Genomic DNA, 41,096 nt, shown 5'->3' on the forward strand with positions numbered 1-41,096 from the left:
CTGGGAGTCGCGGATGAACGCGCCGATCAGAGATCCCATCGGTGAGTGCCTTCCGCGCGCGTGCGTCGTTCCTGTCTGCCGTCCGTGCCGCCAAAAACACGGAACCGGCCGCGCGGCACGAGGGCCACGCGACCGGTTCACCGTAGGGACGCCCCCTAGCGGGCCGCAACCGATTTATGCTCCGGCTCCGGCTCCACCCCGGCGGCCGGCTCCACCCCGGCGGCCGGCTCCACCCCGGCGGCCGGCGCCGCCGCCGCGGCCGGCTCGTCGTGCGTGAGGTCCGGCAGCCACTGGAGCCAGCGCGGCAGGTACCAGTTGCGCTCGCCGAGCAGCGACATCACGGCCGGCAGCAGCACCCCGCGGATGATGGTGGCGTCGATGAGCACCGCGGCCGCGAGCCCCACGCCCATCTGCTTCATGCTCTGCATCGACAGCGTGCCGAAGATCGCGAAGACCGCGACCATGATCACGGCGGCGCTGGTGACCACGCCCGCCGTGGTGACCACGCCGTGCACCACCGCGTCCTTGGTGGTCCGCCCGGCCATCCGCGCCTCGCGGATCCGGGAGACCACGAAGACGTGGTAGTCCATGCTCAGCCCGAACAGGATCACGAAGAGGAACAGCGGCAGCCAGGACACGATCGCGCCGACCCCCTCCGCGCCGACCAGGCCCGCGCCCCAGCCGTGCTGGAAGATCGCGGTGAGGACGCCGTACGCGGCGCCCACCGACAGCAGGTTGAGCACGATCGAGGTGATGGCGATCGTCAGCGACCGGAAGGACATCAGCATCAGCAGGAAGGCGAAGACGACGACGAAGGCGAAGACCGGCGTCACGGCCGAGCCGAGCTTGTCGTTGAAGTCCTTGGACATGGCGGTGGAGCCGCCGATCGGCGCGTCGATGATGCCGTCGGCCTTGTCGAGCGTGTCCGGGCGCACCGTGTCGCGCAGGATGTTCAGGCTCTTCTCGCTCTTGGCCTCGTCGGAGCCGCCGGTCAGCGGCACCTCGATGACGGCGAGGTTCTCGCGGTCGTGGAACGCCACCTTCACCGGGCCCTTGGAAGCGCCCTTGGCGACCGCCTCGGCACGGAAGTCCTCGATCGCGGCGCGCACCGGCGCCGCGTTGATGTCATCGGCCTTGACGGCCACCTGGGCCGGGGAGGGACCGCCGGGGAAGGCCTCGTCCATGTGCTCGTACGCGGCCACGATCGGCAGGGAGTTGCCGAACTCCTGGTCCAGGGTGAGGTTCGCGGTGTTCATGCCCACGGCCGGGACGGCCACGGCGATCAGCACACCGCCGGCCAGCGCCACCGACAGCATCGGCTTGCGCAGCACCCGGCTCAGCACGGCGCGCCAGAAGCGGCTCTCGCCGTTGCTCTCCCGCTTGATGCGGCCCAGGAACGGCAGCCGGCCCTTCTCGACCCGCTCGCCCAGCAGCGACAGCAGCGCCGGGAGCACCGTCACCGAGCCGATCATCGCCACGGCCACGACCAGCAGGGTGGCCAGGCCCATCGCCTTGAACTCGGCGATGCCGGTGAAGAGCATGCCCGCCATCGCCACGATCACGGTGAAGCCCGAGACGAGGATGGCCCGGCCGGAGGTGGCGGCGGCTATCCGCAGCGCGGTCTGCGCGTCCCGGCCCGCCGCCCGCTCCTCGCGCTCCCGCCGCAGATAGAACAAACAGTAATCAACACCCACCGCGAGACCCACCAGCAGCATCACGGAGTTGGCGGTGTCGCTCATGTGCACGGCGTGGCTGACCACCGCCACCAGACCGGAGGTGGCCAGGAACGCGGTCATCGCCAGCAGGACCGGCAGCAGGGCCGCCACCAGCGCGCCGAAGGCGATCAGCAGGATGCCGAGGGCCACGGGCAGCGCCGAGTACTCGGCCTGCTGGAAGTCGTCGCCGAACGCGTCGTCGAACGCCTTCTGGCCGCTCGCGTCGCCGAACTGCTCGATCAGCAGGTCCTTGTGCTCGCCCTGCGCCTTCTCCACCGCGTCCAGCACGGGCTGGACGTGGTCGGCGGCCTTGTCGGGGTCGCCGCGCATATCGAACTGGACCAGCGCGGACCGCTGGTCGGCGGAGATCGTCTTCGTGTCGTACGGCGAGGTGACCTCGGTGACCTGCCCCGTGCCCTGTACGGCCTTGATCACGCCGTCGACGGCGGAGCGGAACGCCGGGTCGCTCGCCGTGACACCCTTGCCCTTCGCCTGGATGAGCACGGTTTCACCGGCCGGGTCTTCAATGCCGACGTCGTCCAGAAGCTTCATGACGCGCCCGGACTCGCCGGGCATGCCCTCGCCGCCCGATACGTCCACCCGCCCTGCCATCGACCCGACGGCGAGGGCGAGGATGACGAGCAGCACCCACCCCCCGACCGCGGTCCACCGGTGCCGGGCACTCCAACTGCCCATGCGGGCCGCGATTCCGTGCGGCCTGTCCATGTGGCCTGTGTCCGCCACGGCGTCCCCTTTTCCCCAGATCTCCCGGTGACGGACTCGCCGCCGCCCCCTGGGCAAGACGCTATGGGGCGCGGGGGTGCCGTCCCATCCTGCTGTCCGGTGAACCCTCGGGCAGTCATCTCCACCGAAAGGAGGGGGGATATCCCCACCCCCAAGAAAGAGGCCCCTTACACGTAAAGTGGCCCGCACCGGCCGGTCTGGTCCTCAACCTCCGCTGGAATCAAGAACGTTGCCTACGTCACACATGGCCGAGGATCTTGAAATGACCGTGTCAATCAGTCAGGGTTTCGGGCAGGCCGGAGCGGGTCCCCACCGATGCTCCGGCGCGTTGCAAGGCGAACTTTCCCCCCACAACCACACGAGGAGGATCCCTCGTCATGGCAGTTCACAAGCGAGTCAACGCGCGTCGACTCACCCTGGCCACGGCCGTTGCGGCCGCTGTTGCCGCCGGTGCCTTCGTGGCCGTCCCCGCAGGCGCGTCCACCGCCGCGCCCGCCGAGGGCAAGGTCTACGGCACCCAGTCCGCGGACGCCGTCAAGGGCAGCTACATCGTCCTGCTCAAGGGCGGCAAGAGCATCAAGGCCGCGGCGGAGGGCAAGGACCTCGCCCAGCGCTACGGCGGAACCCTGCGCCGCAGCTACGACTCCGCGGTCAACGGCTTCTCCGCGAGCGGCCTCACCGAGACCGAGGCCAAGAGGCTCGCCGCCGACCCCGCCGTCGACAAGGTCGTCCAGAACCACCGCTTCACGATCGACGCCACCCAGGACAACCCCCCGTCCTGGGGCCTGGACCGCATCGACCAGACCGACACCGAGGGCGACAAGAAGTACACCTACCCGGACGCCGCGGGCGAGGGCGTCACCGCGTACGTCATCGACACCGGCGTCCGCATCAGCCACGAGGACTTCGGCGGCCGCGCCGTCTCCGGCTTCGACGCCATCGACAACGACGACGACGCGGACGACGGCCACGGCCACGGCACGCACGTGGCCGGCACCATCGCCGGAGCCGAGCACGGCGTCGCCAAGAAGGCCAAGATCGTCGCGGTCCGCGTCCTGGACGACCAGGGCTCCGGCACCACCGAACAGGTCGTCGCGGGCATCGACTGGGTCACCGAGAACCACCAGGGCCCGTCCGTCGCCAACATGAGCCTCGGCGGCACGGCGGATGACGCCCTCGACGCGGCCGTCCAGAAGGCCATCGACTCCGGCATCACCTTCGCCGTCGCGGCCGGCAACGAGTCCACCGACGCGGGCCAGGGCTCGCCCGCGCGCGTCAAGGACGCGATCACCGTCGCCTCCAGCACGGACGCCGATGAGCAGTCCGACTTCTCCAACTACGGCGACATCGTCGACCTCTATGCCCCCGGCTCGGACATCACCTCCGACTGGAACACCGGCGACGACGCCACGAACACCATCTCCGGCACGTCCATGGCCACCCCGCACGTCGTCGGTGCCGCGGCGGTCTACCTCGGCGGCCACCCCGACGCCACCCCGGCGGACGTGGCCAAGGCGTTGACCGAGGGCGCGACCCCGGACAAGATCTCCAACCCGAGCGCGGGCACGCCCAACAAGCTGCTGAAGATAGTCGAGTAGTACCAGCACGACCCCAAGCCGCCGCGCTCATCCCCCATGGAGCGCGGCGGCCCCATTCCCGGGCCGAGAGTGGCCCACCGTCCGGGGCTGGGAATGGCCCAGAACGGTGGGCCGTTCAACGGCTAATGTCCCACCCATGAACACATCTTCGAATACTGCCGCCCGCACGAAGGTCGACCTCTACTTCGACCCCATCTGCCCCTTCGCCTGGATCACTTCGCGCTGGATCCTCGAGGTCGAGCGCCAGCGCGACCTCGACCTCCGCTTCCGGGTCATGAGCCTGTCCGTCCTCAACGAGGGCCGCGAAGACCTCCCCGAGCGCTACCGCGATCTGCTCGAGGCGGGCTGGGGCCCCGTCCGCGTCTGCGTCGCCGCCGCGCAGCACCACGGCGAGGAGGTCCTGCGCGACCTCTACACCGCGCTCGGCACCCGCATCCACAACCAGGGCAACGAGGACGTCGAGGCCGTGATCCGGGAAGCCCTCGCCGAAGTCGGCCTCCCCGCCGGCCTCGCCTCGGCCGCGACCAGCACCGCCTACGACGAGGCCCTCCGCAAGAGCCACCATGAGGGCATGGACCCCGTCGGCGAAGACGTCGGCACCCCCACCCTCCACGTCGACGGCGTCGCCTTCTTCGGCCCGGTGCTGTCGTCCATCCCGCGCGGCGAGGACGCGGTGCGCATCTTCGACGGCGCCCGGCTGCTCGCGGGCTACCCGGACTTCTTCGAGCTCAAGCGGACGCGTACGGGGGGCTTGGACTTCAGCTGACCAATGAATCCGTGGACGTCACTCGCGCGCTCGGGAAGCCTTTTGCAGCATGCGACAGGACGCTTCCGCAACGCCGCCCGGCACCTGGCGCCGGGCGGCCGGTTCGTCATCGAGCTGTGGGTCCCCGAGCTACGGAAGCTTTCCCCCGGTCAGCAGGCCGTGGTGTGGCCGTCCGAGGCCGGTCTGGCCGACCGAACTCGATCTCATGGCCCAGCTGGCCGGGTTCGAGCTGGAGTCCCGGCACGCCGACTGGCAGGGAGCCGAATTCACCGCCGAATCGCGCTCTCACGTCTCGGTCTACCGACTCCCTGGGTGACTACCGTGCTGCTGCCTCCTCGCGCGGCGCGCCTCTGACGCCCATGCTGCCCGGCACCGAGAGAAGCGCGCTGTACCAGACGTTGGCCATCTTGCTGTAGCCGCCCGCGTTCGGATGCACCCCGTCCGCCAGGTCGGCGGTCGTGAGTGCTCGGTACATGTCAACCAGGTGGACGCGCTTGCCGGCGTTCACCTTGCTCTGCACGATCCCGGGGATCGTCGCGTTGAAGGTACGGACAGCCGAGTCGAAGGAGGATATGGGGATGATCGTGGCCACGAAGACCTCTGTATCGGGGGACGTGGCGGTGATGTGGTCGAGCAGCGTGGAGAGCCGGCCCGGCGCTCCGGCGGGGTCGCTGCCGTACATGTCGTTGGTGCCGATGTGCAGGAGTACGGTGCGTGGGGTGTAGGTGCGCAGCCAGTTCACGACGTTGCTGTCGATCTGGCCGATGGTCCAGCCGGAGTGGCCTTCGTGGTCCCGGTCGCCGAGATTGCTCGGACCGTTGGACTGGGAACCGACGAAGTCGACGCTCCGGCCGCCTGCGACGAGCTTCTGCCAGAGGTCGATGCGGTAGCCGCCCGGGACGTTGAAACCGTCGGTGATCGAGTCACCGAGCGGCATGACGCGTACTCCGGCCCTGGGCGCGGCGGGGGCGGACGTTGCGGCGTGGGCGGTGCCGGTTGCGGTGAACAGCGCGAAGATCAGGGACGCGAGAGCGATGGTGCTGGTGACCAGGCGTCTTGTCCTTGTCATGATCGCCTTCCTGGTGGTGGGGGGATCACGAGGCCGCCGCTTGATCTGTGGCGACTCCGGAAAGGTGCTGAAACATTCCGGAGTGTGTTCCGAACTTTTTCAGTCGGCAAGGGTCAAGACGCGCCATCGCAAGGCGAGCCCAGGTAGTCGAGCGTGCCGGTTTTGGCGGTGCGTATGAAGGTGCCGAGCTGGGCTGGGGTCGTGCGGATGGCTACGACGGGTGTGTCGCTCTCCCGCAGCCACACTTCGCCGTCCGCGACGGCAAGTTCGACGCAGTTCTCCTCCTCGCCGTGGCCTGAGAAGGACGATTTCCGCCACGCCATTGCTTCAGTCACGATCTGTCCCTTCAAAGTTCCACCGTGATGCGACGGATGAGGTCTCGCGATTCCACTGGCGGGAGAGCGAATCCGAGGGCCTTGTCGAGAAGGCGGCGAAACCGTACGAGTTGCGGCTCTGCGTCCAGCAAAATCGCCCTTAGGGCGTCCAGCTGTACGGTATCCAGTTTCGACACTGGTCCACCTGCGTACAGCATGGAATTTCCGGCCCCGCCAAACCCGTCGACATCGAAGGGGATCACCCGGACAGCGATGTTCGGCCGTTCTGACTGCTCCAGTATGTGCCGCAGTTGGCGACGCGCTACGGCCCGGTCGGCAACCCGTGTGCGCAGGGCGGATTCGTGGATGACCGCTTCGAACGGGGGAGGTGCGTCGCGTTCCAGGACGCGCTGCCGGCGCATGCGGAAGTCCACCAACATGTCGAGGTGGTATGGCGTCGGCTCGGGGAGCCCGTAGGCCATGAGAGCGCGCATGTAGTCCTTGGTCTGCAGAATCCCCGGGATGTAGGCAGCCTGAAGTGTTCGCATATAGCGGGAGCGGGATTCCAGCTCAGCGAGATCCAGTGCCCCGTGCGCGAGCTGGCCTCGGAACTCCTCCCACCACCCTTTGCCGCGATCCGTAGCCATGGCGGCCAACTCAGCGATCAGCTCCTCGTCGAGGCACGCGTACTGAGTCGCCATCTGCCGAACCCGCTCCGCGCTGATGCCCGCCCGCCCTGACTCCACGTGGCTCATCTGGGCCGAGGTGGTGCCGACCCGCTCGGCCGCCTCCCGGGCGGTCATGCCCGCCGCCTCGCGCATCTTGCGCAGCTCGGCACCCAACCGTGCCTGGAACGCGGTGGGCTGACTCCTCAGTGCCATGCGCCCGATTCCTCCGATCCGTCGAGAGCCCGACAAGCGCTCGTTCCGCCATCCAATCAGACAGCTCGGACATCGCCACAAACTTGTGGTGCACAAAGTTGTGGCGTACTGTGAGTGATGCGCTCATCACACGCTGATGACCGGCTGGAGCCGGAAGCCTACTGCCCCCTCATGCCTGCCGCCCCGGCACCGGCATGCCCGAAGCGGGGGGCACCGACACCTCTCGGAGGCCCATATGGAGACGCCGAACCCCAACTCACCGAGCCAGAACCACCCTTCGCTCCCATTCCCGTGGGCGGACGACACATCCCCGGAAGCCTTCGACAAAGAGCTGTGCGAACTCGTCGTCGCCGTCGCGCCCCGGATCTTCGCCGTCGTCCAGGAGTACGAGGTGGACCCGGGCGTGAAGGACGGATGCGTCGCGGCTTGGGGCCTGGCCTTCGATGACGGACCCGTGCGGGTCACCACCATCGACGGCACCCGGCAGTTCGTCCTCAACACCCCCGAGCGGGCCCTCCGGTGGTTCGCAGGGCGAGGGCGCGGCGGTGAGGAGGAGGTGTCGGCCAGGCTGGTCTGGCTCGGCCGATCCGCAGTCGCCGACTTCGAGCAGGCCGAGGCGGCCTGAGCGCACACCGGGGAGCGAGGCACCCCGCCCCGCTCCCCGGGTCGATAGTGTGCGAAGAGACGCCGGACCGTCGGTAGGAGGCACACATGTACGTCACCGAGCTGGAGCTGTCCGGCGTCCGGGGGTTCCATGGCCAACGGGCCGCGTGGCTGCGCTTCCCCCGGCGCGAGGACGGCAGCCACGCGGGCTGGACCGTACTGGCCGGGCGTAACGGCTCCGGCAAGACGACGGTGCTACAGGCCCTCGCGTTGGCGCTGCAGGGCCCGGCCGTCACTCATGCGCTGCTCAAGGAGGCTGGGGATTGGGTGACGGGTGGGGCGCGTAAGGCAGTCGTCGAGGCGGGGGTTGCCGGTCCCGAGCACGTGGATGCCCGATGGGTCAGTACCGACAACCACCTCGCGAAGATTTGGTTCCCGGAGACCGGGAGCGTCCGGCTGGTCTGGGAGCGGGTGGCCAACCGTGGTGAGAGTCATGTCCGCCTGCGGCGTCCGTCGACGGCGGAGGCGTTCGAGCTGCAACGCAGGGCCGAGTCGGGACCCTGGCAGGAAACGCCGCAGGGGTGGCTGTGCCTCGGTTATGGGCCCTACCGCCGTCTCGACGGCGGAGTCTCCGCTCGGTCCGGGGGCTCCGAGCGCGCTGATCGGCTGGCAACGCTCTTCGATGAGAGCGTCTGCCTGACGGAAGGCGTCACCTGGCTGATCGACCAGCATCTGCGGAGTCTCGAAGGGCGTACTGGCGCACGCGAGCTCGTCGAGGTCGTGAAACTCCTGCTCGGTGATGGGTTGCTGCCCGACGATCACGAAGTGACAGGAGTGGACTCCGACGGTCTCTGGGTGAACACCCCGCGCGGAGTGCTGGCCTTGCGCGGGATGAGTGACGGCTACCGCTCAGTCACCGCACTGGTCGTCGACATAGTCCGACACCTGCATGGCGCGTATGGCGAGCTTCGAGTCGAGGAGCGCGACGGACATCCGGTCATCCCCATGCCGGGGGTCGTGCTCATAGACGAAGTCGACGCCCATCTGCACGTCAGCTGGCAGAAGCGGATCGGCCACTGGATGAAACAGCACTTCCCCGAGATCCAGTTCATCGTCACCACCCATAGTCCGTACATCTGCCAGGCCGCCGACCCCGGCGGCCTGATCCGGCTGGCCGGCCCGACCGAGGAGCGGCCGCCCGAGGTGGTCGACGAGGAGCTGTACCAGCGAGTCGTGTACGGCAGCGGTGACGACGCGATCCTCTCGGACCTCTTCGGGGTGGATTCCCCGTACTCCGCGCGGGCAGATGAACTGCGACGGCGGTTGGCGGCCATGGAGTTCCGTGTCCTGGACGAGCAGGCGAGCGAGGAGGAGCTGGCCGAATACCGGCGGTTGAGCGCGCAGCTGAACAGTTCCTTGTCGGCTCGTGTGACCGAAGTGGCCGCCCATCTAGGGCGTGACGAGTGATCCCACTTCAACGGCCGCCGCTCGACAGCCGGACTGCCGGTCTCCTCGCCAAGGCACACGAGCGCTTACCCGAAGTCGGCCTCACCGAAGCCGCTGCCCGGAGCGCCTGGAAGGCCGCCGGCGGTACGCGCAACAGGGTCGCCAACGCGTTACGCACCATGGCCAGCGGCATCGAGCGCTGTATGTACTGCTCGGAAAGCCTTGGCACCGCGATCGACCATCACGAGCCGCTGAACCATGCGCCACGACGGGTCTTCGACTGGTACAACCACCTGCTCGCCTGTGCCTTCTGCAACACCCACGCCAAGGGCGGCGCGTTCCCCCGGGACGTGGCCGGGAACCCCTTGCTCGTCGATCCCACGGCGGACCAACCGGCCGACCACTTCCGGCTTTCGCTCACCAGCGGGGAGTACCACTGCCTGACCGCCCGAGGCTGCGCGTCCATCGATGTCTTCCGGCTCAATCGAGGCACGCTGCGCAAAGGTCGGCTGGACGCGGTCGGGCAGTGCCTCGACACATTGGCGAAGTGCCGAGTGCCTGGCGAAGAACAACAAGGACGAAGTGGAGCAGCGGATACGGCGACTCGGGCGGCAGCCTTTCGCGGATGTGCTCCAAGAACTCAGACGGATCGCCGACCGGCCCTCGGCCTCCGTGGTGCTGGGGAACGATGCCGCCCTGGTTGCTCTGCGTACCCTGTATGCACCGTTCATAGCCAAGGCCGTAGCCATCCCCAAGCAGGTGCGCCACGAGCCGAACTGCCGGTCGTGGAGCGTTCCCTAGGGTGCGGCCTGGCGCGATCAGGGCGGTGTCCCGTCCGCCTTCCGGGCGCGCGGGGGCGGCAGGGGGAACAGGCCTTTCAGGCTGTGCAGCGCCTCGCTGTCGCCGGACGCCGACGCGGCGCCGCTCTCGAGGGCATCGGCGAACGTGAGGCCCTGTCCGGTGAGGCTGACGAACGCCTCCTCGCTGATCGTGACGGTCGCGTCGGGGTGCTGGGCGGGCCCGTGCAGTGCCTCGATCGTTCCGTCGTCGATCCGGGCGTGGAAGACCTCGTCGTCGACGCGGAATTCGTACACCGCGCGGAGCCCGGCGGCGGCCTCGGCGTTGAAGCAGGCCCGTAGGCCGAGGACCGCCCAGCCCGGATGGAAGGTCTCCGTCTCGCGCCGCTCGCCCATCGCCCACTTCAGGCCCCACTGGGCCAGGTGCAGGATCGCCGGTCCCAGCTCCTCGCCTGCCTCGGTGAGGGCGTACGCGGGGGTGCGGGCCGGGGGCGGGAGGGTGATCTTGTGGGCCAGGCCCTCTCGTTCCAGGTGCTTGAGGCGGGCGGCCAGCAGGCCGGTGCCCAGGCCGCGCAGGCTGGTCTGGAGGTCGCCGAACCGCTTGGGTCCGGTCAGTAGCTCGCGGATGAGGAGCAGCGTCCAGCGCTCGCCGACGAGGTCGAGGGTGCGCGCGGTGGCGCAGTACTGGTTGTACGTTCGCTGTTCCACTTCATCACTTTAGACCGCGCAGGAGCGGCAGCACTCGCTCGGCGAACTCCTCCAGGCCCTGGTCGTGGTCGTCGGTCGCCAGGCGGATGACGACGTGGCGGGCGCCCGCCTCGGCGTAGCCGTGCAGCCAGTCGGCGGCCTGGCGGGGCGTACCGGCGAACATGGCCTGGATCTGCTCGATGCGCTCAAGCGGTGCGTTGTAGTACGGCTCGATGCTGCTCCGCAGCCGCTTGCGTGCGTGGTGCGGGTCCTCGTCCAGGCAGAGCGTCGCGTACAGGGCGGGGGTGACTGTACGGGGCGGCGCCGCGCGCTCGATGTTCCGGCGTTCCTCCGCGTACGTCGTCGTCTCGGGCGGATACGGGAGCCAGCCGTCGGCGAGGCGGGCCACCCGGCGCAGCGCCGGGCCGCCGCTTCCGGCCAGCCAGATCGGCGGGCCGCCCGGACGGTACGGCGGGGGAGTGAGCCGCACACCGTCGAAGGAAAAGTGTTTGCCCTGGTGGGAGACCTCCTCTCCGCTCCAGAGCCGGCGCATGACGTCGATCGACTCCTCCAGGCGGCTGATCCGGCGGGCGAAGTCGACGCCGATTGCAGTGAACTGGGCCTCGGTGTCGGGGTTCGGGAACCCGCCGCCCATGCCCGCGATCAGGCGCCCCTCCGACAGCCGGTCGAGGGTGGCGAGTTGATGCGCCAGCAGGATCGGATGGCGCAGCGCCGGGAGCAGTACCGCCGTGCCGAGCGCGATCCGCTCGGTGGTCTCGGCCACGGCGGCCATCAGCAGCAGCGGATCGGCGCGGGGCCTGGTCACGGGGGAGTCGCCCGCCCAGACCGAATCCAGCCCGAGCTCTTCCGCGCGCCGCGCCTGGGCGATGAGCCGTCGTGGTGCGTGCTCGCCTCGAACGGTCTGGTCGCGCGTCGGTAGAAGGTAGCCGACCTCAAGTCCCGCCATCTTGGCTCCAAGTTGTCGTTGTGAGGTGTCCGAGCCTAGCGATTGACTTCCTGATTTTGAAGTGAAAGATTCAGATTCAGGAAGCGATGCAAGGGAGTTGAGGATGACGAAGGCGCTCTACACGGCGGAGGCACACGTGGCCGGAGGCAGAAACGGCCGCGGTCGCACCTCCGACGGACGGCTCGACCTGGAACTGCGGCTGCCCAAGGAGCTTGGCGGGGACGGTGCGGGCGCCAACCCCGAACAGCTCTTCGCGATCGGTTACGCCGCCTGCTTCGGCGCGACGCTCGCGCTGATCGGGCAGCGCGAGAACCTCAAGGCGGACGACGCGGAGATCGACGCGTCGGTCTCGCTGATCCCGATCGACGGCGGCCGCTTCAAGCTCGGCGCCGAGCTACGGGTCTCCCTGCCGTCGGTCACCGGCGAACAGGCCGTCGAACTGGTCAGGACGGCCCACGAGGTCTGCCCGTACTCCAACGCCACGCGTGACAATCTCGACGTTGCGCTGGTGGTCAACGGCGCCCGGGTGCGGTCGAGTTAGTGTCCAGTCGCTCAGCCCGCCAGATCGCCGAGCAGTCCGGGGACGTCCAACTCGACGCTGAACTCTCCGGCGACCTGGACGGACTCCTTCCCCGTGACCGTGGACACCTCGCGGTATGTGTCGACGGACAGCTCGTGCACCACAATCCGCACGTCGGGCTCGAGCTCGACGCGCCAGTAGGCCGGCACCTTCGCCTGGGCGTAGAGCGCGGGCTTGAGGATGCGGTCGGTGGATCGGTTGAACGGCGACACGATTTCCACGAGCAGCAGGACCGCTTCGAGCGGCACGGCCAGCGTCCCGCGCTGGACGGCGGCGCGGTCCACGACGGCGATGTCGGGGATGAACAGTCTGGATTCGCCGGTCACCATCACCGCGCCGGCGGATAGGAACGGCGCGGCAGATCGGGCCAAGGCGGCGTGGATCTGACGGTGCAGTTCTGAGGACACGATCTGGTGGTCCCAGGCGGGCGCGGGAGAGACCATGAGAACACCGTCCACGAGCTCATAGCGGGCGCGGGCCGGGTGCTCCGGGAGGGCGAGGACGTCCTCGACCGTCCAAGGGCCTTCGTGATCGTCGACTCGCGCCTTGGCGACGCTCATGACTGCCATCACTGCCTCCTCGTGTTCCTGGACCCCAGCATGGCAGGCAGTTCGGACACTCACCGAGCCTTCCAGCCCGTGCCGGTGTCCTCAGCGCTCCACGTCGCGTGGCGGCGTGCCGTGGTATCCGGCGAGCAGTGGCGTCGGCAGTGGTCCCTTGATGCGGGCGCCGCCCTCGTACTCCTCCCAGGCGTGCGCCAGGATGCCGACGCTGCGCGAGAGGACGAACAGGCCGCGGCCGAGCTCGGCGGGGAAGCCCAGCTCCGCGTAGATGATGGCGGTTGCGCCGTCGATGTTCATGGGGACCGGCTTGGTGCGACCCTCGGCCAGGGCCGCCTCCAGTGCGAGGCCTGCGGCCAGGGCGTGGCCGGGCACCTGGCCCGCGTCCACGGCCTCGCGGACCAGGGTCAGGAGCGGGTCTCGGCGCGGGTCGCGTGGGTGGAAGCGGTGGCCGAATCCGGGTACGTAGGCCTTCCGTTGCCTGAACTCGGCTACCAGGTCGCGGGGTTGCTCGCCGCCTATGATGCGGTTCAGAAGCTCCATGCACTGCTGGCCGGCTCCGCCGTGGGTGTCGCCCAGCAGGCCCGCGCCGGTGGCGACCGCGCTGTTGAGGCCGACGCCGCAGGTCGCGGCCATGCGTGCGGCGGCGATGGACGGGGCCTGTGGGCCGTGGTCCACGGCGGCGACCAGTGCAGCCTCCAGGAGCCGGCACTGTGCCTGGTTCGGCAGTTCACCGCGCAGCATCAGCCAGATCTGCTCGGCGAACCCCGTGCGGCCGATGAGCTGCTCGACGGGGTAGCCGCGCAAAAGGATCTCGCCGGGGCGGATGCGGCTGACGGCGGTGGACCACCAGCCGGTCACCTTCGCCTCGTCGATCGGTCGGGGGATGGTGGGGCTGTTGGCGGGCGGTTCGCTGGTCATGTTGCTGTCCTTGGGTGGGGGCGTCAGGGTGTCACGGGGTTATACGGCGCCGCGCTTCCGCAGCCTTGCGATCTCCTCCTCGTCGTAGCCCAGTTCGGCGAGCGCCGTGTCCGTGTGCTGGCCGAGCAGCGGCGGTGGGCTTGACGGGCCCGCCGGGCGGCCGTCGACGCTCACCGGACTGCCCAGCACCCGCAGGGACCGGTCGCGGCCGTCCGGGAACGGCAGGCTGTGTACGAAGGAGCGGGATGCCAACTGCTCCAGGCCGAGCGCGTCCGGAACCGACAGGACACGGGCCGCGGGGACTCCGGCGTCGGAGAGGACCTCCTCCCACTCCTTCGCCGTACGAGCCGAGAGCCCGGCCTCGACCTCGGCCCGCAACTCGTCCCGGCGCGCCTTGCGGTCGGCCGGGTGACGGAAGCGCGGGTCGTCGAGCAGGTCGTCGCGGTCGATGAGGCGGCACAGGGTGGCGAACTGCTGTTGCCGGTTGGCGGCGATGTTGAGGTACCCGTCGGCCGTGGCGAAGGTGCCCGACGGCGCGGCGGTGAAGTTCTCGTTGCCCATGGGGTGCGGTTCGCGGCCGGTGATCAGGTAGTTGGAGGTGACCCAGCCCATCGCCGTCAGCGCCGCCTCCAGCATCGACACGTCCAGCAGGGCGCCCTCGCCGGTGCGGGCGCGCCGCACCAGGGCCGCCGCGATCGCGTACGCCGCCGCCATGCCGCCGAGCGTGTCCGCCACGGGGAACCCGGCCCGCAGCGGGGCCACGTCAGCGGTTCCGGTGACGCTCATCATGCCGCTCAGCCCCTGCACGATCTGGTCGTAGGCGGGCCGTGAGCGCATCGGCCCCGTCTGTCCGAACCCGGAAATCGCGCAGTAGACGAGGCTCGGATTCTCCTTGCGCAGCTCCTGCCAGCCGACGCCCAGGCGGTCCATCACGCCGGGCCTGAAGTTCTCGACGAGTACGTCGGCCTCGCGTACCGCCCGCAGCAGCGCGGCCCGGCCCTCGGGGTCCTTGAGGTTGAGGGTCAGGGAGCGTTTGCCCGCGTTCTGCGCGAGAAACGAGGCCCCCAGCAGGTCCTCGCCCAGTGCCCGGTCGGCGCCCAACTGCCGGGCCAGATCGCCGGAGCCGGGCATTTCGATCTTGAGGACGTCGGCGCCCTGAAGGGCGAGCTGGTATCCCGCGAACGGCCCCGCGAGGACGTTCGTGAGGTCGAGGACGCGTACGCCGTCGAGGAGCGCGCCGGCCACCGGGCCGCCGCCGGGCATCGGGCCGCCGCCGGTCATCGGGCTGCCCCTCCGATGCAGTCGAGCGCCGTCAGATCGCGTGCCGCCGCGGTCAGCGCCGGAACGAAGCCCGCCACCGCCTCGTCGGTGAAGCGTGCGGTGGGTCCGCCCAGGGCGAGGGCGCCGGTGAGGCGCCCCGCTCTGTCGAAAACGGGGGCCGCGACACCGGACACCCCGGCCTCACGCTCCCCGTGGCTGACCGCCCAGCCCGCGACGGCCGCCTTCTGCGCCCGCTCCCACAGCACCGTCGCCCAGTCCTCGTGCGGTGCGGCGCCGGCCACCTGTGTCACGTCGGCCTGGTCGGCGCGGGAGAGAAGGACATGGCTCGCGGCTCCCGACCACAGGGGCATCTCCTGCCCGACCCGGACCACATGCCGCAGGGTGCGGGCGCCCTCGTGGCGGGCGATGCAGACGCGGGCCTGCTGCTGGCGTACGTACAGGTGCACGGCCTCGCCGTCACTGGCCTCGCTCAGCTGCTTCATCAGGGCGAGGGCCGACTCGGGCAACTGCCAGGTGGACCTGGCCAGTTCGGCCCAGTGCAGCAGTCCGGGGCCGGGGACGGTGTGTCCGTCCCCACGGCTCCACAGCAGCCCGCACTGCTCGAGGGTGTGCACGAGGCGCACCACGGTGGTCTTGGCCAGACCGGTCGCGTCGACGAGCTCGCGCACGGTGCGGCTGGGGTGTTCGGCGTCGTACAGGGCGAGCAGTTCGACCGCGCGCTGCACGCTGCGGACGCCTCCCGCGTCGGACTCGGACATGGGTCTCCTCACGGCGGAAAGAAGTCGGCGCCACCCCCTTGTCACCGGGTGGGTGCCTCCATAACATCACCGAACCATTCAGCGGCACAAGTGAACCACCTAGTGGTACAGCGTCGCATTCTCCGTCAGTCGACGAAGGAGTCCCATGAGCGAAGTAGCAAGCAGACGGCGCGTGTTCCAGCCGAGGGTCATGCTCGCGGCGGTCTTCGGCACCACCGTCGAGTGGTACGACTTCGCGCTGTACGGCACCGCGGCCTCACTGGTCTTCAACAAGGTGTACTTTCCCGACAGCGACCCCCTGGTCGGCACGATCCTCGCCTACGGCACCTTCGCGATCGGCTTCGTCGCCCGCCCGCTCGGCGGCGCCTTCTTCGGCGAACGCGGCGACACCCGGGGCCGCAAGAACGTTCTGGTGGCCACCCTGCTGCTGATGGGCCTGGCCACCACCGCGATCGGCCTGCTGCCCACGTACGGGCAGATAGGCGTCGCCGCGCCGCTGCTGCTCACGCTGTTGCGGTTCGTGCAGGGCTTCGCCGCGGGCGGTGAGAAGACCGGAGCGCTGATCATCCTGTTCGAGAACGCGCCGCCGAAGTGGCGCGGCCTGCTCACCTCACTGCCCGCGATCGGCACCGGCACCGGAACGCTGCTGTCCACCGGTGCCTTCGCCCTCGCGACCGGGCTGCTGTCCGAGGAGGCGTTCCTGGCCTGGGGCTGGCGGGTGCCGTTCCTTCTCAGCGCGGTGCTGACGTTTTTCGGGCTGTGGGTGCGCAGGTCGGTCGAGGAGACCGCCGAGTTCCAGGACTCCAAAGCCGCCACCGCCCGCCCGCAGCCGACCGGCACGCTGCGCGAGCGGCTGGCCCGTACCCGCTTCGTCGAGGCCTGGCGCCGCTACCCCCGGCAGATGCTCATCGTGATCGGCGCGGGCGCCGCGGAGAACGCGGGCTACTACATCTTCGGCACGTTCTCGGTCGCGTACGCCGAGGACCGCGGGATGTCCACGTCCGCGCTGCTCAGCGGCATCTCCATCGCCGCGGCCGTAAAACTGGTGACCGTCCCGGCGTTCGGGGCGCTCTCGGACCGGGTCGGCCGGCGGCCCGTCTCGATCGGCGGCGCGCTGGTCCTGCTCGCCGCCGCCTGGCCGTTCTTCGCCGTCATCGACGGGCAGAACACCTGGCTGATCTGGCTCGCGCTCCTGGTCACCCTCGGCATCGGCCAGTCCGCGATCCTGGGCTCACAGCCCGCCTTCTTCGCCGAACTCTTCGACACCAGGGTGCGGTTCAGCGCCGTCGGCGTCGCCAACAACCTCGGCACCGTCCTCACCGGGGGACTGGCCCCCGTGCTGGCGACGTGCCTGCTGCTCTGGTTCGACCACAGCGTGGTCGGGGTGGTCGTCTTCATCGCCTCGATGAGCGCGCTCACCGTCGTCACCGTGGCCCTGGCGAAGGAGACCAGACACCGGGAGACCGCGGCGGTACCGTCCCGTCCCGCGGCCAGGGTCAATACATCTAGCCGCTGATGTAGACGAGGGCGGTGCGTTGTGCCCCGACCAGGAGGAGGCAGGAGTCCCCTTCGCCGGACAGGACGGATTCGAGGGGGAGGTTCTTGGCGTAGGCGAGGATGGGTGGGGTGCCGGGCGCGCCGGTGATCTCGGTGAGGATCGTTTCGAGCAGGTCGCGGGCTAGCCAGGAGACCAGTTCATCGCCGGGGATTTCAGGCGTCGTGGAGTCGAACTCCCAGACCAGGGTCTGGGCCCGGGCCGCCGTGACCATGTTCTGTTCGGACTCGGTCAGCGCGGCTTTCAGGGAGGGGGCGTCCAGCGCCCAGAGGACGTCGTCGGATTCGTCGTCGCCCTCCTCAGCGATCAGCCAGTGTTCGTCTCCGGCCCAGCCCGCGCGGAAGGCGGCGTCGGGGTCGGCGACGTTCAGGTCGATGTCATGGGTGCCGAAGGTCACCTCGAAGGTCACCGCGTCGGTGTTGTTGATCTGGAGGAACTCGCTGAGCAGGGACGTGACGCAGGCGATCCGGTACGTGGATGAGCCGTCGGAGGCGGCGTCGGGGGCGGCCTTGGCGTCGGCCAGGGCCAATCGCGTCGTCCTGTCGTGGGAGCGCACCAGCAGGTGCAGCTCATCGTCCAGCGCGGGGCCGTCCGGCTCGGCGGCCACCGTGATGCGGAGCAGATCCGTACCGTCCGCGGCCAAGTAACCCGCCATGTATCCGGCGAGTGCCCGGCCCCGGCCCGACTCCGCTACGTCTGTGAGGAATTCGCTGATCAGCGCGAACGTATGCTCCGCACCCTCGTCCGGCAGACCCCACGAGGCGTGCAGGGGGCCGGAAGACGTCTCGTCCGGGTCCTCGATGTCGAACCGCTCGACGGCCACCGGATGGCGCTGCCCGTCGGGGCCGTCGAACGTGGCCGGGAAGGCGCCGTAGTTCGACACCTCGGCCAGGGAGGGCGCTACGGTCCACTCCTCCTCGTACGACGGCGGAGCTTCGCCGCCGACGAGTGCCAGGCGCCAGCGCGGCAGCCACAGCGCGAACAGGTGCTCCACGGCTTCGAGCGGGTCGATATGGCGCGGCTCCGCTTCCGTCAACGTACCTCCCCCGGGCCCACGTTGGTGATCACGGCGGAGCCTACAAGGAGCGGACCGCGCCGCGCCCCAGCAGCCCCGCCAGCAGCCCCGCGATGTTCCACGCGTCGTCCACGCCCCGGTGGTGCGTGCCCTCCAGGGCGAGCCCGGCGTGGTGGAGGGCTCCGGCCATGCCCAGTTCGCGGTCGAGGGAGTGCATCAGCGAATACAGATTCTTGACGTTGAGATGCCGGGTGCCGAACGGATAGCGGGTGTCGGTCGCCTCGCACTGGCGCGTGAACTGGGCGCGGTCGTACTCGCCCCAGCTCGCCCATACGCGGTGCCCGGCGCCGTGCTCGTCGCGCAGGATCTCGCAGGCTTCGGCGAAGCTGAGGCCGTCGGCGGCCTGTTCGGGGGTGATGGTGGTCAGTTCGGTGCAGAAGGGGCTGACCGTGGAGCGCTCGGGGCGGATCATCAGGGAGCGGCGGCCGGAGCGTTCGCCGGTGGCGACGTCGAGTTCGCACAGGCCGATCTCGATGATGTCGGATGCCATGCCCTCGGGGGTGGGGCCGTCCCAGCAGGTCGCTTCGACGTCCACGACGAGGACGCGGTCGAGTCGCAGTCTTGCCATGCGGGGTAGCGAATCACGGGGGCGTGGTGGGAGGCACGCGAATTGTCGTCAGGCGGAGGGCCGGTGGGCCGGGCGGGGTGGCGGCCATGCGGCGACGGCGCCGGCGATGCCAGCGCCGAGCAGCGCGAGCGCGATGGTGAGGGCGAGCCAGCGGTGGGCCGCGAGGTCGAGGACGTTCTGGTCGAGGGCCCCGGCGGGCTGGGCCTGGTAGGGGTCTGCCCGGTTGTAGACGACGGTCGTCGCCACGCGGTCCTCGGCGTCACGGTGGCCGTGCGGGACATAGAGCGAGCCGTCGATCGCCGTCTCCGGGACGCTGACCGGATCGCCGTCGGCGTCGATGAAATCGAGCCACACCGACGACGTCTCGCAGCTGATGCCCCGCCCCTGGGAGCAGGTGGTGGACAGGGACGCCTCGGCCCGTGCGTGCAGTCCGTGGGCGCGCAGCACGGCCAGTTCGGAGTGGCCGTCCCATAGGTGTTTGATCTGTCCTGACAGCAGAAGAGCGCCGATCACCGCGACGGTCACGGCGGCGGCCGTCGTCCACCACCGGCGCAGCAGATCTGGCATGGCAACCCCTCCTCGCGAAACGGGACCAACGGTCCCGCATCACCGGAACCCTACGCGAGATGGCTGATTCTCAGGCTGTCAGCCCATCGCATTAGGGTCGGTTGACATGACGAACCACAGGCTCCGCGAACTCCTCGCCACCGGGCTGATCGACCGCCTCGACGCCCGCGACAAGACGCTGCTGGAGCGTCGCGCGCGGATCAAGGCCAGTGGAGAGAAGCCGTCCCGGCTGGAACCGCGCGGATGGTGGTACGCGGTGCCGGGCGCGGCCTATGAGGGGGTGTTCGAGGCGCTGGAGCTGCACGACCGCTTCCCGGTCACGCTGGAGGAGGGCGTCGATGTGGACGACATGCCGTGGCGCCGGGGCGCGCTGCCCGTGTTCATCACCCCGGAGCTGGACGGCTGGCGGCTGGTCTACGGCAACCTCATCAGCGTGGTCGGCGAGGGCTGGGACGAGTGGATGGGGGCCGTGGAGCGGCTGAGCGAGCACTGCGGCGAGGCGCAGATGTTCTTCCAGGACGAGGCGGGCGGGGCGGACATCTGGGTGGTGGCCGAGAAGGGCCGGATCCGGCGGCGTTACGCGGCGGAAAGCGACCCCGAGTGGATCGGCGAGCCGCTGCCCTGGGAGGAACTGCGCGTCGACGAAGAGGACTTCGACCCGGAGTACGACGAGGCCGAGCCCAACGAGGGCACGGCGCGGGCGGCCTACGCCTGTTGGGAGTTGTCCGTCGACCCCACCGAGATCGGTTCCTACACGCTGATGCGCGGCCACGGCTGGCTGGCCCTCAACGCTCCCGGCATCGGGTACAAGGGGCTGGATCTGCTCGTGTAGTGGAGGGACGCGGCGGGTGGTGGCTTCGGGGCGGCGACACGTTCCGAAGCCACCGCGAAGTCACCGCCCGGCGCCCGCCGGAACCACCTGGACCGTGTCGCCCACCGCGCGCTCGCCCGCCGCGTCCGAGGGGGCGTTGACGAGCCCGCCGTTCACGGCCATGGCGCTGGAGCCGCCGCCGTCCAGGTTGAGGGCCTGCTCCGCGCCCAGGGAGCGCATGAAGTCGGCGCCTTCCACGAGCGTGAAGCCCTCGCTGACGCCGGGCTGCCGCCCGTCCACCGTGGCGAGGATCAGCCGCCCCTGCTTGTCGATCCCGGCCATGGTGCGGGGCTGCCGTCCGTTGGACCAGGCGTAGCCGAAGGAGAGGTCCTGGGGGTCGAGCATGCCTTCGGTGGCGGCGTCGACGGCGTTCCGGCCGTCCTCGACCAGGGTGGGCGCGGCGCTGACGACGCTGTCGCCGGGGCCGAGTTCGACCTGCCGGCCGGCGGTGTCGCGGATGACCTCCTCGACGGATATGGGCTCGCCCGCGCGGCCGTGGGCCGTGAGCCAGTCGGCGGCGCCGCCGATGCCCTGGAGCACCGAGCCGCCGGACGGGACCTTGCCGCCGCGCGCGCCGACGGACACCACGCGGTGGTCGGCGTCGAGCACAGCCTGGACGCCGGGGCCGGTGGGCAGGCCGGCGCGGAACGACGACGTGAACTTCACCAGGTCGTCGGTCTTGGCGCAGGTGAGGTCCTGGCGGGGCTCCTCGGTCGGGGTGGCGCCTGGGCGGCCGCAGTTGCGCACCTTCCCGGGCACCCGGTTGATGCCCTCCACCGCGTAGTCGGCCGATCCGGCGCGGGCGGTGACCGTGGTGGTCAGGTCCGCGATACGGGGGTTCCGGCCGCCGTCGTCGAGGATCAGTGCGGCCCGTGAGCCGGCGGCCATCGACTGGAGTTCGCCGTCGTAGGCGCCGATTCCGGCCATGGTGCCCTGGACACCGTCGGCGTCGGAGGTGACGAAGAAGCCGCCGTTGACGCCGATCAGGGAGCCGACCTTCGCGGCGACGGCGGAGGTCGTCTCGCGGTCCGCGACATCGCCGTTGTGCGTGCCCTCGACGGTGCCGGTGAAGGCGGCCGGGTCGATGACCGCGACATGCACGCTCTCCCGGTCGGCCGGCTGCTGCACGTCGTAGCCGGTCCACTCCACGGCCGGGCGCAGGCCGCTCGCGGACACCTTCTGGCTGGTGCTCTGGGCGTCCTCCGCGGTGGCGTACGAGCCCACGCGCACCCGCCAGCCCATCGTGCCGCTCGGCGTGTCCGCGTACGCGGGCCAGCGGACCTGCTCCAGGCGCGGCTCGAGACCGGCGTCCCGCAGCCGCCGCGCGGTGTCGTCGGCCCAGGCGCGGGTGGAGAGCGGGGCGGACGTCGGGGCGCCGGTCAGCCGGTTGACGGCGGGGGCCTGGACGGTGACCGTCCAGGAGGGTTTGGCGTCCGGGTCCTTGATGACACCGGTGCGCAGTTCGACGCCCGGGGCCACGGTCCGCGTCGTCCAGTCGGTGACGGACTTCGCGGCGGCGGTTGGGGCGGGTTTCGCCGCAGCGGGCGTGGCCGCCTGCGCCGGCCCGGGCACCGCCCAGGGGTTGATGACCGTCAGCGCGATGGTGGCGGCCACCGCGATCGCGCCCCGCCTGCGGGTGCCGCGGCGGGCTGCTCTGTCGGCCGTGCCGACCAAGTCGGTTCCGAGTGGACGGGGGGCGTGTTCAGTGCGCATGGCATCCCCTGGGGCGTCGGCGTCCTGCAACGTCCTGATGTGTGGGAGGCAAGTCCAGCGGTGTCCGGGGGCCGGGCTGACAAGGATGCGGGACGGGCGGGGGACGGGACACGGAAGAGGCGGTGAATCGCACGGGGCGGACGTGGCCGAACCCCGTCGGACCCCAAGCCCCGCCGGGGCCGGGGGTCCCCCTGAGGCGGAGCGGGGGAGTAGCCCGAACGAGTGACGGAAGGCGGGACGGGACCGCGCGGTCAGGCGGTGAGCGCCGTCAGCTTCCGGGCCCCCGCCTCGTCGTAGCGGCGCAGCAGCAGCCGGGCCAGCTCCGGGGCCGGGCCCAGGACGCCCGCCAGGACGTCCGCGCCCGCATCGCGCGCGCCGTGCGCGATGCGGTCCGGGAGGCGGCCGGGGGCGATGACGTACGGGGCGACGGCCACGCGGCGGGCGCCCTCGGCGCGCAGGGCGCGCACCGCGTCCTCGGTGCGGGGGAGAGTGGCGGAGGCGAACGCGGGCCGCACGGCGCACCAACCGGTGTGCCGCCACTCCCGCGCGATTTCTGCGATCACCGCGATCGCCTCCGGGTCGGTGGAGCCCGCCGAGGCCAGGACGACCCCGGTCGAGCTTCGGTCGCCGGGCCGCAGCCCGGCCTCGTACAGCCGCCGCTCCAGGGCGCTGATCAGCAGCGGCGAGGGGCCGAGCACCTCGGCCTGCCGGACCCGCAGGTCCGGGTGGCGGGCCGTCGTCTCGCGCAGCACCGCCGGGATGTCGGCCTTCGCGTGGAAGGCGCGGGTGAGGAGGAGCGGGAGGGCGACCACATCGCGGGCGCCCTCCGCTGCCAGGCGGTCCAGGACCTGCCCCACCCTCGGCGCGTTGAAGTCCAGGAACGCCGCCTCCACCCGCAGCCCCGCCCGCAGCGACCGCACCCGCGCGCACAGCGCGGCGACGGTCGCCGCGTGGCGCGGGTCGCGGCTGCCGTGGGCGATGACCAGCAGGACGGGGGGCGAGGGGGTCACGGGATGCGTTACCGGATTCCTTACGAGGACGGGCGGGGGGCTACGGGCGGGGTGGCCGCGCTATGGGCGGGGGCGTCGGGACGGGGTGTCAGTGGGTGCTCACCAGCAGGCCCCGGCTCCGCAGCACCCGCCGCTCGATCGGGGCGAAGATCAGCAGCTCGATCGCGATCCCGACGAACAGGATCATGATGATGCCGAGCAGCACCCCCGCCATGTCGGAGTTGTTGCGCTGGTTCTCCAGGTACTGGCCGAGCCCGAGCCCCAGGTCGGGGGACTTGGCGATGATCTCCGCGGCCATCAGCGAGCGCCAGGAGAACGCCCAGCCCTGCTTGAGCCCGGCGACATACCCGGGCAGCGCGGCGGGCAGCAGGATGTGCCGGGCGCTGACCAGGCCCCGGGCGCCGAGCGTGCGCCCGGCGCGCAGGAACAGCGGCGGCACCTGGTCGATGCCGGAGACCAGGCCGTTGGCGATCGAGGGGACCGCGCCGAGCAGGATCACGGCGTACATCATCCGGTCGTTGAGGCCCAGCCAGATCACCGCGGGCGCCACCCAGGCGACCGAGGGCAGCGACTGGAGCCCGGACAGGATCGGGCCGATCCCGGCGCGGATCACCTTCACCCGGGCGACGATCAGCCCCAGCGGGGTGGCGATCGCCAGCGCGATGAGGAAGCCGAACAGTCCGCGCGAGACGCTGGTCCAGACGATGTCGAACAGCTCGCCGCGGAGCCACAGCTGCTCCAGCGCGTCCCAGACCAGCTTGGGGTCGGGGAGCTTGTAGTCGTCGGTGACCTTCGCCCAGACCAGCGCCTTCCACACGGCCAGGATCAGCGCGATCGCCACGATGGGCGGCAGCACCTTCTGGACCAGCACCTCGGCGGGCGAGGTGCGCCGGATCTGCACCGCGTCCAGCGCGTCGAGACCGGCCTCCAGGCCCGCCAGGTCCTGGCTGGACTGCTTTCGCCGTTCCGTGGTGGCGGGCTCGTCCGTCTTCTCCACGGCGGCCGTCGTCTTCGGCGATTCGCCGGTGATCTCAGTGCCGGCCATGACGGCGGATCTCCCCACGCAGTTCTTCGGTGATCTCGATGGACAGGTCCGCGACGGCCGCGTCCTCGATCCGGCGCGGCTGCGGAATGTCCACCGTCCACTCCCGGACGACCCGCCCCGGCCGCGAGGACAGCAGCACCACGCGCTGGGCCAGCCGCACCGCCTCGCGCACGTTGTGCGTGACGAACAGGACCGAGACGCCCGTCTCGCTCCAGATGCGGGTCAGTTCGCCGTGCAGCACATCGCGGGTGATGGCGTCGAGCGCGGCGAACGGCTCGTCCATCAGCAGCACGCTGGAGTCCTGCGCCAGCGCGCGGGCGAGCGCCACGCGCTGCCGCATGCCGCCGGACAGCTCGTGCACCCGCTTGCCGTGCGCGCCGCCCAGCCGCACCAGCTCCAGCAGCTGCTCGGCCTTGGGCCTGCGCTCGGCGCGCGGCACACCGCCCAGCCGCAGCGCCAGCTCGATGTTCTTGCCCGCGGTCAGCCAGGGGAAGAGCGCGTGCTCCTGGAACATCAGGGCCGGCCGGCCGCCCGGGACCTCGATGGTCCCGGCGGTCGGCCTGTCCAGGTCGGCGACCAGGTTGAGCAGCGTCGACTTGCCGCAGCCGGAGGCGCCCAGGATGCACACGAACTCGCCGGGGCGAACGTCGAGGCTGATGTCGTCGAGCACGGGCTGTGCGGCGCCGGGGCGGCCGAACGCCTTGTGGACGTGGTTGATCCGGACAGCTCCGGAGGAATCCGAGGGGCCTGCCGCGGCCGCCGTGGCCGCGCCCGCCCGGTCGGCCTTGTCGGTGGTCAGTGCCGGGGACATCCGGTCACCTCCTGATGGGTGCGTACGTGCGTATGGGCGTGCGTACGGGGTGCCCGCGTACGGGACGCGTACGGGATGCGTGCCGTACGCGGGCGGCCGGCGGCTACTGGGTGCCGAGCCCCGCGGCGGAGACCGTCGGCTTGCCCTCCGCCTTGAGGACCTTGTTGAGCAGGGTCAGGTCGTAGATGCCCTTGAGGTCGGGCTTCTCCAGGAGCCCGGCCTTGACCGCGTGTTCCGCCTCGGTGTCCAGGGTCGAGGCCAGCGGGTCGTCGGTGACCTGGATGCTCTTCCACGCCGGGTCGATCACCTCGGCCGGGAGCCCCTTGCCGGTCTCCGCCTCGAGGGCGGCGTTGGTCTCGGACTTCGCCTTGTCGGGGTTGGCCTTGATGTACGCGTTGGTGTTCACCGAGCCGCGCAGCACCGCCTCGACGACGTCCGGGTGCTTCTTGAGGAAGTCCTGCCGGACGATCACGTTGGTGATGACGAACTTCTTGTCCGGCCACAGGGTGGACTCGTCCAGCAGCACCTTGCCGCCCTCGGCGACCAGCTTGGAGGCGGTGGGCTCGGGCACCCAGGCGCCGTCGATCGCGCCGGACTTGTAGGCGTCGGGGGTCACCTTGTTGTCCGTGCGGACCACGGAGACATCGCCCTTGCCGCTCTGGGCGTCGACCTTCCAGCCCTTCTCGGCGATCCAGTTGAGGAACGCCACGTCCTGGGTGTTGCCCAGCTGCGGGGTGGCGATCTTCTTGCCCTTGACGTCGTCCAGCGTCTTGATCTTCTTCGGGTTGACGACGAGCTTGACCCCGCCGGACGCCGAACCCGCGATGATCTTGAGGTTCTTGCCGTGCGACTTCACATAGCCGTTGATGGACGGCGAGGGGCCGATCCAGCCGATGTCGATGGAGTTCGCGTTGAGCGCCTCGATCTCGGACGGGCCCGCGTTGAAGACGAACGGCTGGATCTCGGTGCCGCCCAGCTCCTTCTGGATCAGCCCGCCGTCGCGCAGGCCCACCAGCGCGGTGGCGTGCGTGAGGTTGGCGAAGTAGCCGATCCTCACCTTGTCCAGGCCGTCGATCTTCTTGCCGCCGGCGGCGGGGACGGCCTTGTCTCCCGTGTCGTCCTTCTTGGAGCCGTAGCCGCAGGCGCCCAGCGCGCCGATCAGCAGCGGGAGGGCGGCGGCTGCCGCGAAGAGGCGGGTGCGCCGGCGGAGGGCCGGGCGCGGGTGCGTGGTGCGGTCGACGGGCACGGGAGGAGTTCCTCTCGGAGGGCCGGGGACAGCGTCAGGGGACGCCCGGCAGTTCGGCAGGTCTTCGGTTACGCCGCTTGCGGTACGGCGGGGGAACGGGGAACGAGCAGGTCAGCAGGCACATCGGCCGACCCCTCCCTGTCCACTGCCAAGGGCGCCGCTGCCGACGCGGCCGCCCTCCTTCGCGAAGGTGGAGAAGACATCACCGGACATGATCAGAAGTCCCATCCGTCGTCGTCGGACGTGTCGTCGTCGTCGGCCGCGGCCGGGGTGGCGGTCGCGAACGAGTCGCCCACCATGCCCGCGGTCAGCGTGGTGCCGTCGGCCGGGTCGATCAGGATGAACGAGCCGGTGCGGCGCGAGTCGGCGTAGGAGTCCACCGGCAGCGGCTCGGCGGTACGGATCTTCACCCGGCCGATGTCGTTGGCCACGAGCTGCTCCGGGTGCGGGTGCAGGGACAGGTCGTCCAGCGTCAGCCGGGACGGGATGTCCTTGACGATGGCCTTCACGGTGCGCGTGCCGTGCTTGAGCAGCACCCGGTGGCCCACCGTCAGCGGCTGGTCCGCGACATGGCAGACCGTCGCCTCGATGTCCTGCGTGGCCGGTGGCGCGTCCTTGCTCGGCACGAGCAGATCGCCGCGCGAGACGTCGATGTCGTCCTCCAGCAGGACGGTCACCGACTGCGTCGTCCAGGCCACGTCGACCGGCTTGCCCAGCAGGTCGATGCCCGAGATCGTGGTCGTACGGCCGGACGGCAGCACCGTGACCCGCTCGCCGACGCGGAACGAACCGGCCGCGATCTGGCCCGCGTACCCCCGGTAGTCCGGGTGCTCCGCGGTCTGCGGACGGATCACATACTGCACGGGCAGCCGCGCGTGGCAGTGCGCCAGGTCGTGGCTGACCGGGACGGTCTCCAGGTGTTCGAGGACGGTCGGGCCGCCGTACCAGTCCATGGTGGCGGACGGCTCCACCACGTTGTCGCCCGCCAGCGCCGAGATCGGGATGGCGGTGACCTCTGGGATGCCGAGCTCGATGGCGTAGGCCGTGAACTCCTCGGCGATGGTGGCGAAGACCGGCTCCCGGTAGCCGACGAGGTCCATCTTGTTGACCGCGAGGACCACGTGCGGGACGCGCAGCAGGGCCGCGATGGCGGCGTGGCGGCGGGTCTGCTCGACGACGCCGTTGCGGGCGTCGACCAGGATCACGGTGAGTTCGGCGGTGGAGGCGCCGGTGACCATGTTGCGGGTGTACTGCACATGGCCGGGGGTGTCGGCGAGGATGAACCGGCGCCGGGGCGTGGCGAAGTAGCGGTACGCCACGTCGATGGTGATGCCCTGCTCGCGCTCGGCGCGCAGGCCGTCGGTGAGCAGCGCCAGGTCCGGGCCCTCCTGGCCGCGGTTGGCCGACGCGCGCTCCACGGCCTCCAGCTGGTCGGCGAGGACCGACTTGGAGTCGTGCAGAAGACGGCCGACGAGGGTGGACTTGCCGTCGTCGACCGAACCGGCGGTGGCGAACCGCAGAAGGGTCGTCTCGGAGAGCTCCGTGGTCGTGGTCATGCTTAGAAGTACCCCTCGCGCTTGCGGTCCTCCATGGCGGCCTCGGACAGCTTGTCGTCGGCGCGGGTGGCGCCGCGCTCGGTGAGCCGGGAGGCGGCGATCTCGGCGATGACGGCGTCCAGCGTGGTGGCGTCCGAGTCGACGGCGCCGGTGCAGGACATGTCGCCGACGGTGCGGTAACGCACCTGCCGCTTCTCGACGGTCTCGCCGTCCTTGGGCCCGCCCCACTCGCCGGCGGTCAGCCACATGCCGTTGCGCGGGAAGACCTCGCGCTCATGGGCGAAGTAGATCTCCGGCAGCTCGATGTTCTCGCGGGCGATGTACTGCCACACGTCCAGCTCGGTCCAGTTGGACAGCGGGAACACGCGGACGTGCTCGCCCGGCGCGTGGCGGCCGTTGTAGAGGTTCCACAGCTCGGGGCGCTGGCGGCGCGGGTCCCACTGCGAGAACTCGTCCCGGAGCGAGAACACCCGCTCCTTGGCGCGGGCCTTCTCCTCGTCGCGGCGCCCGCCGCCGAACACCGCGTCGAACCGCTCGGCCTGGATCTTCTCCGTCAGCGGCAGCGTCTGGAGCGGGTTGCGGGTGCCGTCGGGGCGCTCCTTGAGGACACCGCGGTCGATGTAGTCCTGGACGGAGGCCACATGGAGGCGCAGCCCGTGGGCCGCCACCGCGCGGTCCCGGTACTCCAGGACCTCGGGGAAGTTGTGCCCGGTGTCGACGTGGAGCAGCGAGAAGGGCACCGGCGCCGGGGCGAACGCCTTGAGCGCCAGATGCAGCATGACGATGGAGTCCTTGCCACCGGAGAACAGGATCACCGGCCGCTCGAACTCGCCCGCCACCTCGCGGAAGATGTGCACCGCCTCCGACTCCAGCGAGTCCAGGTGCGACAGCGTGTAGAGGTCTCCGTCTCCGTCTCCGTCGCCGTCCTCCGAGCCGGGTCCCGTCCCGTTGGCCTGAGCCACGGTCGTCATGCCAGTCCCCTCTCACCCAGCAGCGCTCTCAGCGCCGCGGCGGATTCCTGGACGCCCTGCCCGTGCGTCTCGATGCGCAGGTCCGGGACCTCGGGGGCCTCGTACGGGTCGTCGACCCCGGTCAGCCCGGAGATCTCGCCCGCCGCCTGCTTGGCGTACAGCCCCTTGACGTCCCGCTCGGCGCACACGTCCACCGGCGTGGCGACGTGCACCTCCAGATAGGCCGTGCCCTCGCTCTGGTGGCGCTTGCGGACCGTCTCGCGGCTGTCCGCGTACGGGGCGATGACCGGCACCAGGACCTTGACGCCGTTGGAGGCCAGCAGTTCGGCCACGAAGCCGATCCGCTGGACGTTGGTGTCCCGGTCCGCGCGGGAGAAGCCGAGGCCGGAGGAGAGGAACTCGCGGATCTCGTCGCCGTCCAGCACCTCCACCCGGTGCCCCTCGCCGCGCAGCCGCTCGGCCAGCGCATAGGCGATCGTCGTCTTGCCCGCGCTCGGCAGACCGGTGAGCCATACCGTGGCGCCCTGCTGTGTCACGCTCATCTGGTTCTCCTGGTCAGCCATCAGCCGTGCAGCCCGCACTCGGTCTTGGCGCGGCCCGCCCAGCGGCCGGCGCGCGCGTCCTCGCCCTCCAGTACCCGCCGGGTGCAGGGCGCGCACCCCACGGACGCATAGCCGTCCATCAGCAGGGGGTTGGTGAGCACGCCGTGTTCGTCGACGTACGCGTCCACGTCCGCCTGCGTCCAGCGGGCGATGGGGGAGACCTTGACCTTGCCGCGCCTGGCGTCCCAGCCGACGACCGGGGTGTTGGCGCGGGTCGGGGACTCGTCGCGGCGCAGCCCGGTCGCCCAGGCGGCGTAGCCGCGCAGCCCCTCCTCCAGCGGCTTGACCTTGCGCAGGGCGCAGCACAGGTCCGGGTTCCGGTCGTGCAGCTTCGGGCCGTACTCGGCGTCCTGCTCGGCCACGGTCTGGCGGGGGGTGAGCGTGATGACGTTGACGTCCATCACGGCCGCCACCGCGTCACGGGTGCCGATGGTCTCGGGGAAGTGGTAGCCGGTGTCGAGGAAGACGACATCGACGCCGGGCAGGACGCGGGAGGCCAGATGGGCCACCACCGCGTCCTCCATCGAGGAGGTGACACAGAAGCGCGGCCCGAAGGTGTCGGCCGCCCAGCGCAGGATCTCCAGCGCCGGGGCGTCCTCCAGTTCGCGCCCCGCGCGCTCGGCGAGCCGCTCCAGGTGCGCGGGGTCGTCCAGGTCCAGCTGCTCGGTCATATCGCCGTGCCCCCTTCGCCGTGTTCGCGCCGCAGGCCCTTGGCCAGCAGCCCGAGGAACGACAGCCGGAACGCGCGGTTGCAGGACGCGCATTCCCACGCCCCGTGGCCTTCCTCGGAGGGGCGCAGGTCCTCGTCCCCGCAGTACGGGCAGTAAAAAGGCGCCGCTCGCTCACTCATGAGAGTGCCTCCTCGCTCGCCCGCGACGCCCACGTCGCGAACCGCTCGCCCTCTTCCCGCTCTTCCTCGAAGCGGCGCAGCACGCGCTCGATGTAGTCGGGGAGTTCGGCGGAGGTGACCTTGAGGCCGCGGACCTTGCGGCCGAAGCCGGGCTCCAGGCCGAGCGCGCCGCCCAGGTGGACCTGGTAGCCCTCGACCTGCTCGCCGTTCTCGTCCATGACCAGCTGGCCCTTGAGGCCGATGTCGGCGACCTGGATGCGCGCGCACGCGTTCGGGCAGCCGTTGATGTTGATGGTGATGGGCTCGTCGAACTCGGGCAGCCGGCGCTCCAGCTCGTCGATCAGCGAGGAGCCGCGCGCCTTGGTCTCGACGATCGCGAGCTTGCAGAACTCGATGCCGGTGCAGGCCATGGTGCCGCGCCGGAACGTCGACGGGGTGACCTGGAGGTCCAGCGCCTCCAGACCCGCGACGAGCGAGTCGACCCGGTCCTGCTCGACGTCGAGCACGATCATCTTCTGCTCGACGGTGGTCCTGACGCGGCCGGAGCCATGCGCCTCGGCCAGCTCGGCGATCTTGGTGAGGGTGGCCCCGTCCACCCGGCCGACGCGCGGCGCGAAGCCGACGTAGTAGCGGCCGTCCTGCTGGCGGTGCACGCCGATGTGGTCGCGCCACCGCTGCACGGGCTGCGCGGGCGCGGGGCCGTCGGCCAGCTTGCGCTTCAGGTACTCGTCCTCCAGCACCTGGCGGAACTTCTCCGCGCCCCAGTCGGCGACCAGGAACTTCAGCCGGGCGCGGGTGCGCAGCCGCCGGTAGCCGTAGTCGCGGAAGATGCCGATGACGCCCGCCCAGACCTCCGGGACCTCCTCCAGCGGGACCCAGGCGCCGAGCCGGACGCCGATCTTCGGGTTGGTGGAAAGCCCGCCGCCGACCCACAGGTCGAAGCCGGGGCCGAGCTCGGGGTGGCGCACGCCGACGAACGCGATGTCGTTGATCTCGTGGACCACGTCGAGCACCGGCGAGCCGGAGATCGCCGTCTTGAACTTGCGCGGCAGGTTGGAGAACTCCTTGGTGCCGATGAAGCGACGGTGGATCTCGTCGATGGCCGGGGTGCCGTCGATGATCTCGTCCTCGGCGATCCCGGCGACCGGTGAGCCGACGATGACGCGCGGGGTGTCGCCGCAGGCCTCGGTGGTCGACAGGCCGACGGCCTCCAGCCGCCGCCAGATCTCGGGCACGTCCTCGATCCGGATCCAGTGGTACTGGACGTTCTGCCGGTCCGTGATGTCCGCCGTGCCGCGGGCGAACTCCTGCGAGACCTCGCCGACGACCCGCAGCTGCTCGGTGGTCAGCCGCCCGCCGTCGATACGGACGCGCAGCATGAAGTGCTCGTCGTCCAGCTCCTCCGGCTCCAGGATGGCGGTCTTGCCGCCGTCGATGCCGGGCTTGCGCTGGGTGTAGAGGCCCCACCAGCGCATACGTCCGCGCAGGTCGGCGCCGTCGATGGCGTCGAAGCCGCGGTGGGCGTAGATCGTCTCAATGCGTGTCCGCACATTGAGACCGTCGTCGTCCTTCTTGAACTGCTCGTTGGCGTTGAGCGGGGTGAAGTGACCCGCGGCCCACTGGCCCTCGCCGCGGTGGCGTCCGGCCTTGCGGCGGGGCGTGGCTGCGCTGGGGCGGTCCGGGGTGGCGGCCATGGCGGTGTGTGTCCTTCTGAGCGGCTCTGGTGCGGCGGGCGGTACTCGTCAGCGCACCCTCGGTGACCTGCGCTTTTGCGCAGGCGGGCACGGCGTTGCGGCGGAGGGCGCGGGGCGCAGAGGTTAACGAGGCGGGGAGAGTGCGAGACGTGCGCGCTCGCCCACGACGTCGGGGGCGGCGGGGAAAGCTGCGCTGCTGGCGGTGGCGTCCAGGGCGGAGGCCCGACTACGGGTACAGCCTCAGCCCGCTGGACAGATCGCGCTGGACATGCGGCCGAGATCGACGTGTCGCCGACTCACCAAGGCAATTCCAGCTCGAGACATGAGGGAAGCGTGGCATGGGGGTCTCGGGGCAGTCCACCATCATCCAATATCTGGACGACTCTGTCCCGCATCGTGAGACGATGTGTCCTTGGTCACGTGTGCCGCCCCTTGCCGGGGGGAAGACCGGCCTACTCGGCCCCGGTGCCAGCGTCTATCTCGACCTTGGTGTCGAAGACCCGGAATCCGCGCCGCCGGTAGTTGTCCAGGGCGTGCGGCCCGTCCTTGCTACAGGTGTGCACCCACACCCGCTTGGTCGGCGGTCGCCCGGCCCAGCGCTCGGCCAGGTCCCAGGCCCGGCCGGTGCCCCAGGACAGCAGGTGCCCGCCGATGCGCCGGCCCCGGAACGCGGGCAGCAGCCCGAAGTACGCGATCTCGACCACGCCCTCGTCCTGCCCGTCCAGCTCGATGTATCCGGCCGGGGTGCCGCGCTCGTACGCGACCCAGGTCTCCACCCCGGGCCGCTCCAGGAACTCCCGCCACCGGTCGGGCGTCCAGCCCAGCCGGTCCGTCCAGGCCACGTCCGCGCCGACCGACGTATAGAGGAAGCGGTTGAACTCCGGGCTGGGGATCTCGGCCCGTACGATCCGCACCCCCGCGGAGGCGGGCGGCTCCTGCGCCGGGGCGAGGTCCGCGGGCGAGGTCTGTTCCAGGGACCAGGTGGTGACCGTGATGCTCATGGAGCACAGCCAATCACGACCGCCGCCGGGTGCCCGGGGCGGGCGCGCGCCGCCCGGCGGGCGGCGCGTTGCAACGCCGCGCAACCTTTGCCTATGGCTGTACCCCGCACGGACAGTGGGCGCGGCGGAGGGCGGTACCGAGTCGGCGCGGCATCCCCTCCGCCGGCCCGGCCCAGGCCCCGGCCACGCACCGTCCGGCCTGGTCACCGGCTGGTCACGGAGGGAAACACCGGGCGCCGCCGGGCACCCCGGGGCGGATACCGTGAGAAGGTGCAGCCAGGGAAAGAACCGTCGAAGCCGTCCGGTCGGCTCTACAAGGCGCGCGCCTTGTACCGAAACGTGTCCAAGCGCAGGATGGTCTGGCTGCTGCTGAAGGACACCGTCAACTCCTGCATGGAGTACCGGGTCACCGGCCTGGCCGCCGAGGCCGCCTTCTTCACCCTCCTGTCGCTGCCGCCGCTGCTGCTCGGCCTGATCGGGCTGCTCGGCTACTTCGACGCGTGGACCAACACCGACACCGTGGCCACCATCCGGCAGAACATCCTCAACGCCTCGGGGACCGTGCTCTCCGACAAGGGGGTCCGGGAGATCGCCCGGCCGCTGCTGGACGACGTCATCCGGGGCGGCCGCCCCGACGTCATCTCGCTCGGCTTCGCCATCGCCCTGTGGTCCGGCTCCCGTGCGGTCAACGTCTTCGTCGACACCATCACCATCATGTACGGGCTCGAGGGCCGCCGCGGGATCGTCAGGACCCGGCTGCTGTCCTTTCTCCTCTATCTGGTCGCGCTGGTCATCGGGGCGGTGGCGCTGCCCCTGATGGTGATCGGCCCGGAGACCGTGGTGGACCTGGTGCCCTCGAGCGGGGACCTCGTACGGATCCTCTACTGGCCCGTGGTCATCCTGCTGTCCGTCGCCTTCCTCACCACCCTCTACCACGTCTCCGTGCCGGTGCGCTCGCCCTGGCGGGAGGACATCCCCGGCGCGCTCGTCGCCCTGGCGATATGGGTGCTCGGCAGCTTCCTGCTCCGTATCTACCTGCTCCACACCGTCGAGGGGCCGACGATCTACGGCTCGCTGGCCGCGCCCGTCGCCGTGCTGCTGTGGATCGGTGTGTCCGCCTTCGCGGTGCTCGTCGGCGCCGCCGTCAACGCCGCGATCGACCGCGTCTGGCCGTCGGTGGCCACCGCCGCCGGGCGCGCCGAGGCGGCCGCCCGGGTCCGGGAGGACGCTGCCCGGCGGCGGGCCTGGGCGCAGCGCACCGCGGACGACGGGGCGGCGGAGATCACCCCGCCCTCCGAGTTCCCCGAGCGCTGGGCGCAGTTCCTGCCGCACGCCGACGTACGCTCCCGGCTGCACGCCAAGCGCGCCGCCCGGCAGGAGCAGCAAGCGCCGGAGCAGCGCACACCCGAGCAGCGCACACCCGAGCCGAGGGCGTCGGAGCCGAGGGCGTCGGAGAACGGTGCGTCGGAGAACGGTGCGTCGGCCAATGGCGCGTCGGCGAATGGTGCGTCGGAGAACGGTGGTGCGTCGGCGAAGCCCGCGGCCGAGAACGGCGCGCCCAAGGACGCCCCGGGCGCACCGCACGCCCCGCGCGACGGCCGGACCGATGCCGCCGGGAAGCCGGTGCGCAGTGCCACCGGCGGATCAGAACCAGACGCGGGAGGCCAGTAGCCCCGTCCCGGCCTCGGCCGCCCCCCGCCACACCCGCAGCGGCCCGTCGAGGAGCGCCTCGGCCTCCTTCTCGCCCGCCCAGTCGTCGATCCGGGCCAGCGCCCGCTCGCGCTCCGCCCCGGACACCGCGAGCGCGGCCTCGGCCGCGGGGAGCCGGCGGCGCACCTCGTCGGCGGCGAGGACGGCGTCACCGGCCCAGCCGGGCAGCTTCCCGGCGCGCTCGGGCCCCAGGCCGTGGAAGAGGGCGGCCACCGGGTTGTCCTTGCGCACGGACTCGACGAAGGGCTCGACCGCGTCGGTGTCGATCCGGTCCCACCACTCCATGATGTGGAGCTTCCCCGAGCCGTCCATCGCGTCGAAGGCCGAGTCGTCGACCAGGCTGTACAGGTGCAGCGCGGCCTCGGTGTTGTAGACGCCGTCCTCGCGCCACACCGGCACCGCGCCACCGCCGCGCTCCGCGTCCCGCTCCCAGCGCGCCCAGGTGCCCACCGCCGCCGCCCGGGCCGCGGTGGCCTCGATGGCGGGCACCGCCAGCGGGGCCAGCTCCGCGACGTCCGCCTCACCCAGCGCCCCCACGAGCCAGCAGCCGGACATCCCCATGGCGAACCCCACCTCCACGCCGAAGATCATGATTCCGTTCGAACGGAGGTTCAGGGTGGCATGCCCCACCGACAGCCCGGTTGGGCCCATCAGGTGACAGGTGCGGGCCAGGTGGTGCACGCACCGCCGGGGTGCTCGACCTGCCCGCGCTCAGATGACACCGTCTCGTGACATGGATCACAGCGCTCGAACGCGGAACCTGCGCCCGAGGCTGGTGCTCGCCAGCGCGACCATGCTCTTCGTCGAGCTGGCGCTGATCAGGTGGACCGGGGCCAACGTCGTTCACCTGAGCTACTTCTCGAACTTCATCCTGCTGGGCTCGTTCCTCGGGATCGGCCTGGGGTTCCTGATCCCGGCCGGGCGCGGGCAGTGGCTCACCCGCTGGGCGCCCGTGCCGCTCGCCGTCCTCGTCGTCCTGGTGCGGGTGTTCCCCGTACAAGTGCGGCAGACCAGCGGCGAGGTCATCTACTTCACGGCCGTGAAGACCACCGGGCTGCCCCAGTGGGTGACCCTCCCCGTGCTGTTCGGCCTCGCCGCGCTCACCATGACGGCGCTCGGCAAGACGACGGCGGACCTGTTCCGGCAGCTGCCGTCGCTGGACGCCTACCGCTACGACCTGCTGGGCTCGCTGGCCGGCTCGCTCTCCTTCGCGGTGCTGTCCTGGCTGCGCGCCCCGTCGGTGGCGTGGGGGGCGCTCGCCGCGGTGGCGCTGCTGGTGCTGGGCGGGCGGGGCAACGCCGTCCGGTACGCGGCGCCGCTGACCCTGGTGGTGGCGGCGCTGACGCTGGAGTCGCTGGCGACCGGCATCTCCTGGTCCCCCTACTACAAGATCGAGGTCACCCGGCCGACCACCGGCAGCCGGGACTACAAGATCTCCGCCAACGGGGTGCCGCACCAGAGCATCGCGCCGCTGAAGGTGCTGCGGCGCTCCGACTCCCCGTACGAGCGGCCCTATCAGGAGACCCCGGCCAATCCGCACCGCCGCGTCCTGGTCATCGGCGCCGGCAACGGCAATGACGTGGCCGTGGCGCTCGCCCACGGCGCCCGGCGGGTGGACGCGGTCGAGATCGACCCCAGGCTCAAGCAGATCGGCGCCGATCTGCACCCGGACCGGCCGTACGACGACCCCCGGGTGCATGTCCACATCGACGACGGGCGGGCCTTTCTGGAGCGCACCGACGCCCGCTACGACCTGGTCGTCCTCGCGCTGCCGGACTCCCTGACCCTGGTGTCCGGCGCCAGCAACCTCCGCCTGGAGAGCTATCTGTTCACCCGGCAGGCGTTCGAGGCGGCCCACCGCCATCTGGCGCCCGGCGGCGCGTTCGCGATGTACAACTACTACCGGCAGAACTGGCTGATCGACCGCTACGGCTCCACGATCACCGGCGTCTTCGGGCACGCGCCCTGCATCACCCACTACGGCGGCAAGAAGGCCGCGATCCTCGTCGCCGGCGCCACCCCCGGCGACCAGCGGTGCGGCACCGCCTGGCGGCCCTCGGGCCCGGTGCCCGCGGCCGCCACCGACGACCACCCCTTCCCGTACCTGCTGCACCGCACCATCCCCAACCTCTACCTCGGGGTGCTCGGCGCGATCCTGCTGGTGACCCTGGTGTCGGTGCGGCTGACCGGGGTCCGCGTCGGACGCACCGTCAAGTACGCCGACATGTTCCTGCTCGGTGCCGCGTTCATGCTGCTCGAGACCAAGAACGTGATCGGCTTCGCCCTCTACTTCGGCACCACCTGGCTGGTCAACGCGATCGTCTTCGCCGGTGTCATGCTGGCCGTGCTGTGCGGCGTCGAGGTCCGGCGCCGGATGCGCCGCGTCAACCAGACCGCCCTCCAGCTCGCGCTGTTCGCCACGCTGGCCGTGTCCTGGCTGGTGCCGACCCATCTGGTGCTCGGGCTGCCCTTCGCCGCGCGCCTGGCCGCGGCGATCGCGCTGGCCTTCGCCCCGATCTTCTGCGCCAACATCATCTTCTCCGACCGGCTGGCGGCGGCCTCCGACCCCACGTCCGCCTTCGGGGCCAACCTCCTGGGCGCCCTCGTCGGCGGCACGCTCGAGTACCTCGCCCTGATCACCGGCTATCAGGCGCTGCTGCTCCTGGTCGCCGTGCTGTACGCGGGCGCGTGTGTCGCGATGCGCTTCACCGGCCGCGGCCAGAGCCAGGCGCAGCCCGTGGAGCGGCTCACGGCGGAGCCCACCGCCCATCCCTGACCACTGCCGCACACCCCGTCAGGCCCCCGGTCCCGCCGGGGGCCTGACGGATTTCCGGGTTCCGGAGGGTTCTCATCCGTACAGCGCCGCTGGAAGAATGACCCTCGTCGTTGAATCGATTCAATCCTATGGGCATCGTTTTCGGAGGCGACATTGAGAGTCCCCAGGCGCCGGGAGACCGGCAGCGGCAGTGGCAACGGCAGCAGCGGCGGCAGCGGCGGCGGACTGCGGCGGTTCGGCGTCGTGCTGGCGGCCGCCCTGCTCCCGATGGTGTCCACGGCCGTCCCCGGCCGCGCGGCGGCCGCCGAACCGCGCGGTGGCCACGCGCCCCTCGCCCCCGCCGGCCTGACCGTCGGCGACCGCGCCCGGCCGCTCGATGTCGAGGGCGCCCCGGGGTTCGGATGGCGGCCGCGCGACACCGACCCGGGGGAGACACAGACCGCCTACCAGATCCGGGTGACCCGGACCGGCGCCGCGCGCGGCGGCTCCCGCCAGGTGTGGGACAGCGGCAAGGTCGCCTCCGCCCGCCAGGCCTACGTGGCCTACGACGGCCCGGAACTGGCCGGAGGCACCGGCTACACCTGGACCGTGCGCACCTGGGACCGCACCGGCGCCGTCTCGCCATGGGCCCCGCGGGCCGCCTTCGACACCGGGATCTCCGACGCCCAGTGGCAGGCGAGCTGGATCCGGCGCACCACGGCCGACAAGGACGACTACACGCTGGCCCGCAAGGAGTTCACCGTCGGGGCGAGCCCCGTGGTGCGCGCCCGGCTCTATGTGGCGGCGTCCCAGCAGTACCAGGCGTATGTCAACGGCCGGCTGGTGGACCGCGGCGGCGCCTACGCGTACCCCGACGAGGGCTACTACCAGGCGGCCGATGTCACCCGGGACCTGAAGGCGGGCCGCCCGGCCGCGATCGGCGTGCTGGCCCACTGGTACGGCCCCGGTCAGGGGCGGCCCGCCGGAGAGCCCGGCCTGCTGGCCCGGCTGGTGGTCGAACACGCCGACGGATCGCGGCAGGTGGTGGTGTCCGACGGCAGCTGGCGGGTCGCCCGTGGCCCGTGGCTGTCCATGCCCTACCGCAACAACGACGGCCGCGACTACATCGAGAGCGTCGACGGCCGGATCGCCCAGCGTCAGCAGGGCTGGAACCGGCCCGGCTTCGACGCCTCCTCCTGGCAGTCGCCGCAGGTGGTCGGCGCGCACCCGGCCGGGGTCTTCACCCATCTGCGCAGCCAGCGGACGCGGCTGGCCTTCACGACGGCGCGGCCGGTCTCGGTGACCCGGCTCGCGTCGGGCGCGGTGGTCGCCGACTTCGGCAAGATCATCCCGGCGATGCCCCGGGTGCGGTTCGCGCACGGCGCATCCGGGCGCACCGTCGACATGCGGGCGGGCTATGTGCGCAACGCCGACGGCACGGTGTCCGACTCCGCGCACGACAACCAGAAGACCGACCTGTCGTACCACTACACCCAGCACGACGGCGCGCAGAGCTTCCAGGCCTACACCTACGAGGGGTTCCGCTACCTCCAGATCGACGACCCAGGCGAGCGGCTGAGCGCGTCGTCGATCGCCGCCGTGGTCCAGCACACCGACGCCGACCCGGCCCGCGCCGCCACCTTCAGCAGCTCCGACCCCACCCTGGACGCGGTGGCCGAGCTGATGCGGCGCTCCGCGCTGTACGACTCGCAGGAGCAGTTCCTGGACACCCCGACCCGCGAGAAGGGCCAGTTCCTCGGCGACTCCGTGGACGTCTCCCGCGCCCTGATGGCCGGGGCCGGCGACCGCGCGCTCACCGCCCGGGCGATCCGCGAGTTCGCCGAGTCGCAGCAGCGGTACTGGCCCGACGGCCGGATGAACGCCGTCTACCCCAACGGCGACGGCAAGCGGGACATCCCCGACTACACCGAGATGTTCCCCGGCTGGGTCTGGGAGTACTACCTCAACTCCGGCGACCGCGCCACGCTCGCCGCCTCCTACCCCGCCTCGGCCGCCGTCGCCGACTACATCCGCCGCTACATCGACCCCGCCACCGGCCTGGTCACCAAGCTCGCCGGGGGCTCCGGGGCCTACGAGTACGGCATCATCGACTGGCCCAACCGCTACGGGTACGACACCGACACCACCGTCCGCACCACCGTCAACATCCTGGCCGTGGACGCCCTGCGGCGCACCGCCGACCAGGCCGCCGCCCTCGGCCGGCCGAAGGCCGAGAGCGAGGCGCTGCGCGCCGACGCCGACAAGCTGGCCGAGGCCGTCAACGACCGGCTGCGCCGCCCGGACGGCATCTACACCGACGGGCTGAAGGCGGACGGCACCCGGAGCACACACGCCTCGCAGATCGCCAACGCCTACGCCGTCTCCTTCGGCATCGCCCCCGACGAGGCGGTGGACACCATCGCCGACCATCTCGCCTCGCTGAAGCTCCAGATGGGCCCGATGACCGCCAACTGGCTGCTCACCGCCCTGCACCGGGCCGGCCGTGACGACCAGGTGCTGGCCCGGCTCACCGACCGCACCTCGCTCGGCTGGGCCAACATCCTGGCCCGGGGCGGCACCTTCACCTGGGAGTCATGGGAGGCGCCCGACGACGGCCAGAGCCTCTCCCACGGCTGGGGCGCCACCGCACTGGTGGATCTCCAGCAGGAAATGCTCGGCCTGAACATCACCGCCCCGGCCGCCACCACCCTGCGGATCAGGCCACCGCGCGACACCGCTCTGACCCACGCGTCGGGCACGGTGTGGACCCAGGCGGGCACCGTCGGGGTCCGCTGGAACACCACGGCGCACGGCACCGCGGTGAAGGTCGACATCCCCGTCAACGTCACCGCCGAGGTGCAGGTCCCGCTGGCCGGCGGCCGCACGCCCGAGGCCCGTGGCGCCGGGCCTGACGGCGCCTCAACGCCGCGCTTCCGGGGCGTCCGTAACGGCTACGCCGTCTACACGGTGGGCTCCGGGCACTCCACCTTCACCCCGGCCGCCTGACGCGATCCCGGCCGCGACGTGGCGATCTTCCCGATACCGTGTGGCACAGACGCGAGTTGGGGGTGGGTGGGCTGTGGAGCCGTTCACGATGGCGGCGGTGGCTTCGGCGTCGGCACGGTGACCTCCGGTGCCCTGTCGGGAGCGGGCGGGGAGATGGGGCGGCGGAGCTCGGAGGCACTGGCCGGGCTCGTACGCCGGATGCGGCGTCAGAATCCCACCCCCGCCCCCGGTGCCGACAGCGAGCCGCTGCTGCCCGCCACCGAGGAGGAGCGGCGCGAGCTCGCCCGGCAGCTGTGGGAGGGCGCGCGCACCTCGCCCGGCCTGGCTGCGGGAGGCCGGGTGGCTGGGGTCCGGCGCCGTCCCGGCCGTGGCCCCGGGGGTGTCCCGCCCGCGGATGCTGCCTCCCGCGAACGCCGCCTTCACCGACCGCGAGTCGCTGCCGGAGCAGATCGCCCAGGTGCTGGACGGCGCGGACCGGCCCGCCGGCGTGCCCGCGGTCGTCGTGCTGGTCGGACCCGGCGGCATCGGGAAAGGCGCGGACCTAGCGGCCGCCTGACCCCGCTGCGCGCCCCGTCCCGTGCGCGGCTCCGCCGCGCCGGGGGCTTCGGCCCCCGGGGCCCCCGGCGCGGGTCCCCTGCGGGGCGGGGCTCCGCCCCAGACCCCTGGGGTCTGGGGGCGGTGCGCCCGTGTGGCGGTGCGCCCGTGTGGCGGTGCGCCCGTGTGGCGGTGCGCCCGTGTGGCGGTGCGCCCGTGTGGCGGTGCGCCCGTGTGGCGGTGCGCCCGTGTGGCGGTGCGCCCGTGCG

The 41,096-nt window shown here is 71.1% G+C and carries 40 protein-coding genes and 1 pseudogene (1 of these 41 cut by a window edge); 12 read left to right on the plus strand and 29 right to left on the minus strand.

Annotated features, from left to right (window positions below; genetic code table 11):
- Together ABTY62_RS08805 and ABTY62_RS08810 are read right to left on the minus strand one after the other, a co-directional pair.
- Window positions 1–39 carry the 5' end (the start) of a hypothetical protein gene (locus tag ABTY62_RS08805; RefSeq protein ID WP_311723567.1) on the minus strand. Its footprint begins 114 nt before the window's first position, so 39 of the gene's 153 nt are visible here — the first part of the coding sequence; its start codon is at window positions 37–39; its stop codon lies off the left edge, out of view.
- Between the two features lie 116 nt (window positions 40–155).
- Window positions 156–2,441 (minus strand): MMPL family transporter, encoded by a 2,286-nt coding sequence (locus ABTY62_RS08810; RefSeq protein WP_352128706.1) that lies wholly within the window; start codon window positions 2,439–2,441, stop codon window positions 156–158.
- Window positions 2,442–2,836: 395 nt separating this feature from the next.
- Here ABTY62_RS08810 and ABTY62_RS08815 point away from each other — a divergent pair, with 395 nt between their 5' ends.
- The 3 genes and pseudogenes from ABTY62_RS08815 to ABTY62_RS08825 all read left to right on the plus strand — a co-directional run.
- Window positions 2,837–4,057 (plus strand): S8 family peptidase, encoded by a 1,221-nt coding sequence (locus tag ABTY62_RS08815; protein WP_352128707.1) that lies wholly within the window; start codon window positions 2,837–2,839, stop codon window positions 4,055–4,057.
- A 136-nt stretch (window positions 4,058–4,193) separates the two neighbouring features.
- Window positions 4,194–4,823: a mycothiol-dependent nitroreductase Rv2466c family protein gene (locus tag ABTY62_RS08820; protein WP_352128708.1), complete on the plus strand. Its 630-nt coding sequence runs from the start codon at window positions 4,194–4,196 to the stop codon at window positions 4,821–4,823.
- A 63-nt stretch (window positions 4,824–4,886) separates the two neighbouring features.
- A pseudogene (locus tag ABTY62_RS08825) lies at window positions 4,887–5,139 on the plus strand (SAM-dependent methyltransferase); the annotation flags it as partial.
- On the opposite strand, the gene ABTY62_RS08830 reads toward ABTY62_RS08825, so the two are convergent.
- From ABTY62_RS08830 to ABTY62_RS08840, 3 genes are all read right to left on the minus strand, one after another.
- The gene (locus tag ABTY62_RS08830; protein ID WP_352128709.1) at window positions 5,140–5,892 is read right to left on the minus strand and encodes an SGNH/GDSL hydrolase family protein; all 753 of its coding nucleotides are present in this window, start codon (window positions 5,890–5,892) and stop codon (window positions 5,140–5,142) included.
- Between the two features lie 113 nt (window positions 5,893–6,005).
- Window positions 6,006–6,227: a DUF397 domain-containing protein gene (locus tag ABTY62_RS08835; RefSeq protein WP_352128710.1), complete on the minus strand. Its 222-nt coding sequence runs from the start codon at window positions 6,225–6,227 to the stop codon at window positions 6,006–6,008.
- 11 nt (window positions 6,228–6,238) lie between these two features.
- On the minus strand, window positions 6,239–7,087 hold the full coding sequence (locus ABTY62_RS08840; protein ID WP_352128711.1) for a helix-turn-helix domain-containing protein: 849 nt from the start codon (window positions 7,085–7,087) through the stop codon (window positions 6,239–6,241).
- Between the two features lie 235 nt (window positions 7,088–7,322).
- Here ABTY62_RS08840 and ABTY62_RS08845 point away from each other — a divergent pair, with 235 nt between their 5' ends.
- A complete protein-coding gene (locus tag ABTY62_RS08845; RefSeq protein ID WP_352128712.1) occupies window positions 7,323–7,712 on the plus strand; it encodes a hypothetical protein in 390 nt (129 codons plus the stop codon).
- Between the two features lie 86 nt (window positions 7,713–7,798).
- Complete coding sequence (locus ABTY62_RS08850; RefSeq protein WP_352128713.1) at window positions 7,799–9,157, plus strand: AAA family ATPase; 1,359 nt, start codon at window positions 7,799–7,801, stop codon at window positions 9,155–9,157.
- Between the two features lie 149 nt (window positions 9,158–9,306).
- Here ABTY62_RS08850 and ABTY62_RS08855 read toward each other — a convergent pair whose 3' ends face one another.
- The 3 genes from ABTY62_RS08855 to ABTY62_RS08865 all read right to left on the minus strand — a co-directional run bounded on the left by ABTY62_RS08855 (window position 9,307) and on the right by ABTY62_RS08865 (window position 11,587).
- On the minus strand, window positions 9,307–9,711 hold the full coding sequence (locus ABTY62_RS08855) for a hypothetical protein (protein ID WP_352128714.1): 405 nt from the start codon (window positions 9,709–9,711) through the stop codon (window positions 9,307–9,309).
- A gap of 243 nt (window positions 9,712–9,954) precedes the next feature.
- Window positions 9,955–10,641: a winged helix-turn-helix transcriptional regulator gene (locus ABTY62_RS08860; protein ID WP_352128715.1), complete on the minus strand. Its 687-nt coding sequence runs from the start codon at window positions 10,639–10,641 to the stop codon at window positions 9,955–9,957.
- A gap of 4 nt (window positions 10,642–10,645) precedes the next feature.
- Window positions 10,646–11,587, minus strand: coding sequence for an LLM class flavin-dependent oxidoreductase (locus tag ABTY62_RS08865; RefSeq protein ID WP_352128716.1), 942 nt, complete (start codon window positions 11,585–11,587; stop codon window positions 10,646–10,648).
- Between the two features lie 103 nt (window positions 11,588–11,690).
- Here ABTY62_RS08865 and ABTY62_RS08870 point away from each other — a divergent pair, with 103 nt between their 5' ends.
- Complete coding sequence (locus ABTY62_RS08870; protein WP_352128717.1) at window positions 11,691–12,128, plus strand: organic hydroperoxide resistance protein; 438 nt, start codon at window positions 11,691–11,693, stop codon at window positions 12,126–12,128.
- A gap of 11 nt (window positions 12,129–12,139) precedes the next feature.
- Here the strand turns inward: ABTY62_RS08870 and ABTY62_RS08875 are convergent, their stop codons facing one another.
- From ABTY62_RS08875 to ABTY62_RS08890, 4 genes are all read right to left on the minus strand, one after another.
- Window positions 12,140–12,736: a Uma2 family endonuclease gene (locus ABTY62_RS08875; RefSeq protein ID WP_352128718.1), complete on the minus strand. Its 597-nt coding sequence runs from the start codon at window positions 12,734–12,736 to the stop codon at window positions 12,140–12,142.
- Window positions 12,737–12,817: 81 nt separating this feature from the next.
- A complete protein-coding gene (locus tag ABTY62_RS08880; protein ID WP_352128719.1) occupies window positions 12,818–13,648 on the minus strand; it encodes a citryl-CoA lyase in 831 nt (276 codons plus the stop codon).
- 39 nt (window positions 13,649–13,687) lie between these two features.
- A complete protein-coding gene (locus ABTY62_RS08885; protein WP_352128720.1) occupies window positions 13,688–14,929 on the minus strand; it encodes a CaiB/BaiF CoA transferase family protein in 1,242 nt (413 codons plus the stop codon).
- Entirely contained in the window at window positions 14,926–15,687 is a 762-nt protein-coding gene (locus ABTY62_RS08890) for an IclR family transcriptional regulator (protein WP_352128721.1), read from the minus strand. The genes ABTY62_RS08885 and ABTY62_RS08890 overlap by 4 nt, the downstream gene beginning before the upstream one ends.
- A gap of 145 nt (window positions 15,688–15,832) precedes the next feature.
- Here ABTY62_RS08890 and ABTY62_RS08895 point away from each other — a divergent pair, with 145 nt between their 5' ends.
- On the plus strand, window positions 15,833–17,203 hold the full coding sequence (locus ABTY62_RS08895) for an MFS transporter (RefSeq protein WP_352128722.1): 1,371 nt from the start codon (window positions 15,833–15,835) through the stop codon (window positions 17,201–17,203).
- Here ABTY62_RS08895 and ABTY62_RS08900 read toward each other — a convergent pair.
- Genes ABTY62_RS08900 through ABTY62_RS08910 form a run of 3 tightly spaced genes read right to left on the minus strand, consistent with a single transcriptional unit; the run spans window position 17,193 to window position 19,452 of the window.
- Window positions 17,193–18,278 carry a hypothetical protein gene (locus ABTY62_RS08900; protein WP_352128723.1) on the minus strand — a complete coding sequence of 362 codons (1,086 nt, stop codon included), beginning with the start codon at window positions 18,276–18,278 and terminating at the stop codon, window positions 17,193–17,195. The two genes, ABTY62_RS08895 and ABTY62_RS08900, sit on opposite strands and share 11 nt — an antisense overlap.
- Before the next feature lie 40 nt (window positions 18,279–18,318).
- Window positions 18,319–18,885, minus strand: coding sequence for a 3'-5' exonuclease (locus ABTY62_RS08905; RefSeq protein ID WP_352128724.1), 567 nt, complete (start codon window positions 18,883–18,885; stop codon window positions 18,319–18,321).
- A 48-nt stretch (window positions 18,886–18,933) separates the two neighbouring features.
- Complete coding sequence (locus ABTY62_RS08910; protein ID WP_352128725.1) at window positions 18,934–19,452, minus strand: hypothetical protein; 519 nt, start codon at window positions 19,450–19,452, stop codon at window positions 18,934–18,936.
- Window positions 19,453–19,558: 106 nt separating this feature from the next.
- Here ABTY62_RS08910 and ABTY62_RS08915 point away from each other — a divergent pair, with 106 nt between their 5' ends.
- Window positions 19,559–20,284 (plus strand): hypothetical protein, encoded by a 726-nt coding sequence (locus ABTY62_RS08915; RefSeq protein WP_352128726.1) that lies wholly within the window; start codon window positions 19,559–19,561, stop codon window positions 20,282–20,284.
- Between the two features lie 60 nt (window positions 20,285–20,344).
- Here the strand turns inward: ABTY62_RS08915 and ABTY62_RS08920 are convergent, their stop codons facing one another.
- The 13 genes from ABTY62_RS08920 to ABTY62_RS08980 form a co-directional block, all read right to left on the minus strand.
- Complete coding sequence (locus ABTY62_RS08920) at window positions 20,345–22,036, minus strand: phosphodiester glycosidase family protein (RefSeq protein WP_352128727.1); 1,692 nt, start codon at window positions 22,034–22,036, stop codon at window positions 20,345–20,347.
- A gap of 251 nt (window positions 22,037–22,287) precedes the next feature.
- Window positions 22,288–23,046: a sirohydrochlorin chelatase gene (locus ABTY62_RS08925; protein ID WP_352128728.1), complete on the minus strand. Its 759-nt coding sequence runs from the start codon at window positions 23,044–23,046 to the stop codon at window positions 22,288–22,290.
- An 88-nt stretch (window positions 23,047–23,134) separates the two neighbouring features.
- Entirely contained in the window at window positions 23,135–24,091 is a 957-nt protein-coding gene (locus ABTY62_RS08930) for an ABC transporter permease (protein WP_352128729.1), read from the minus strand.
- On the minus strand, window positions 24,078–24,902 hold the full coding sequence (locus tag ABTY62_RS08935; protein WP_352128730.1) for an ABC transporter ATP-binding protein: 825 nt from the start codon (window positions 24,900–24,902) through the stop codon (window positions 24,078–24,080). Before ABTY62_RS08935 ends, ABTY62_RS08930 begins: the two co-directional genes overlap by 14 nt.
- Before the next feature lie 103 nt (window positions 24,903–25,005).
- Window positions 25,006–26,148: an aliphatic sulfonate ABC transporter substrate-binding protein gene (locus tag ABTY62_RS08940; protein ID WP_352128731.1), complete on the minus strand. Its 1,143-nt coding sequence runs from the start codon at window positions 26,146–26,148 to the stop codon at window positions 25,006–25,008.
- A gap of 215 nt (window positions 26,149–26,363) precedes the next feature.
- Window positions 26,364–27,704 (minus strand): sulfate adenylyltransferase subunit 1, encoded by a 1,341-nt coding sequence (locus tag ABTY62_RS08945; protein ID WP_352128732.1) that lies wholly within the window; start codon window positions 27,702–27,704, stop codon window positions 26,364–26,366.
- Between the two features lie 2 nt (window positions 27,705–27,706).
- Window positions 27,707–28,675, minus strand: coding sequence for a sulfate adenylyltransferase subunit CysD (cysD, locus tag ABTY62_RS08950; RefSeq protein ID WP_352128733.1), 969 nt, complete (start codon window positions 28,673–28,675; stop codon window positions 27,707–27,709).
- Window positions 28,672–29,238 (minus strand): adenylyl-sulfate kinase, encoded by a 567-nt coding sequence (gene cysC, locus ABTY62_RS08955; protein ID WP_502997430.1) that lies wholly within the window; start codon window positions 29,236–29,238, stop codon window positions 28,672–28,674. Before cysC ends, cysD begins: the two co-directional genes overlap by 4 nt.
- Window positions 29,238–29,948 (minus strand): phosphoadenylyl-sulfate reductase, encoded by a 711-nt coding sequence (locus ABTY62_RS08960; RefSeq protein WP_352128735.1) that lies wholly within the window; start codon window positions 29,946–29,948, stop codon window positions 29,238–29,240. The genes cysC and ABTY62_RS08960 overlap by 1 nt, the downstream gene beginning before the upstream one ends.
- Window positions 29,945–30,127, minus strand: a complete 183-nt coding sequence (locus tag ABTY62_RS08965; RefSeq protein WP_311723542.1) for a hypothetical protein — start codon at window positions 30,125–30,127, stop codon at window positions 29,945–29,947. Before ABTY62_RS08965 ends, ABTY62_RS08960 begins: the two co-directional genes overlap by 4 nt.
- Window positions 30,124–31,821: a nitrite/sulfite reductase gene (locus ABTY62_RS08970; protein ID WP_352128736.1), complete on the minus strand. Its 1,698-nt coding sequence runs from the start codon at window positions 31,819–31,821 to the stop codon at window positions 30,124–30,126. Before ABTY62_RS08970 ends, ABTY62_RS08965 begins: the two co-directional genes overlap by 4 nt.
- Window positions 31,822–32,061: 240 nt before the next feature.
- Window positions 32,062–32,145: a putative leader peptide gene (locus tag ABTY62_RS08975; protein WP_309471194.1), complete on the minus strand. Its 84-nt coding sequence runs from the start codon at window positions 32,143–32,145 to the stop codon at window positions 32,062–32,064.
- Window positions 32,146–32,273: 128 nt separating this feature from the next.
- Entirely contained in the window at window positions 32,274–32,822 is a 549-nt protein-coding gene (locus tag ABTY62_RS08980; protein ID WP_352128737.1) for a GNAT family N-acetyltransferase, read from the minus strand.
- A gap of 270 nt (window positions 32,823–33,092) precedes the next feature.
- Here ABTY62_RS08980 and ABTY62_RS08985 point away from each other — a divergent pair, with 270 nt between their 5' ends.
- Window positions 33,093–34,493, plus strand: a complete 1,401-nt coding sequence (locus tag ABTY62_RS08985) for a YhjD/YihY/BrkB family envelope integrity protein (protein ID WP_352128738.1) — start codon at window positions 33,093–33,095, stop codon at window positions 34,491–34,493.
- On the opposite strand, the gene ABTY62_RS08990 is transcribed toward ABTY62_RS08985, so the two are convergent.
- Window positions 34,467–35,123: a hypothetical protein gene (locus tag ABTY62_RS08990; protein ID WP_352128739.1), complete on the minus strand. Its 657-nt coding sequence runs from the start codon at window positions 35,121–35,123 to the stop codon at window positions 34,467–34,469. The two genes, ABTY62_RS08985 and ABTY62_RS08990, sit on opposite strands and share 27 nt — an antisense overlap.
- A gap of 142 nt (window positions 35,124–35,265) precedes the next feature.
- Here ABTY62_RS08990 and ABTY62_RS08995 point away from each other — a divergent pair, with 142 nt between their 5' ends.
- The 3 genes from ABTY62_RS08995 (at window position 35,266) to ABTY62_RS09005 (ending at window position 40,849) form a co-directional block, all read left to right on the plus strand.
- Entirely contained in the window at window positions 35,266–37,308 is a 2,043-nt protein-coding gene (locus ABTY62_RS08995) for a spermidine synthase (protein WP_352128740.1), read from the plus strand.
- A 153-nt stretch (window positions 37,309–37,461) separates the two neighbouring features.
- Entirely contained in the window at window positions 37,462–40,293 is a 2,832-nt protein-coding gene (locus tag ABTY62_RS09000; protein WP_352128741.1) for a family 78 glycoside hydrolase catalytic domain, read from the plus strand.
- A gap of 394 nt (window positions 40,294–40,687) precedes the next feature.
- Complete coding sequence (locus ABTY62_RS09005; protein WP_352128742.1) at window positions 40,688–40,849, plus strand: hypothetical protein; 162 nt, start codon at window positions 40,688–40,690, stop codon at window positions 40,847–40,849.
- Window positions 40,850–41,096: the final 247 nt, after the last annotated feature.

The sequence above is a fragment of the Streptomyces sp. NPDC097640 genome, from assembly GCF_040302705.1.
GTDB lineage: Bacteria > Actinomycetota > Actinomycetes > Streptomycetales > Streptomycetaceae > Streptomyces.

Bases quoted from the DNA above. Each gene is read 5' to 3' on its own strand.
- ABTY62_RS08810 (WP_352128706.1), bottom strand. From the start codon at position 2,441: ATGGACAGGCCGCACGGAATCGCGGCCCGCATGGGCAGTTGGAGTGCC.
- ABTY62_RS08815 (WP_352128707.1), top strand. From the start codon at position 2,837: ATGGCAGTTCACAAGCGAGTCAACGCGCGTCGACTCACCCTGGCCACG.
- ABTY62_RS08820 (WP_352128708.1), top strand. From the start codon at position 4,194: ATGAACACATCTTCGAATACTGCCGCCCGCACGAAGGTCGACCTCTAC.
- ABTY62_RS08830 (WP_352128709.1), bottom strand. From the start codon at position 5,892: ATGACAAGGACAAGACGCCTGGTCACCAGCACCATCGCTCTCGCGTCC.
- ABTY62_RS08840 (WP_352128711.1), bottom strand. From the start codon at position 7,087: ATGGCACTGAGGAGTCAGCCCACCGCGTTCCAGGCACGGTTGGGTGCC.
- ABTY62_RS08845 (WP_352128712.1), top strand. From the start codon at position 7,323: ATGGAGACGCCGAACCCCAACTCACCGAGCCAGAACCACCCTTCGCTC.
- ABTY62_RS08850 (WP_352128713.1), top strand. From the start codon at position 7,799: ATGTACGTCACCGAGCTGGAGCTGTCCGGCGTCCGGGGGTTCCATGGC.
- ABTY62_RS08865 (WP_352128716.1), bottom strand. From the start codon at position 11,587: ATGGCGGGACTTGAGGTCGGCTACCTTCTACCGACGCGCGACCAGACC.
- ABTY62_RS08870 (WP_352128717.1), top strand. From the start codon at position 11,691: ATGACGAAGGCGCTCTACACGGCGGAGGCACACGTGGCCGGAGGCAGA.
- ABTY62_RS08875 (WP_352128718.1), bottom strand. From the start codon at position 12,736: ATGGCAGTCATGAGCGTCGCCAAGGCGCGAGTCGACGATCACGAAGGC.
- ABTY62_RS08880 (WP_352128719.1), bottom strand. From the start codon at position 13,648: ATGACCAGCGAACCGCCCGCCAACAGCCCCACCATCCCCCGACCGATC.
- ABTY62_RS08885 (WP_352128720.1), bottom strand. From the start codon at position 14,929: ATGACCGGCGGCGGCCCGATGCCCGGCGGCGGCCCGGTGGCCGGCGCG.
- ABTY62_RS08890 (WP_352128721.1), bottom strand. From the start codon at position 15,687: ATGTCCGAGTCCGACGCGGGAGGCGTCCGCAGCGTGCAGCGCGCGGTC.
- ABTY62_RS08895 (WP_352128722.1), top strand. From the start codon at position 15,833: ATGAGCGAAGTAGCAAGCAGACGGCGCGTGTTCCAGCCGAGGGTCATG.
- ABTY62_RS08905 (WP_352128724.1), bottom strand. From the start codon at position 18,885: ATGGCAAGACTGCGACTCGACCGCGTCCTCGTCGTGGACGTCGAAGCG.
- ABTY62_RS08910 (WP_352128725.1), bottom strand. From the start codon at position 19,452: ATGCCAGATCTGCTGCGCCGGTGGTGGACGACGGCCGCCGCCGTGACC.
- ABTY62_RS08915 (WP_352128726.1), top strand. From the start codon at position 19,559: ATGACGAACCACAGGCTCCGCGAACTCCTCGCCACCGGGCTGATCGAC.
- ABTY62_RS08920 (WP_352128727.1), bottom strand. From the start codon at position 22,036: ATGCGCACTGAACACGCCCCCCGTCCACTCGGAACCGACTTGGTCGGC.
- ABTY62_RS08930 (WP_352128729.1), bottom strand. From the start codon at position 24,091: ATGGCCGGCACTGAGATCACCGGCGAATCGCCGAAGACGACGGCCGCC.
- ABTY62_RS08935 (WP_352128730.1), bottom strand. From the start codon at position 24,902: ATGTCCCCGGCACTGACCACCGACAAGGCCGACCGGGCGGGCGCGGCC.
- ABTY62_RS08945 (WP_352128732.1), bottom strand. From the start codon at position 27,704: ATGACCACGACCACGGAGCTCTCCGAGACGACCCTTCTGCGGTTCGCC.
- cysD (WP_352128733.1), bottom strand. From the start codon at position 28,675: ATGACGACCGTGGCTCAGGCCAACGGGACGGGACCCGGCTCGGAGGAC.
- cysC (WP_502997430.1), bottom strand. From the start codon at position 29,238: ATGGCTGACCAGGAGAACCAGATGAGCGTGACACAGCAGGGCGCCACG.
- ABTY62_RS08960 (WP_352128735.1), bottom strand. From the start codon at position 29,948: ATGACCGAGCAGCTGGACCTGGACGACCCCGCGCACCTGGAGCGGCTC.
- ABTY62_RS08965 (WP_311723542.1), bottom strand. From the start codon at position 30,127: ATGAGTGAGCGAGCGGCGCCTTTTTACTGCCCGTACTGCGGGGACGAG.
- ABTY62_RS08970 (WP_352128736.1), bottom strand. From the start codon at position 31,821: ATGGCCGCCACCCCGGACCGCCCCAGCGCAGCCACGCCCCGCCGCAAG.
- ABTY62_RS08975 (WP_309471194.1), bottom strand. From the start codon at position 32,145: ATGTCTCGAGCTGGAATTGCCTTGGTGAGTCGGCGACACGTCGATCTC.
- ABTY62_RS08980 (WP_352128737.1), bottom strand. From the start codon at position 32,822: ATGAGCATCACGGTCACCACCTGGTCCCTGGAACAGACCTCGCCCGCG.
- ABTY62_RS08990 (WP_352128739.1), bottom strand. From the start codon at position 35,123: ATGATCTTCGGCGTGGAGGTGGGGTTCGCCATGGGGATGTCCGGCTGC.
- ABTY62_RS08995 (WP_352128740.1), top strand. From the start codon at position 35,266: ATGGATCACAGCGCTCGAACGCGGAACCTGCGCCCGAGGCTGGTGCTC.
- ABTY62_RS09005 (WP_352128742.1), top strand. From the start codon at position 40,688: ATGCTGCCTCCCGCGAACGCCGCCTTCACCGACCGCGAGTCGCTGCCG.